Source organism: Cupriavidus sp. GW821-FHT02F09, assembly GCF_059421605.1.
Genome location: NZ_JBWKVH010000042.1, coordinates 1 through 57,225 on the forward strand (window position 1 = coordinate 1; position 57,225 = coordinate 57,225).

Annotated in this window: 52 protein-coding genes and 4 pseudogenes (1 of these 56 only partly in view); 25 read left to right on the plus strand and 31 right to left on the minus strand. The window is 64.2% G+C overall.

What is annotated here, in order from left to right:
* The 11 genes from AC07XB_RS31320 to hpsN form a co-directional block, all read right to left on the minus strand.
* A partial coding sequence (locus AC07XB_RS31320) for a proton-translocating transhydrogenase family protein (protein WP_493688136.1) occupies positions 1-167 on the minus strand: 167 nt, incomplete at its 3' end.
* A gap of 11 nt (positions 168-178) precedes the next feature.
* The gene (locus tag AC07XB_RS31325; RefSeq protein WP_492831359.1) at positions 179-1,297 is read right to left on the minus strand and encodes a Re/Si-specific NAD(P)(+) transhydrogenase subunit alpha; all 1,119 of its coding nucleotides are present in this window, start codon (positions 1,295-1,297) and stop codon (positions 179-181) included.
* A gap of 89 nt (positions 1,298-1,386) precedes the next feature.
* Complete coding sequence (locus AC07XB_RS31330) at positions 1,387-2,367, minus strand: Bug family tripartite tricarboxylate transporter substrate binding protein (RefSeq protein ID WP_492831307.1); 981 nt, start codon at positions 2,365-2,367, stop codon at positions 1,387-1,389.
* 64 nt (positions 2,368-2,431) lie between these two features.
* The gene (locus tag AC07XB_RS31335) at positions 2,432-3,445 is read right to left on the minus strand and encodes an Ldh family oxidoreductase (RefSeq protein WP_492831308.1); all 1,014 of its coding nucleotides are present in this window, start codon (positions 3,443-3,445) and stop codon (positions 2,432-2,434) included.
* Positions 3,442-4,377 carry a hydroxyacid dehydrogenase gene (locus AC07XB_RS31340; protein WP_492831360.1) on the minus strand — a complete coding sequence of 312 codons (936 nt, stop codon included), beginning with the start codon at positions 4,375-4,377 and terminating at the stop codon, positions 3,442-3,444. The genes AC07XB_RS31335 and AC07XB_RS31340 overlap by 4 nt, the downstream gene beginning before the upstream one ends.
* Positions 4,377-5,552, minus strand: coding sequence for a UxaA family hydrolase (locus AC07XB_RS31345; RefSeq protein ID WP_492831309.1), 1,176 nt, complete (start codon positions 5,550-5,552; stop codon positions 4,377-4,379). Before AC07XB_RS31345 ends, AC07XB_RS31340 begins: the two co-directional genes overlap by 1 nt.
* A gap of 54 nt (positions 5,553-5,606) precedes the next feature.
* Positions 5,607-5,888, minus strand: coding sequence for a UxaA family hydrolase (locus tag AC07XB_RS31350; RefSeq protein WP_017229430.1), 282 nt, complete (start codon positions 5,886-5,888; stop codon positions 5,607-5,609).
* Positions 5,889-6,164: 276 nt separating this feature from the next.
* Entirely contained in the window at positions 6,165-7,184 is a 1,020-nt protein-coding gene (locus AC07XB_RS31355; protein WP_492831310.1) for an alcohol dehydrogenase catalytic domain-containing protein, read from the minus strand.
* A gap of 40 nt (positions 7,185-7,224) precedes the next feature.
* Entirely contained in the window at positions 7,225-8,565 is a 1,341-nt protein-coding gene (locus AC07XB_RS31360) for an MFS transporter (protein WP_492831311.1), read from the minus strand.
* 92 nt (positions 8,566-8,657) lie between these two features.
* Entirely contained in the window at positions 8,658-9,464 is an 807-nt protein-coding gene (gene hpsO, locus AC07XB_RS31365) for a (S)-sulfopropanediol 2-dehydrogenase HpsO (protein WP_492831312.1), read from the minus strand.
* 2 nt (positions 9,465-9,466) lie between these two features.
* Positions 9,467-10,777, minus strand: a complete 1,311-nt coding sequence (gene hpsN, locus AC07XB_RS31370) for a sulfopropanediol 3-dehydrogenase (protein ID WP_492831361.1) — start codon at positions 10,775-10,777, stop codon at positions 9,467-9,469.
* A gap of 312 nt (positions 10,778-11,089) precedes the next feature.
* Between hpsN and AC07XB_RS31375 the strand changes: the two genes are divergently transcribed.
* Complete coding sequence (locus AC07XB_RS31375) at positions 11,090-12,073, plus strand: LacI family DNA-binding transcriptional regulator (protein WP_492831313.1); 984 nt, start codon at positions 11,090-11,092, stop codon at positions 12,071-12,073.
* Positions 12,074-12,515: 442 nt separating this feature from the next.
* On the opposite strand, the gene AC07XB_RS31380 is transcribed toward AC07XB_RS31375, so the two are convergent.
* The 3 genes and pseudogenes from AC07XB_RS31380 to AC07XB_RS31390 form a co-directional block, all read right to left on the minus strand.
* Positions 12,516-13,280, minus strand: coding sequence for an SDR family NAD(P)-dependent oxidoreductase (locus AC07XB_RS31380; protein WP_492831362.1), 765 nt, complete (start codon positions 13,278-13,280; stop codon positions 12,516-12,518).
* A gap of 120 nt (positions 13,281-13,400) precedes the next feature.
* Positions 13,401-13,670, minus strand: a pseudogene (locus AC07XB_RS31385) (DUF2255 family protein); the annotation flags it as partial.
* Positions 13,671-13,731: 61 nt separating this feature from the next.
* Positions 13,732-14,751 (minus strand): aldo/keto reductase, encoded by a 1,020-nt coding sequence (locus AC07XB_RS31390; RefSeq protein ID WP_492831314.1) that lies wholly within the window; start codon positions 14,749-14,751, stop codon positions 13,732-13,734.
* Between the two features lie 537 nt (positions 14,752-15,288).
* On the opposite strand from AC07XB_RS31390, the gene AC07XB_RS31395 reads away from it, so the two are divergent.
* The 7 genes and pseudogenes from AC07XB_RS31395 to AC07XB_RS31425 all read left to right on the plus strand — a co-directional run bounded on the left by AC07XB_RS31395 (position 15,289) and on the right by AC07XB_RS31425 (position 21,942).
* Positions 15,289-16,182, plus strand: coding sequence for a LysR family transcriptional regulator (locus AC07XB_RS31395; RefSeq protein WP_492831315.1), 894 nt, complete (start codon positions 15,289-15,291; stop codon positions 16,180-16,182).
* A gap of 16 nt (positions 16,183-16,198) precedes the next feature.
* Positions 16,199-17,092 carry a LysR family transcriptional regulator gene (locus AC07XB_RS31400; protein ID WP_492831316.1) on the plus strand — a complete coding sequence of 298 codons (894 nt, stop codon included), beginning with the start codon at positions 16,199-16,201 and terminating at the stop codon, positions 17,090-17,092.
* Positions 17,093-17,389: 297 nt separating this feature from the next.
* Positions 17,390-17,800 (plus strand): annotated as a pseudogene (locus AC07XB_RS31405) ((R)-mandelonitrile lyase).
* A gap of 27 nt (positions 17,801-17,827) precedes the next feature.
* Positions 17,828-18,322: a (R)-mandelonitrile lyase gene (locus AC07XB_RS31410; protein ID WP_492831317.1), complete on the plus strand. Its 495-nt coding sequence runs from the start codon at positions 17,828-17,830 to the stop codon at positions 18,320-18,322.
* A gap of 106 nt (positions 18,323-18,428) precedes the next feature.
* Positions 18,429-19,106 (plus strand): carboxymuconolactone decarboxylase family protein, encoded by a 678-nt coding sequence (locus AC07XB_RS31415; protein ID WP_492831318.1) that lies wholly within the window; start codon positions 18,429-18,431, stop codon positions 19,104-19,106.
* A gap of 2 nt (positions 19,107-19,108) precedes the next feature.
* Complete coding sequence (locus AC07XB_RS31420; RefSeq protein WP_492831319.1) at positions 19,109-20,125, plus strand: zinc-dependent alcohol dehydrogenase family protein; 1,017 nt, start codon at positions 19,109-19,111, stop codon at positions 20,123-20,125.
* A gap of 833 nt (positions 20,126-20,958) precedes the next feature.
* A complete protein-coding gene (locus AC07XB_RS31425) occupies positions 20,959-21,942 on the plus strand; it encodes a Bug family tripartite tricarboxylate transporter substrate binding protein (RefSeq protein WP_492831320.1) in 984 nt (327 codons plus the stop codon).
* 115 nt (positions 21,943-22,057) lie between these two features.
* Here AC07XB_RS31425 and AC07XB_RS31430 read toward each other — a convergent pair whose 3' ends face one another.
* The 12 genes from AC07XB_RS31430 to AC07XB_RS31485 all read right to left on the minus strand — a co-directional run bounded on the left by AC07XB_RS31430 (position 22,058) and on the right by AC07XB_RS31485 (position 35,313).
* On the minus strand, positions 22,058-22,525 hold the full coding sequence (locus tag AC07XB_RS31430) for a MaoC/PaaZ C-terminal domain-containing protein (RefSeq protein ID WP_492831321.1): 468 nt from the start codon (positions 22,523-22,525) through the stop codon (positions 22,058-22,060).
* 47 nt (positions 22,526-22,572) lie between these two features.
* Entirely contained in the window at positions 22,573-23,751 is a 1,179-nt protein-coding gene (locus tag AC07XB_RS31435) for a thiolase C-terminal domain-containing protein (RefSeq protein WP_492831322.1), read from the minus strand.
* Positions 23,748-24,176 (minus strand): Zn-ribbon domain-containing OB-fold protein, encoded by a 429-nt coding sequence (locus AC07XB_RS31440; RefSeq protein WP_492831323.1) that lies wholly within the window; start codon positions 24,174-24,176, stop codon positions 23,748-23,750. Before AC07XB_RS31440 ends, AC07XB_RS31435 begins: the two co-directional genes overlap by 4 nt.
* Complete coding sequence (locus tag AC07XB_RS31445; protein WP_492831324.1) at positions 24,173-24,991, minus strand: enoyl-CoA hydratase/isomerase family protein; 819 nt, start codon at positions 24,989-24,991, stop codon at positions 24,173-24,175. The genes AC07XB_RS31440 and AC07XB_RS31445 overlap by 4 nt, the downstream gene beginning before the upstream one ends.
* Before the next feature lie 106 nt (positions 24,992-25,097).
* Positions 25,098-25,877, minus strand: coding sequence for an SDR family oxidoreductase (locus tag AC07XB_RS31450; protein ID WP_492831325.1), 780 nt, complete (start codon positions 25,875-25,877; stop codon positions 25,098-25,100).
* Positions 25,878-26,178: 301 nt separating this feature from the next.
* The gene (locus tag AC07XB_RS31455; RefSeq protein ID WP_492831326.1) at positions 26,179-27,456 is read right to left on the minus strand and encodes a CaiB/BaiF CoA transferase family protein; all 1,278 of its coding nucleotides are present in this window, start codon (positions 27,454-27,456) and stop codon (positions 26,179-26,181) included.
* A gap of 71 nt (positions 27,457-27,527) precedes the next feature.
* On the minus strand, positions 27,528-29,162 hold the full coding sequence (locus tag AC07XB_RS31460) for a GMC family oxidoreductase (protein WP_493688134.1): 1,635 nt from the start codon (positions 29,160-29,162) through the stop codon (positions 27,528-27,530).
* A 506-nt stretch (positions 29,163-29,668) separates the two neighbouring features.
* Positions 29,669-30,223, minus strand: a complete 555-nt coding sequence (locus AC07XB_RS31465; RefSeq protein ID WP_492831328.1) for a carboxymuconolactone decarboxylase family protein — start codon at positions 30,221-30,223, stop codon at positions 29,669-29,671.
* A 54-nt stretch (positions 30,224-30,277) separates the two neighbouring features.
* On the minus strand, positions 30,278-30,904 hold the full coding sequence (gene leuD / locus AC07XB_RS31470; RefSeq protein ID WP_492831329.1) for a 3-isopropylmalate dehydratase small subunit: 627 nt from the start codon (positions 30,902-30,904) through the stop codon (positions 30,278-30,280).
* 1 nt (position 30,905) lies between these two features.
* Entirely contained in the window at positions 30,906-32,303 is a 1,398-nt protein-coding gene (gene leuC / locus AC07XB_RS31475) for a 3-isopropylmalate dehydratase large subunit (protein WP_492831330.1), read from the minus strand.
* Positions 32,304-32,327: 24 nt separating this feature from the next.
* Positions 32,328-33,284, minus strand: coding sequence for a Bug family tripartite tricarboxylate transporter substrate binding protein (locus AC07XB_RS31480; RefSeq protein WP_492831331.1), 957 nt, complete (start codon positions 33,282-33,284; stop codon positions 32,328-32,330).
* Positions 33,285-33,633: 349 nt separating this feature from the next.
* Positions 33,634-35,313: a sigma-54 interaction domain-containing protein gene (locus AC07XB_RS31485; RefSeq protein ID WP_492831332.1), complete on the minus strand. Its 1,680-nt coding sequence runs from the start codon at positions 35,311-35,313 to the stop codon at positions 33,634-33,636.
* A gap of 281 nt (positions 35,314-35,594) precedes the next feature.
* Between AC07XB_RS31485 and AC07XB_RS31490 the strand changes: the two genes are divergently transcribed.
* From AC07XB_RS31490 to AC07XB_RS31540, 11 genes and pseudogenes are all read left to right on the plus strand, one after another.
* Positions 35,595-36,824, plus strand: coding sequence for a CaiB/BaiF CoA transferase family protein (locus tag AC07XB_RS31490; protein ID WP_492831333.1), 1,230 nt, complete (start codon positions 35,595-35,597; stop codon positions 36,822-36,824).
* An 11-nt stretch (positions 36,825-36,835) separates the two neighbouring features.
* The gene (locus tag AC07XB_RS31495; protein WP_492831334.1) at positions 36,836-37,615 is read left to right on the plus strand and encodes an enoyl-CoA hydratase-related protein; all 780 of its coding nucleotides are present in this window, start codon (positions 36,836-36,838) and stop codon (positions 37,613-37,615) included.
* A gap of 17 nt (positions 37,616-37,632) precedes the next feature.
* The gene (locus AC07XB_RS31500; protein WP_492831335.1) at positions 37,633-39,312 is read left to right on the plus strand and encodes a class I adenylate-forming enzyme family protein; all 1,680 of its coding nucleotides are present in this window, start codon (positions 37,633-37,635) and stop codon (positions 39,310-39,312) included.
* A 1-nt stretch (position 39,313) separates the two neighbouring features.
* The gene (locus AC07XB_RS31505; RefSeq protein ID WP_492831336.1) at positions 39,314-40,084 is read left to right on the plus strand and encodes an enoyl-CoA hydratase/isomerase family protein; all 771 of its coding nucleotides are present in this window, start codon (positions 39,314-39,316) and stop codon (positions 40,082-40,084) included.
* Positions 40,077-40,832, plus strand: coding sequence for an SDR family NAD(P)-dependent oxidoreductase (locus AC07XB_RS31510; protein WP_492831337.1), 756 nt, complete (start codon positions 40,077-40,079; stop codon positions 40,830-40,832). Before AC07XB_RS31505 ends, AC07XB_RS31510 begins: the two co-directional genes overlap by 8 nt.
* A gap of 15 nt (positions 40,833-40,847) precedes the next feature.
* A complete protein-coding gene (locus AC07XB_RS31515) occupies positions 40,848-42,014 on the plus strand; it encodes an acyl-CoA dehydrogenase family protein (protein ID WP_492831338.1) in 1,167 nt (388 codons plus the stop codon).
* A 14-nt stretch (positions 42,015-42,028) separates the two neighbouring features.
* Positions 42,029-42,904: a 3-hydroxyacyl-CoA dehydrogenase family protein gene (locus tag AC07XB_RS31520; RefSeq protein ID WP_492831339.1), complete on the plus strand. Its 876-nt coding sequence runs from the start codon at positions 42,029-42,031 to the stop codon at positions 42,902-42,904.
* 2 nt (positions 42,905-42,906) lie between these two features.
* Positions 42,907-43,563, plus strand: coding sequence for a 3-hydroxyacyl-CoA dehydrogenase family protein (locus tag AC07XB_RS31525; RefSeq protein ID WP_492831340.1), 657 nt, complete (start codon positions 42,907-42,909; stop codon positions 43,561-43,563).
* On the plus strand, positions 43,560-44,681 hold the full coding sequence (locus AC07XB_RS31530) for a CaiB/BaiF CoA transferase family protein (RefSeq protein WP_492831341.1): 1,122 nt from the start codon (positions 43,560-43,562) through the stop codon (positions 44,679-44,681). Before AC07XB_RS31525 ends, AC07XB_RS31530 begins: the two co-directional genes overlap by 4 nt.
* 89 nt (positions 44,682-44,770) lie before the next feature.
* Positions 44,771-45,970 carry an ABC transporter substrate-binding protein gene (locus AC07XB_RS31535; protein WP_493688133.1) on the plus strand — a complete coding sequence of 400 codons (1,200 nt, stop codon included), beginning with the start codon at positions 44,771-44,773 and terminating at the stop codon, positions 45,968-45,970.
* An 88-nt stretch (positions 45,971-46,058) separates the two neighbouring features.
* A pseudogene (locus AC07XB_RS31540) lies at positions 46,059-46,830 on the plus strand (3-hydroxyacyl-CoA dehydrogenase NAD-binding domain-containing protein); the annotation flags it as partial.
* 300 nt (positions 46,831-47,130) lie between these two features.
* On the opposite strand, the gene AC07XB_RS31545 reads toward AC07XB_RS31540, so the two are convergent.
* Positions 47,131-47,976 carry an oxidoreductase gene (locus AC07XB_RS31545; RefSeq protein WP_492831343.1) on the minus strand — a complete coding sequence of 282 codons (846 nt, stop codon included), beginning with the start codon at positions 47,974-47,976 and terminating at the stop codon, positions 47,131-47,133.
* Between the two features lie 367 nt (positions 47,977-48,343).
* On the opposite strand from AC07XB_RS31545, the gene AC07XB_RS31550 reads away from it, so the two are divergent.
* From AC07XB_RS31550 to AC07XB_RS31565, 4 genes and pseudogenes are all read left to right on the plus strand, one after another.
* A complete protein-coding gene (locus AC07XB_RS31550) occupies positions 48,344-48,736 on the plus strand; it encodes a hypothetical protein (RefSeq protein WP_492831344.1) in 393 nt (130 codons plus the stop codon).
* A gap of 106 nt (positions 48,737-48,842) precedes the next feature.
* Positions 48,843-49,083: pseudogene (locus AC07XB_RS31555) on the plus strand (NAD(P)(+) transhydrogenase (Re/Si-specific) subunit alpha); the annotation flags it as partial.
* A 431-nt stretch (positions 49,084-49,514) separates the two neighbouring features.
* Positions 49,515-50,477 carry a Bug family tripartite tricarboxylate transporter substrate binding protein gene (locus AC07XB_RS31560; protein ID WP_492831345.1) on the plus strand — a complete coding sequence of 321 codons (963 nt, stop codon included), beginning with the start codon at positions 49,515-49,517 and terminating at the stop codon, positions 50,475-50,477.
* Positions 50,478-50,696: 219 nt separating this feature from the next.
* Positions 50,697-52,187: an aldehyde dehydrogenase family protein gene (locus AC07XB_RS31565; RefSeq protein ID WP_492831346.1), complete on the plus strand. Its 1,491-nt coding sequence runs from the start codon at positions 50,697-50,699 to the stop codon at positions 52,185-52,187.
* On the opposite strand, the gene AC07XB_RS31570 is transcribed toward AC07XB_RS31565, so the two are convergent.
* The 3 genes from AC07XB_RS31570 to AC07XB_RS31580 form a co-directional block, all read right to left on the minus strand.
* Complete coding sequence (locus AC07XB_RS31570) at positions 52,169-52,603, minus strand: SDR family NAD(P)-dependent oxidoreductase (RefSeq protein WP_492831347.1); 435 nt, start codon at positions 52,601-52,603, stop codon at positions 52,169-52,171. The two genes, AC07XB_RS31565 and AC07XB_RS31570, sit on opposite strands and share 19 nt — an antisense overlap.
* Before the next feature lie 44 nt (positions 52,604-52,647).
* The gene (locus AC07XB_RS31575) at positions 52,648-52,935 is read right to left on the minus strand and encodes a LysR family transcriptional regulator (protein ID WP_492831348.1); all 288 of its coding nucleotides are present in this window, start codon (positions 52,933-52,935) and stop codon (positions 52,648-52,650) included.
* A gap of 102 nt (positions 52,936-53,037) precedes the next feature.
* Positions 53,038-54,015, minus strand: coding sequence for a Bug family tripartite tricarboxylate transporter substrate binding protein (locus AC07XB_RS31580; RefSeq protein WP_492831349.1), 978 nt, complete (start codon positions 54,013-54,015; stop codon positions 53,038-53,040).
* 416 nt (positions 54,016-54,431) lie between these two features.
* Here AC07XB_RS31580 and AC07XB_RS31585 point away from each other — a divergent pair, with 416 nt between their 5' ends.
* Positions 54,432-55,619, plus strand: coding sequence for a CaiB/BaiF CoA transferase family protein (locus AC07XB_RS31585; RefSeq protein WP_492831350.1), 1,188 nt, complete (start codon positions 54,432-54,434; stop codon positions 55,617-55,619).
* Between the two features lie 388 nt (positions 55,620-56,007).
* Positions 56,008-56,985: a Bug family tripartite tricarboxylate transporter substrate binding protein gene (locus tag AC07XB_RS31590; protein WP_492831351.1), complete on the plus strand. Its 978-nt coding sequence runs from the start codon at positions 56,008-56,010 to the stop codon at positions 56,983-56,985.
* A 98-nt stretch (positions 56,986-57,083) separates the two neighbouring features.
* Here AC07XB_RS31590 and AC07XB_RS31595 read toward each other — a convergent pair whose 3' ends face one another.
* A protein-coding gene (locus AC07XB_RS31595; RefSeq protein WP_492831352.1) for a GMC family oxidoreductase crosses the window boundary here: on the minus strand, positions 57,084-57,225 show its end. Its footprint extends 1,484 nt past the window's final position; the window shows 142 of its 1,626 coding nt (coding positions 1,485-1,626); its start codon lies off the right edge, out of view; the stop codon is at positions 57,084-57,086.

Sequence of the window (57,225 nt, forward strand, 5' to 3'; positions counted from 1 at the left end):
CCGGCAGCCAGCATGGCGCCGACGATGATGATGGCCGAGATCGCATTGGTCACGGCCATCAGCGGGGTGTGCAGGGCCGGCGTCACCGTCCAGACCACGTGGTAGCCCACGTAGATCGCCAGCACGAAGATGATCAGGTTGATCACCGTGTGATTCACCAGTTCCATAGAGAGAATCCTCAGTTCTTGCAATTAATCTCGCCGTCCTTGCACATCAGGCAAGCGGCCACGATGTCGTCCTCCAGGTTCAAGGTGAACTGGCCGTCCTTGTCGATGACGAGCTTGAGGAAGTCGAGCACGTTGCGCGCATAGAGGGCGGATGCATCCGCCGCTACCATGCTGGCCAGGTTAGTGTGCCCGATCAGCGTGACGCCGTGGCGTTCCACCACTTCGTCAGCTACCGTCAGCGGGCAGTTGCCGCCCTGCGCGGCGGCCAGGTCGACCACCACCGAGCCGGGCTTCATGGCTTGCACGGTCTCTTCCTTGAGCAGCACCGGCGCCTGGCGGCCCGGGATCAGCGCGGTGGTGATGACGATGTCGGCGGCCTTGGCGCGCTCGTGCACGAGCTCGGCCTGGCGCCGCATCCAGTCGGGCGGCATGGGGCGGGCATAGCCGCCCACGCCTTGCGCGATCTCGCGCTCTTCGTCGGTGACGAACGGCACATCGAGGAACTTCGCGCCCAGCGATTCGATCTGCTCCTTGACGGCGGGACGCACATCGGAAGCCTCGATCACCGCGCCCAGCCGCTTGGCGGTGGCGATGGCCTGCAAGCCGGCCACGCCGGCGCCAAGGATCAGCACGCGGGCCGCCTTGACGGTGCCGGCGGCGGTCATCAGCATGGGCATGAAACGCTGGTAATGGTGGGCGGCGATCAGCACGGCCTTGTAGCCGGCGATATTGGCCTGGGAAGAGAGCACGTCCATGCTCTGCGCGCGCGTGGTGCGCGGCGCCGCCTCCAGCGCGAAGGCGACGATCCCGGCTTCGGCCATGCGCGTCTTGTTCCCCGCATCGAAAGGATTGAGCATGCCGACCAGCGCTGTGCCCCGCCTGATCAGCGCGAGCTCAGCACCATCCGGGGAGCGCACCTTGAGCACCAGCTCCCCGCTGAAGGCTTGTGCCGCGGTGCCGATGTGCGCCCCGGCGGCCTCGTAGGCAGCGTCCGGCAAGCTCGCCCGCACCCCGGCGCCAGACTCCACCACCACCTGGTGGCCCTGGGCGACGTATTTTTTTACGGTCTCCGGCGTGGCCGCGACGCGTGTTTCCCCTGCCCGCGTTTCCCGCGGGATCCCGATTTGCATCATGCGTATTCTGCCAATGTCTGCCGCTTAGGAATGAGATCACAGCCAGGACAGTCCACCTGCCCTGGCCTGCGGCCGGATCGGCCCGATCACTCGGCCCGGATCTGCTTGTCGGCGATCACGCGGGCCCAGCGCGAAACCTCGTCGTTGAAGTACTCGGCGAACGCGCCGTTAGCCTGCGGCGCCGGCGTAAAGCCGACCGCGGTGACGCGGTCCCGAAGCTCATTCGACTCCAGCATCTTCGCCACCGACGCACCCACCTTTTCCTGCACCAGCCGCGGCGTGCCGGCTGGCATCATCACGCCGGTCCAATTCTCCACGATCAGGTCGGGGAAGCCGCTTTCCACCACCGTGGGCACGCCCGGCAGCAGCGGATGGCGTTCGCGCGTGGTCACCGCCAGTGCACGCAGCTTGCCGCCCTTCACATACTGCAGTGACTCCGGGAGGTTGGAGAACACCACGTCGATCTGGCCACCTATCAGATCCGTCAAGGACGGTGTGCCGCCCTTATAGGGCACGTGCGTCAGGTCCACCTTGGCCAGGTCTTCGAACAGCGCCAAGCTCAGGTGCGGTGGCGTGCCGTTACCACTCGATCCGGCATTCAGCTTGCCGCGGCGCGCCGCTTCGGCCAAGTCTTTCATGGTCTTGATCGGCGAGTTCATCGGCACCACCACCAGCATCGGCGACGAAGCGATGCGCGCTACCGGCACCAGGTCTTTCTGCATGTTGAATGGTAGCTTGGGAAACAGCGTGACATTGGCCGCGTGGGTCAACGTCACAGCCAGCCAGGTATAGCCATCGGCCGGGGCCTTGGCCACCTGATCCGCGCCGATGTTGGCATTGCCGCCGGGCTTGTTGTCGACCACCACCGGCTTCTTCCAGTCCTCGGAGAGCTGGTGCCCAACAAGGCGCGCCATGATGTCTGTCAGTCCGCCGGCCGGGAACGGCACCACGTAGCGAATGGGCTTGCTTGGAAAATCGACGGGCGCTGCCGCACTCTGAGCGAGTACTGGCGTGGCGAGCAACGCGACGGACAGGCCGGCCAGAAGCTGGGCGAGGAATCGGTGCATATTGTGTCTCCTGTGTAGATGGATACGCCCGTACTTTGCGGGCGTTTTATCGGCGGGCTGGCAGTTACTTCATGTCCTCCCCGGCCAGGGCCTGCAATTCCGCCAGCAGCGCGTCCGGTACCTCGATGCCTTGGGACGCCGCCTCGGATTCCACCGCCTGCCGGCGTGCGCCAGGCAGGCGCGTGCCGGGATCGGCCAGCATCGCTGCCAACAATGCCTCCACCCTGCCGTAGTACACCTCGTCGCCGCCGAAAGCCGCTGGATCCAGCACCAGGAACAGCTGCCCGATACGCGGCCGGTTGCCCTCGTCCTCGAAGAAGGAGTCCGCCTCCGCACCAAACTGCGCGCCAGCCAGCGAGACAACCAGCAATTCCACCATCAGCGCCAGCATCGCACCCTTGACCCCACCCGCAGGCAACATCGAGCCGCGCAGCGCGGCCTGCGCGTCGGTGGTGGGCCGACCCTCTTCATCGAGCGCCCAGCCCAGCGGTATCGGTTTACCCTGCTTCGCGGCGACCATGATCTTGCCGCGTGCCACTTCCGACAACGACAGGTCGATCACCACCGGCGGCGCCCCGCGCCGCGGGAACGCGGCGGCGATCGGATTGGTGCCGAACAGCGGCTTGCGCCCGCCCCATGCAGGCATCGCCGCCGGCGAGTTGCCCAGCGCCAGGCCGACCATGCCCGCGGCCGCGACCGCATCGAGATGAATCGCCGCCGCGCCAAAGTGGTGGCTGTTGGTCACCGCGGCAACGCCCACGCCAGTGGCACGGGCGCGCTCCATGGCTTCAGCCACCGCCAGGGTGCAGGCGGGGAAAGCAAAGCCGCTCCCGGCATCCACCAGCACCGCGCTGGATCGCTGCCGGCGTACGGCGGGCACGGCGTGCCCGTCGACGCGGTCGCGCCGCAGGTGCGCCACGTACATCGGCACGCGCGAGACGCCGTGCGATGCCAGCCCGGCTGCATCGGCCCGCACCAGCGCCGCTGCCGTGGCGCTGGCCTGCAAAGGGCTAGCGCCGGCGCCGCGCAAGGCGCGCCCCGCGAGTTGCGTCAGCATGTCTACATCGAGCCGGCTCATCGTTCGCCCTCCAGCGCCTGGCGCACCTGCTGCGCGATCAACATGGAAACGCGGGCATTGGCCTCCCGCGTGACGCCGCCGATATGCGGCGTCACGATCAGGTTCGGTGCCTCGGCCAGGGCGGAGTTGGCCGGCAGCGGTTCGTGCTCGAACACATCCAGCGCGGCGCCCGCCAGGCGCCCGGACCGCAGCGCTTCGGCCAGCGCCGCTTCGTCAACCACGCCGCCGCGCGCGCTGTTGATCAGCACCGCGCCGGGCTTCATCGCTGCCAGGCGCGCGGCGTTGATCAGATGCTGGGTGGCCGGCACCAGCGGCACGTGCAGGCTGACCGCGTCCGCCTGTGCCAGCAGCGCATCGAGCGTCAGCGGCGTGACCCCGCAGTCCTGCCACGCAGGATCCTCTGGCGCCATCAACGGATCGAAGGCGACCACGCGCATGCCCATTGCCTTGGCGAGTGCCGCCGTCTGCCGGCCGATATCGCCAAAGCCGACCAGCCCCAGCACCTTGCCTAGCACCTCCCGGCCCTCCGACAAGGCCGCGCGCGGCCACTGCCCCGCCACCATCGCGGCGTGGCTGGTATAAGCGCCGCGCAGCAGCATCAGCGCCGAGGTAACCACATACTCAGCGACCGAACGCGCGTTGGCGCCGGTGGCCGGAATCACGCGGATCCCGCGCGCCTGGCAGGCCTTCACGTCGATATTGTCGAGGCCCACGCCCAGCCGCCCCACCACACGCAAGGCGGGCGCCGCCGCCAGCAGCGCGGCGTCCACCTGGGTGCGGTTGCGCACCACCAGCGCGCGGGCCTGGCCGACCGCGGCCAGCAGATCGGCGCGGCGGTCAACCCAGCCGGGCTCGTACTGCAGGTCAAACCCGGCGGCCAGCGCTGCCACGGCGTCTGGGGCCATGAACTCGCTAACGCAGATGCGCTCCATCATGCGGACTCGTGGATGCGGGTCAAGACGAACTCGCGGTGGCCCAGCGCCTCGGCGGCGGTCCAGCGGCCGTTGATGGTGGCCATCATGCATTCGAGCAGCTTGTCGCCGGTCTGGTCCAGCGTCTGCTCGCGCTGCAGCAGGCCTGAGCAATCCACATCCATATGCTCGCTCATCAGGCGCACGGTACGCGGGTTGGCACACAGCTTGATGACCGGCACGATCGGGTTGCCGATGACGTTGCCCTGGCCGGTAGGGAAGAAATGCACGACATAACCGGAAGCGGCGCACAGAGTAACCATCTCAGCCGCGGCGGAAGACGAGTCCATGAACCACAAACCCGGACCAGTCGGCTCTTCGGCCTTGTCCAGCACGCCGTCGACGGTGCACTTCTTGCCGATTTTCTGGATATTGCCGAGTGCCTTCTCCTCGATGGTGGTCAGGCCGCCGGCGATATTGCCCTTGGTCGGCTGCGACTCGGACAAGTCGGTGGTCTTCCAGCGGTCGATCATGCCCTGGTAGCGGTTGAACATCGCCATGAACTCGTCGCGCACCTTGTCGTTGGCGCAGCGCGCGGCCACGATGTGTTCGCCGCCGGTCAGCTCCGATGTCTCGCCGAATACCAGCGTGGTGCCGAGCGGATGCAACTTGTCGAACGCATTGCCCACGGTCGGGTTGGCGCCGCAGCCTGAGGTGGTATCGGACTCGCCGCACTTGGTCGAGACCCACAGGTCGCTGATCGGGCATTCCACGCGGTGCAGGGCGGTAGCGTACTGCACGAATTCCTTGGCGGCCTTGGAAGCCCGCATGATGGTGTCGTGATCGCCGTGGCCTTCGATGCCGAATCCGACCACCGGCTTGCCGGTCTTGGCGATGCCATCGACCACCTTCTTCGTCCAGCCATCCTCGATGCCGATCACCACCACCGCTGCCACGTTGGGGTTGCTGCCGGCGCCGATCAGGGTGCGGAAGTGCAGGTCCAGGTCCGGACCGAACTGGAGGCGGCCATAGGGATGGGGGATCGCCATGGTGCCCTTGATGGCGGCGGCAACTGCCTCGGCGGCAGCGTTGGAGAGGTCGTCCAACGGCAGGATGATGACGTGGTTGCGTACGCCCACACGGTTGTTGTCGCGGCGGTAGCCCCAGAAGGTGGTGTTGCGGTCGATTATCGTCATGGCTTTCTCTATGCAGTCTTTGGGATTTTCTAGCGGAATGAAAGGCTGGGCGGCTTACCAGCGCTTGGTCTTAATGTTGTGGACGTGCGCGTGCTCGCCCGCCTTGATCGGCGCCACCACCTTGCCGATGTCGATCCCGTACTTGTAGACCGTGTCGCTTACCGCCATGTCGCGCAGCGCGACCTTGTGGCCCATCGGGATAGCCTGCAGCGCCTTCACCGAAATTGTGCGGTCCTCGTCCATGATCCAGGCGTTCAGCTCAGTGCCGGCCTCGATTCCCTCCACCACGGCGACTGCCACCGTGTCCTTGGCGTCATGCAATACAACGTGAATCATCTTTGTCTCCTCGCGGTCTGGTTGGGGTGTGGAATGATCATAGAATCCAAATTCATTCATGTCAACTAGCTCATATATATGAGTTGCATGAGTGAGTATGCTGTGGCGCAAAAGGAATCTGAACGCTGGACCAATGCGGTCCCGCCTGTGCCGATCGGGCACGGGGCGACACGGGCGCGCTTGCAACAAGCGTGAACGTGCGATGCCGATACTGGTTTGGGGAAAGTGCCGCGGACGAAGCCGCGGCAGCGCCGCGTGAACAGGTTTGCTGGAAAATCAGACCATCGCGGCTTCGGGCAGCAGCACCACCTTGGCTCCCGCCACCTTACCGCCATCAAGATCGCGGAAGGCCTGCGCGCCGTCCTCCAATGCACGTGTCTCCACCCAGCCCAGGTCGCCGAAGGCGCCGCCGTCGAGCGCGGCCACCGTGGCGCGCAGGTCGGCCATGGTGTAGGTATAGGTACCCAGCAGCGTTAGTTCCGCTAGCGTCAGCTTGCGCATATCGATCTCGCTGGCCCAGTCCTGCAGGCCGATATGCATGATGACGCCGCCAGGACGTGCGGCCGCCAGCGCTGTGGTGCGCGTCGCCTTGGCACCAACGGCGTCGATCACTAGGTCCCACGCCGCTTCCGCTGGCGTTTGCGTGCGCGGGTCAAGCGTTGCGCAGCCCAAGTTGCCGGCAATCGAGGCACGCCGCAGCGGGTTGGTTTCGGCGACGGTGACCACGCGGCAGCCATAGGAACGCAGCAAGGCGGCAGCCAGCATCCCGATCGCCCCGCCGCCGAGAATCAGCGTGCGCGCCTCCGGCACCGGCCTGGCCATTGCGCGCATCGACAGGTTGACCGCGTGCAGCGCGGTGGCCGCAGGCTCGGTCAATGCAGCGTGGATGCTCGACAGGCTGTCCGGCAAGGGAATCGCACACGCCAGGGGGATCGACAGGTACTCGGAGAATGACCCGGGCCTGGTCATACCGACCATGGTGCGGTTGGAACACAGATTGTCCCGGCCCTGCAGGCAGTAGTCGCAATGGCCGCAGGTAATTAACGGATTCGCCGTGACACGCGTGCCGATCGGCAGCGCGCGTTCGTCAGCCGAAGCCACCACCGTGCCCGCAAACTCGTGCCCGAGCACCAGCCCCGGCTGGCGACGCGGATCGTGGCCATGGTAGGCGTGCATGTCGGAGCCGCAGATGCCGGTGGCGTCGATCCGCAGCACGGCCTCGGCGGCGGACAAGGCCGGCATCTCGCGTTCCTGCAACTCGACGCGGTTCGGTTCGGTGTAGACAAGCGCTTTCATCGGTTTCCTTGCTGAAGTAGTGATATGCGTGCGTTGTGCATCAGGCGTCCAGCTTGGCGGGAGTGAGCGCGCTCTCGCAAGCGCGGGCGCGGTGGGCGGCAATCCAGGCGGTGCAGGCCGCGCTCATGATGCCGATCGCCAGCACGTACATGCACAGGTACCAGGGCTGCCCGCCGGCCTTGGCGTTGAGCCAGGTGGCGATGATCGGGGTCAGGCCGCCGGCGAACACGCCGGCAAACTGATAGACGAAGGAAATCCCGGTGTAACGCACACTGGCATCGAACACCTCGGAGAACATCGAGGACATGGTGCCAAACACCGCGGCATGAAAGATGCCGAAGGGAACGATGATGGCGACCCAAACCAGCGCGATGTTCCCGTTGCTATGCTCCATCAGCCAGAACGCCGGAAAGGCCGACAATCCCGCCAGCAGCGCGCCTGTGCCATATACCAGGGGACGACCCACGCGATCCGAAACCGCACCCCACAGCGGGATGAAGAACGTCATCACGGCGGCACCGATCAGCACCCCCAGCAAGGCATGGTTGCGCGACAGGTGCAACGTCTGGGTCAGGTAGGAGAGGGAATAGACACCAAATACATTGAAGAACACGCCATCGATAAAGCGCGCACCCATGCAAGCCAGCACCACGCGGGGATAGCGGCGTAGCATGGCCATGAAGGGCAGCCCCTGCGGCTGCTTGCCGCGCGTCTTTGCCTGGGCAAACTCGGGCGACTCGTCCACATGCGAGCGCATATAAGAGCCGATGCCCACCATCACAGCGCTGAGCAGGAAGGCAACGCGCCAGCCCCAGGCCAGGAATTCCTTGTCCGACAGCAGCAGAGACAGGGTGGCGATCACCCCGCTGGCGAGCACCAGGCCGAGCGACATTCCGGTCTGCGGGAGGCTTGCGAAGAAGCCGCGTCGATGACTGGGCGCGCTCTCGAAGGTCATCAACACCGCCCCGCCCCACTCCCCACCCAGGCCGATCCCCTGCGCCAGCCGGCACACCAGCAGCAGAATGGGCGCCCAAACGCCGATCTGGTCGTAGGTCGGAATCAGGCCGATGGCGGTGGTGGCCACACCCATGATCATCAGCGTGAGGACCAGCATGCGCTTGCGGCCCAGCGTGTCGCCGAAGTGGCCGAAGATGACGCCGCCGAGCGGGCGTGCCACAAAGCCCGCCGCGAAAGTCGCGTAGGCCAGCAGCGTGCCCACGACAGGATCGTCCGACGGAAAATACAGCTTATTGAAGACCAGTCCGGCGACCACGCCGTACAGGAAAAAATCGTACCACTCCACCATCGCGCCGATCGTGCTCGAGGTGACTACCTTGCGCAGCTTGTGCGCTGGCGCGCCTCTGTTCGCTGTTGATTCCATGATCCTGTCTCCTGCCTGTATTTTTTATGTAGGGGGCATGGCGGCCGCCGCGCGCAAGCACGGCTGCGCTTCCGGCGCCATGGTCTGCGTATCTACCGTGCCGTGTAGCCTCCATCCACCATGAAGGTCTGGCCGGTGATGTAGGCCGCCATATCGCTGGCGAGGAAGGCCGCCAGCCCGTGCAGGTCCTTCAGTTCGCCATTGCGGCCCATGCAGGTCCGTGCGGCGTGGAAACCGGCCAGCTCGGTGTCGGCAAATACCGGGCCGGTCAGTGCCGTCGGGAAGAAACCCGGGCCGATCGCGTTACAGGTGATGCCGTGCGGCGACCACTGCTCGGCCATGGCGCGAGTCAACTGGACGATCGCACCCTTGGCAGCGCCGTACGGCGCGCTGTTGGCGAAGGCGCGATGCGATTGCAACGACGCGATATTCAGGATGCGGCCCCAGCCGCGCGCCTGCATGGCTGGCGCTAGCCCCTGCGCCAGGAAGAACGGTGCGCCGACGTGCGTATCCAACTGCAGGCGCCAACTGGCCGGCGTCACCGCCCCAAAAGGCTCGCGCAGGTTCATGCCCGCCGCGTTGACGAGGATATCGATGGCACCGAAGCGCTGCTGGATAGCCGCCGACAGCGCCGGCAGCGCGTCCAAGTCGGACATATCGCCGGCCACGGTCGCGGCCGTGATGCCCAGTACATCCAGCCGGGCTGCTGCGTCGTCAAGCTGGCTCTGCCGCCGGGCGGCCAGCACCACGCGCGCGCCGGCGAGCCCTAGCGCCGTGGCGATAGCCTCGCCAATGCCAGAACTGCCGCCAGTCACGAGAGCCTGCCGCCCTCGCAGATCCGGCACCAGCCCTGGCGGCAGGGCGGCGGAATCGGAGGTTGGGTAGGTTGGGGATGACATCGTCAAACCTCGACCGGAACGCCGGTTTCGAAGCGCTCGGCTGGAAAATACTTGGCCAGCCTGTCATCAGCGGTACGTGCATGCGCCTCCATGCCTTCAAGCCGGGAAATGCGCGCAGTCACCTGCCCGATCTGCTGCGCGGCTTCGCGCGTCATCTTCTGCCAGGTCAGCGTCTTCATGAACTTGTGCACCGACAGCCCGCCCGAGTAGCGCGCGGCGCCTTTGGTGGGCAGCACGTGGTTAGGCCCGCTGGTCTTGTCGCCAAAAGCTACCGTGGTTTCCTCGCCAAGGAAGAGCGAGCCGTAGCAGGTAAGCCGCGCGAGCCACCAATCCAGGTCGTCGGCATGTACCTCCAGATGCTCGGAAGCATAGCGGTCCGATACCCCCACCACCTCTTCGCGGCTATCGCACAGGATCACTTCGCCGTAGTCGCGCCAGGCCGCCGCTGCCGCGTCACGTGCCGTGGGCGGCAGGCTGGCGATCAGTTCGGGGACCAGCGCCATGACGCGCTCGGCCAACTGGCGGGAAGTCGTGAACAGCCAGGCAGGCGACTCGTGCCCGTGCTCGGCCTGGCCGACCAGGTCGCTGGCGACGATGCGAGGGTCGGCGCTGTCGTCGGCGATCACCGCCACCTCCGATGGGCCCGCGAACACATCGATACCAACCTGCCCGAACAGGGCACGCTTCGCCTCGGCCACGAACTTGTTGCCCGGCCCCACCACCACATCGGCCGGCTTGCCAGTGAACAGCCCATAAGCCATCGACGCAATGGCCTGCACGCCGCCAAGCGTCATGATCACGTCCGCACCGGCCGCCTGGAAAGCATAGAGCACGTGGGGATGCATGCCCTGGCCCCGGAACGGGCTGGAGCATGCCACCACCGTTTTCACGCCCGCGGCTTTGGCCGTGGCCACGCCCATATAGGCCGACGCGATATGGGCGTAGCGACCCGCCGGAGCGTAACAGCCAACCACGTTGACCGGAATCACCCGTTGCCCTGCCGTCACGCCGCGATGCAATTCCACTGAAAACTCGCGCAGCGACCCGCGCTGCGCCATGGCGAAGTCGTGCACCTGCTTGATGGCGAAGTCGATATCGGCACGCACCGCGGCCGGCACCTCGGCGGTTTGCCGCCGGATTTGCTCCGGCGTGAGGATGAAATCGCCGCTCCAGCCATCCAGGTCCCTGGCGTACTGGCGAACGGCTTCGTCGCCGCGCGTCCGGATCTGGGCCAACATCTCCGTCACGACTTCCTGGGCGGTTGCTGTTTCGGTCTCCGGCGTCTTGTTGGCTTTTTTCAGATAGATCATGATTTCCCTAGTGCTGGTTGGTGTCAAATATGCAAGCGCTATCAAAATTTGGTTTGTATGAATGAAACTGTTCATACGCGTTAAATAATCACATAAAATTTTCAGTTTTACCGTTACCACATACAAAATGTAAGCGCTTTCATATGCAAGAATAGTGCACCGAGCAGCCGATGCAAGCTAGGGTTTTCCTGTGGTTTGAACGGGAAAACCATGTCGCACCGCAGCATGCGCCCGACCCGCGCGCGGGAAGATCGGAGACAATGACGCCATTCGACAGACGGAGCAAAGGCTGTGCGGCGTACAAGGTTAGAAGATGTGGCGAAGCTCGCGGGCGTATCGATGGCGACCGCCTCGCGTGCCCTTTCCTCCCCCACGATGGTGCGCGAGAAGACCCTTGAGCGGGTCCAGTCGGCCATTGCGGCGCTGGGCTATGTACCCGACGCGTCCGCACGCACGCTCGCCTCCGGGCGCTCGCGCACGGTCGGGGCTGTGGTACCCACCCTGGACAACGCCATCTTCTCAAATGCGATCCAAGGCCTTCAGACGACCCTGGCCGAGCACGGGTACCAGTTGCTCTTGGCCACGCACAACTACAACCTGAAAAGCGAGATCGCCGTCGTTCGCGCCTTATCAGAGCGCGCGGTGGACGCCTTGGTGCTGGTTGGCAGCGAGCATGCGCATGAAACGTTCTCGATCCTGGAGAAGAGCGGGATCCATACGCTGCTGACGTGGTCGCTGTCCGACGACTACCCTTGCATTGGTTTCGACAACTTCGAGATTGGCGCGATGGCCGCGCTCCACCTTCTTGAGCTCGGCCATCGCCGCTTCGGCATGATCTCCGGCATCACACGGCACAATGACCGCGCACGCCAACGCGTGGAGGGCTTCGTCAACACGTTGAAGGCACACGGCTTGGCCCCTCAGCCGGGCGCGATCTGTGAGCAACCCTACGGCTTCGCGGGCGGACGAGCCGGGTTACAGCGTCTGATGAGCATCGGCGCCGAGCGCCCCACGGCCATTTTCTGCGGCAATGATGTACTCGCTCTCGGGTGCCTCTTCGAAGCCGCCTCACTCGGCATACGGATCCCCGACGATCTATCGGTCATCGGCTGCGACGACCTGCCGATCGCCGCCGAAATCGCGCCGGGGCTGACCACCATCTCCCTGCGTACCCGGCAGCTTGGCGAACTCGTCGCGCAGGCGCTGCTGGCCTGGTCGCAGGATGGCACCATTCCGGGCCGAACGGAGCTACCGGTGAGCCTCGCGTGCCGCGGCACCACCGGCCCCGCGCCACGGTAAGCCGAGCGGCGACCAAGACGCAGCGGCGTCCTACCTCGTCCCCCTATTCCGTAGCCGTCAGTCTTCGCGTTCCCCGGCCATGCTGGAAGCCTAGATTGAGCCATTCGGCGATGAATTTGCCGGCCTGCTTCGCGTCGATCCACTCCAGATCATGGACGCAGGAAAGCACCGGCTGCGCGGCCAGCGTGCGGGCCTTCCAGTCGGCCAGGCCTCGATGTCGGCGCCGTAGCCAGTGCGGCCTGCATCGATCAGTTGCCTCAGCATAGCTGGCAAGGTGATGCCGCTGGCGTCCGCCAGTGCTGGAAACGTGTCCATCCGCCTTCTCCCCGTGGGATGGTGCCGGTCGATGCCGGATATTTGGATGCGCCTGTCCGCTCACCGCCGACCTATCGCCTCGCTGCACGCCTTGAAACGCATGTGCGCCGATTGATCGACACCTTGTTCAGCGCATGACAAGTCCGCCATCCACGGAGATGGATTGCCCGGTCACATAGCTGGAAGCCGCGCTGCAAAGCCAAAGCACAACGTCAGCAATCTCGTCGGCGCGCCCGTGCCGCCGCATGGGAATGCCGGGGAGCATGGCGTCGAGTGCCTCCTTCTGGCCGGCGGCAACCATCTGATCTGCCATCGGGGTCCAGATCAGGCCAGGGCACACGGCATTGACGCGGATGTTGCGAGTGGCGTATTCCAGCGCCGCGCTCTTGGTCAGGCCCAGAACGCCATGCTTGGCAGCATGGTAGGTGCCACGCTCGGCACCGCCGACCAGCCCCCCAAGGGAGGAGCAGTTGACGATGGCGCCGCTTCCATGCTGCCGCATGTGCTGCAGCTCGAACTTCATGCACGCCCACACGCCACGCAGATTGACCGAGTTCACCCGGTCGAAGTCTTCGGGCGTGGCGTCGGCGGTTTCCGCGAGCGCGTTCTGAACACCTGCGTTGTTGAATGCGACGTCCAGGCGACCGAACCTGGAGACAGTCTGCTTGACCATCGCCTCGACTTCACCCAGATCAGCCACGTTGCAGCGAATGCCGACCGCCTTGAACCCTGCCGCCACCAGCTCATCGGCAGCAGCGCCTACGCCATCACCGTTGACGTCCGCCAGTGCAACGGACGCGCCAGCCTGCGCGAAGGCCTTGGCGGTTGCCAGACCGATGCCCGACGCCGCGCCTGTCACAAGTGCCACTTGGTTTTCGAAGGAGATTTTCATGATTTCAGTTCCTCTGTTGGATATGCGTTTTGGATGGCGATGGGGCGATAGGGGTCTTTTGCCAGAACTGCCGGGGCAGCGCACACCGTCGATAGCGCCTGGAGGTTGCAGATATGGGATGCCGCGGTACTTCGCCCGATAGGCATCGTCGATGCGGCCGTTGATCGGCCCTTCGACCCGCTCGAAGGAAACTTCCTTCGTCATGCCGGCAGCGACGATCCGTCCCGCCTTCTCGCGTACTGCAGCCTGATGCCAGCGGGAGTTGCGGCCGTGGTAGACGCGCACGTAGAGATCGTCATGGACGGCTACGCACCAGATCCATGTCGGCCTGCCGTAAGTCACGCCGTCACCGCGGAACGGCGCGACATGGAGATCGTCGGCTTCGACGGCCCTGTGGAGTTCATCACGCGATCATGTCATGAACGCTCCTTCCGGACCTGGTGTTCAGCCATCAGCTCTGGACCTGCTTTTGCTGCGAGGCCGGATACCGGTCGCCCACGATCCGAAATCCGGAGATGGCGGACTCCAGCTCATGCACTTCCGCCGGATTCAGCGTCAGGTTGGCCGCGCGCAGGTTTTCGTCCAGGTTGGCCAGCTTGGTGGTGCCTGGAATCGGAACGATCCAGGGTGCCTTCGCCATCATCCAGGCCAGCGCCACCTGTGCGGACGTCACGCCTCTGGTCCGACCGAACGCGTTGAGCACTTCCACCACTGCCAGATTCGCCCGAATGGCCTCCGGCGTGAAACGCGGAAGCGTGTTCCGGTTGTCATTGCCGGATTCAAAGCGCGTGTACTCGGTGATGCCGCCGCCAAGGAAACCGCGGTTGAGCGGGCTGTAGGGCACGAAGCCGATCCCCAACTCCTGGAGCACCGGGAACACTTCCCTCTCCTGCTCGCGCCACATCAGGTGGTACTCGCTCTGCACGGCGGTCACGGGCTGCACGGCGTGGGCGCGGCGGATGGTCTGCGGGTTGACCTCGCAAAGACCGAAGCGTTTGACCTTGCCTTCGCGGATCAGATCCTTGACGGTGCCCGCCACGTCTTCAATGGGCACGGCCGGATCGAGCCGGTGCTGGTAGAACAGCTCGATGGTCTCGATGCGCAGGCGCTTGAGCGATTCCTCGGCGACACGCCGGATGTTCTGGGGCGTACTGTCCAGTTCGCCCTCGAAGTACTTGCCATTGACGATGCGATGGCCGAACTTGGTCGTCACGCTCACCTTGTTCCGCAACGAGTGCAATGCCTCGCCAGCGAGTTCTTCATTGATCAACGGCCCATAGACTTGAGCGGTGTCAAACAAGGTGACGCCGCGGTCCACTGCTTGATGCAGCAGCGTGATCATCGCCTTGCGGTCTGGATGGAGGCCGCGGTTGTAGTTCATTCCCATCACGCCGAAGCCCAAGGCGGACACCTCCATGCGGAAGTCGCTCGATCCAAGGGTCCGGCGCTTGGTGATGTTGGGCAGATCCATTGCATTGCTCTCCGAAGAAGTTGCTGTCGCCCGCCGCGCGGTGGCTGCTCCCGTCATGAGTGGCGTAGCACACACGATCGCGCCGACCGTTGCGCTCGCCTTCAGCAAGTCGCGTCGACGAGAGGAAATTTGCTCGTTCATTGGGTCTACTCCTTCAATGCTCAGAGAACAAGAAGCGTCGTGCAGCGACGCGGCGATCCAGCCTGTAGCTGGCGGCTCCCAATTCGGCCGATTGTGACGTTCAGCGCCAGGCTGACTGCACACAATCGGGCGCCCATACGAGGGCGCACGATGGCCTCGTGGGGCAATTCTGCAGCGCCTCAATACTCGCTTGCAGAGCTCAGTCTTCCGGGTAGATGGCCAGCTTTTTTCTGATAGTGAACTTTAGATCGCGCGTCCAACATTGAATAGACGGCAGAATTTGCATAGTCCCATAAGCTCCACTCATGAATTTGGCAATTCAAGAATGCTTCTATCTCCAGCGCGGTTCAGACGAAGGCTGTAATATCGATGGAGTCCTATAAAGGGGATTTATCAATGTCGCGAGACAGCTTCAGCGACCTGCTTGCCTTCATCGCCGTTGCACGCGCACGCAGCTTCACGCGCGCGGCGGCCCGGCTTCGGGTCACACAGCCAGCCTTGAGCTACACCATCCGGGCGTTGGAGGAAAAGCTGGGCGTTCGTCTTCTCATGCGCAGCACGCGCGGCGTGTCGCCCACCGAGGCGGGCCAGCGGCTACTTGATCGTCTGGCTCCTGAGTTTGACGAGATCGAGGCCGAGATCCAGTCGCTCGGCGAACTTCGGGACGAGCCCCTGGGAACGATCCGGATCACCGCCATCGACTACGCCATCAGGAGCACCCTTTGGCCCAAGCTGGCGAAATTCCTCCCGAAATACCCCAAGATCAAGGTCGAGTTGATCAATGAGTATGAGAGCGTCGATATCGCCGCCCGCGGCTACGACGCTGGCGTGCGGTTCGGCCAAGAACTGGCGCAGGACATGATTTCAGTGCGGATCGGCCCTGACGTTCGCAACATGGTGGTGGGATCGAAATCCTACTTCGCAGGGCGACCGCCGCCAAGAACGCCGCGCGACCTCACCGAGCACGTTTGCATCAATCTGCGCACCTCCACCTATGGCGGCCTCTACGAATGGGAGTTCGTCAAGGGGAAACACTCAGTGAATGCCCGGGTGGATGGAACGGTCATCTTCAACAACGCCTACGACATTTTCGAGGCGGCCAAGGCTGGCTTCGGGTTGGCCTACCTGCCGGAGGACATGGTTCTCCCCTATGTTTCGAAGGGGCAACTCATCTCCGTGCTGGAGGACTGGTGCCCGGTGTGGCCCGGATTCCACCTCTACTATCCGAATCGACGCCAGCCTTTGCGCGCGATGACATTGCTGGTCGAGGCCTTGCGCTACAGGCCATAACAGCGGAGTACCTTGAATGTCTGGTGAAAACTTTCGCGAAATCCTGGCTTTTCTCGCTGTGGCGCGGGAGCGTAGCTTTACCCGCGCGGCGGCTCAATTGGGCGTTTCTCAGTCTGCGCTCAGCCACACAATTCGCGCGTTGGAGGCGCGACTGGGGCTGCGTTTGCTGACGCGCACGACCCGCAGCGTCTCAGCAACGGAGGCAGGAGAACGCCTGATCCAGAGAGTGGCCCCTCGATTCGAGGCGATCACCGAGGAACTGGCCGCATTCGAGGAGCTTCGCGGCAAGACCGCCGGGACAGTGCGAATCACCGCCTCTGATTTTGCGGCGAACACGATCCTCTGGCCCAAGCTCTCCAAGCTCCAGCCGAAGTACCCCGACGTCAAAATCGAGGTAGTGATTGAGCCGGGACTGACAGACATCGTGGCGGAGCGCTTTGATGCGGGTGTTCGTTTTGGCGACCAGATTGCCAAGGACATGACGGCGGTTCGGATTTCGCCGGACATCCGCATGGTGATCGTCGGTGCGCCTTCCTACCTGGAAGGGCATCCGCCGCCCAAGTCCCCGTCAGACCTGACCGAGCACGAGTGCATCAACATGCGCTTCTCCACGCGTGGCGGCGTGTGTGCCTGGGAACTCAAGAAGGGGAAACGAAACCTGCAGGTTCGGGTTGAAGGTTCGTGGACATTCAACTGCATCTACCCGGTTGTCGAGGCTGCACTGGCGGGATTTGGCCTGGCATACATGCCGGAGGAACTGGCGCGCCCCCATATCAAGAACGGCCGACTCCAAGCCGTGCTCAAGGACTGGTGCCCGACCATCCCTGGTCTCCACATCTTCTTCGCCAGTCGGCGCCAATCGTCGCCCGCACTGTCGCTGATCGTCGAGGAACTGCGTTACCGGCACTAGCCCGATCCAGGGCAGAGCGGCGCTCCGATTCATGAGCGCCATTTATAGCCGCATGTAGTTTCTGGCGTCTAGTCGCGCGAAGTCGCTCCAACTACATTTGGTAGGAACGCTCATGGGAGGGAGCGAGCGTTCTCGACGTCCTCTCGTCAATCCCGGCTGCCCCAAGCCCACCCTTTAGCGTCCCTGACGCGCGGCTCGCCCAAAGGTCTTAACGGCATCGCCGGTGAGGATTGATGCGCCTGCCTATGCGGCTGGTACTGCGAGAAGGGCCTGAACATTCATTGAAAGGAACCGCCCATGGAACTCAAACGCGCTGGAGCTCAGCCGTCCGTCAAGGCGCCTGCCGAATGGTTCACCGGCACGGTTCGCATCGACCCACGGAACAACCCGCCCGCACCGACCCGCGTGTCGTGCGCTGCCGTTACCTTCGAGCCGGGAGGGCGCACGGCCTGGCACACCCATCCCCTGGGGCAGACGCTGATCGTCACCGCAAGCAGCGGCTGGACGCAGTGCGAGGGCGAGCCCATTGTCGAAATCCGGGCGGGCGATGTCATCTGGTGCCCGCCCGGGTATCGGCACTAGCACGGCGCTTCGCCGACCACTGCAATGACCCACATCGCGATCCAGGAAGCGCTTGATGGCAAGAACGTCGAGTGGATGGAGCATGTCACCGACAAGCAATACCTCGCCGGCCCGCCGCGCGGCTGAGCCGCATTGCATCAGGAAAGGATATTTATGCACTTGTTCCTCAAACTCGGCCTGTGCGCGACCGCCCTGCAGGCCACTCCGGCCCTGGCCGCCGAGCCGCAGGCCAACACGTCCGCTGGCGCGCAGCAAATCGCACGCGCGGGCGACCAGCCCTCGGCCGCCGGCCCGGCCGAATTCTTCGCCGGCCGTGTGCGGGTCGATCCGGTCTGGCCCGCTGATAAGAACATCAATGCCTCCGGCGGCCTGGTCACCTTCGAGCCCGGCGCACGTTCCGCGTGGCACACGCATCCTGCGGGGCAGAAATTGGTGGTGACCTCCGGCGTGGGCCTGACGCAGGAATGGGGCAAACCCGTGCAAGTCATCCGGCCCGGCGACGTGGTCTGGTGCCCGCCTGGCGTCAAGCACTGGCATGGCGCCGCGCCCACCACGGCGATGACCCACCTGGCTGTCACCGGGACGGTGGACGGCAAGAACGTTACATGGATGGAGAAAGTCACCGATGAGCAATACAACGCCCGTTAAGCAACGCGCGACACGCCGTCGGGTTGGCGTGCTGACAGTTGCCCTGAGTCTGGCTTTGGCAACCACACTGAGCCAAAGGGCATCGAACGCGCAGGAGCATCAAGGAATGATCCGCCAAATCACCGCACCCAGCGCTTCCGAAACCCTTACCGCCCGCCAGCAGGCCATCGTACCCCTCGCGGCCTTCGCTGCAGCGGGCGACATCGCCAAGCTGAACACGGCCTTGAACCAAGGGCTGGATGCTGGCCTGACGGTGAGCGACGCCAAGGAAATCCTGGTGCAGCTTTACGCCTACGCGGGATTTCCACGCAGTCTCAATGCGCTGGGCGAACTGATGAAGGTACTGGAGGCGCGCAAGCAACGCGGTATCCAGGATGCGCCAGGTCACGTGCCCAGCCACGCCATCCCGAAGGGCGACGCGCTGCTGGCCGCGGGCACGGCAAACCAGACCAAGCTGGCGGGCGCGCCGGTCAAGGGGCCGCTGTTCGACTTCGCCCCCGCCATCGACGAATACCTCAAGGCCCATCTGTTCGGTGACATCTTCGAGCGCGACAACCTGGACTGGCAAAGCCGCGAGCTGGCCACGGTGGGCATGCTGTCGGCGCTGCCGGGCGCCGAGTCTCAGTTGCAATCGCATATGGGCATCAGTATGAACGTGGGTCTCACGGCCAGCCAGTTGGGCCAGCTCGCCCAAGTGCTGGGCGAGCGCGTGGATGCCGCGCACGCCCGTCGTGCGCGCGAAGCGCTGGACCGCCAACTGGCCGCTAAGTCGGGAGCAAAGTAACTATGCAAGCCACCATGCTCTACGGGCCACGAGACATACGCTTCGAGGAACGTGCTGACCCACAGATTCTCAAGCCCACGGATGCCATCGTTCGCATCGCCGCGACCTGCGTCTGCGGCTCCGATCTGTGGCCGTACCGCGGCATTCAGCCCACTACCGAGCCGATGCCGATGGGGCACGAGTACTGTGGCGTGGTCGAGGAAATCGGCAGCGAAGTGTGCAACGTCAAGCTCGGTCAGTTTGTGATCGGCTCGTTCTTTGCGTCGGACAACACCTGCGCCGTGTGCAATCACGGCTACCAATCCTCATGCCAACAGGTCGAGTTTGTCGGCGGCGCGCAGGCGCCGCTGCTGCGCGTGCCGCTGGCCGACGGCACACTGGTGGCCACGCCAATGCTGCCCCCGCAGGACATGCTTCCGGATCTACTGGCCCTGTCCGATGTGATGGGCACAGGGTGGTTCGGCGCCGCCGCCGCACAGGTACGACCTGGCACCACAGTGGCCGTGGTCGGCGATGGCGCGGTGGGCTTGCTGGCGATTCTCTCCGCCCAGCAGATGGGTGCCGAGCGCATTATCGCCATGAGTCGCCATCCGTCGCGCCAGCAATTGGCTCGCAGCCTTGGCGCTACCGACATCGTGGAACAACGCGGGGATGAGGGCGTAGCCCTCATCCAGGACATGACCAATGGTCTGGGTGTGGACTGCACCATCGAGTGTGTGGGCACGCATGAGTCGATGTGGCAGGCCATCCATGCCACTCGCGCTGGCGGGCATGTGGGCTACGTGGGCGTGCCGCATGGTGTGTTGCTCAAGGGCGAAGAACTGTTCTTTGAGCAGGTGCATTTGCATGGCGGCCCTGCTCCTGTGCGTCAATACCTGCCGCATCTGATCGGACTGACGCTGGATGGAACCATCCGCCCCGGACAAGTGTTCGACCTGACATTGCCCCTGGCGCGGGTGGCCGAAGCCTATCGGGCGATGGACGAGCGCCGCGCCATTAAGACACTGTTGCTGCCGTAGTGCTCACGCCTTTCAGCGCACGGAGGGCACCATGCTCTAGAAATGAGGCTGCTCAAACAACCGCATAGGCAGCCTTCTGGCGCTGACGTAGAACTCGGCGTTCGATGGTTGTGCGTTTGTTTGTCTCAGGAGGTTTGCATTTGATTGAGCAAGCCAGCACGTCGATGCGGCCGAAGCGGCGCATCGACGCCTCCACCACGGCGAGTGCCTGCTGCTCGTTGCGGCAAGTCCGGTCCTCCTAGCCTTACACCCTGCCAAAGCTGCAACATTGCAACTGAGCAGCAGTGTCCCCGGCGACTACACCATGTCCACTTCGAAGACAGAGAAGGCAGGCGACAGGAGCGCTATTAGGACTGTTCAATGGCGTGTGGGAAACTCGAAACGGCGAAACATCTAGTGCGCAAGATGCGGAGGGATTACTTGGACCGACAAACGAGATCCATGACCAGCGAGTACCGCCTCCGAGGAACTTTGATTGCCTAAGAGAGTGGCAATGCGCTCTCTTCTCGGGGGGGAAAGGCAAGCGCATCCGCACCATGCCGCCCCGGTACCACCGGACACGACCCTGATCCCTGCCGGCGCTCCCGTGTCCAACCTGCGGGCATCGCTCGACGGACGACGCATGTCGTTACTATCATCGATCCGGAAATCTCGACAGCGGACAGCTGGCCCAAGTATTGCCGTAACTCACAAGCCCAGACAACGTGCCGACGTCGAAATGCAGGCGAGGCGATGTGTGGTTCCTGCTCACGCCAATGCCCGGTAGCATTTAATCTTAAGCCAGACGCGGATGGCGGTGGGCCGTTGCCTCGACAATATAGGAGACAACCGATATGAAAAAAGCTGTCATCAAGACGGCGATTGCGCAGCTACTGAGCGGCGCGTCGCTCGCGTTCGCCGCCATCACGTCGACCCATGCAGCCGATTCCTTCCCGTCCAAGGCCATCCGCATCGTGGTGGCCTCGGCGCCTGGCGGCCTGCTCGACATGGTGACTCGGATGGTCGCCCAACGGATGGAAACGAAGCTGGGCCAGCCAATCGTGGTCGAGAACCGCGCCGGCGGCGGCACGCTGGTCGGCATTCGGTCGGTTCGCAGCGCCCCGGCGGACGGATATACCCTGCTAGCTGTAACCAATACCATCACCGGGTTACCCTCCGTCAAGCTCGATCCCGGCTACGATTTGATGAAGGACTTTGTCGGAATCGGGCCGATCGCCCGATCGCCCTGGGTAATGGTGGTCGGCGCAAGCCAACCGGACAGAAATGCTGTCGATTTCGTCGCGCGTGCGAAGGCCAAGCCCAACGCGTTGTCGTTTGGCTCCAACGGCCTCGGGACGACGCCCTTCTTCGCGGCCCAATCCTTCCTCCAGCGCGCAGGAGTTAAGACGTTGCATGTCCCATACAAGGGCACAAGCGCTGTCTATCCTGACCTGATCAGCGGACGCGTGACCATGATGTTCGATGGCGTAGGCAACACCACCTCAATGGTCAAGGGCGGGCAGCTTCGCGCGCTGGGAGTCAGCTCCACCAACCGTCTGCCGGCATACCCCGACCTCCCCACCCTCGCCGAGCAGGGCTTTCCCAACTTTAGTTCGTATTTTTACGTCGATCTGTTCGCGCCCGCGGGCACGCCGAAGGACGTGATTCAGAAGCTATCGGCGACGATGCAGGCTTCCAGCAAAGAACTGCACGATCGGTTGGAGAAGGACGGTATCGAGCCGATGGCGGTCTCGCCGGAAGAATTCAATCAATCGTTGAAGCGTGAGCTGGCCGAGATGGCCAAGCTCGCAGCAGAGCTCGGCATCCAGAAAGAGTAACTGGTTTCTACCTGTCCAGCGATCAGGGCGGGTGCGCTGAGCACACCCGCCCTTTTCTCTTGCGCCGTGGGAAGACGACCCAAGAAAAAGGATGGCGGACCGGCTGATGACGGCTTCAGTCGCCGCGCCGCCGGTACAGCAATGTGGCTGTCATCTCCTGCGCGACCGAGCCGTCCTGTTTGACGCACTGACGCAGGAACGTTACGACTCCCCGGTCAGGCTTGCTTGACGCCTTCTTGGCGAGGACGCGCGAATGCAGACGAATCGTATCGCCATGTTTCACTGGACCGAGCATCTTCCAGCCGTCGATCTGCAGCAGGGCGAGAAGGGTACCGTCATTGACACCGCTCGCATACTGCAGCCCGCCCATCACGGCGTACACGAGGGGGCCGTGGGCGATGGGTTCGCCGAATGAGGTCGTTTTGCAGTACTCGAAGTTGGTGTGAACCTCATTGAAGTCGCCTGATAGGCATGCGAAGTTCACGATGTCGGTCAGCGTGATCGTTCGAGCGGGACTTACGAACTCCTGGCCGACCTCGAAATCGTCGAAGTAGTGACCGCGTGGGGCTGGGGTGGTGGTCATTTCGGTCTCCTTTCTGTTGTGTGTTTTGTCGCTACCCTGCGTACTCGTCATCCCTTCCCGTTTGCGAGAATCACCGTGCAATGCGAGGAAAGGATCCCGCCCTCGTTGTGCACGAGCGCGACCTCCGCGCCGTCGACCTGGCGTTCGCCGAGGCCGCCGCGCAATTGGCGCACGGCCTCGACGATGCCGAACAAGCCGCCAGCGGCACCGGCGTGCGCATGCGACAGCATTCCGCCGTGGGTGTTCACCGGGAGCTTGCCGCCGATGCGCGCATGTCCGCCGGCGAAGAACACCCCGCCCTCGCCCGGCTCGCAAAAGCCCAGTTCTTCCAGTTCGATGATCGGCACGATGGTGAAGCAGTCGTACAACTCCGCAACATCAATGTCCTGTGGTCTCAAGCCGGCCATCTCATAGGCGATGCGTCCGGACTCCTTCGCGCCGAATTCAGTCAGGCTGGGCGCGCACATCAGGTGCTCGTGCGTGTGGTACTCCCCAATACCTTGCAGGAACGCAGGCTGGCTGCGGAGATCGCGCGCGCGTTCGGCGGACGTTACGATGAACGCCCCGCCTGCATCGGAGATCAGGCAGCAGTCGAGCATGCCCAGCGGATCGGCGATAGGCTTGGCCGTCAGCACGTCGTCGAGTGTCAATGGTTTCTTCATATGGGCATTCGGGTGCAGCAGCGCATGCTCGCGGGTCATCACCGCCACGTGCGCGAGCTGCTCGCGGGTAGTGCCATGCACATGCATATGGCGCTGCGCGATCATGGCGTAGAAACCCGGAATCGAGGCGCCATAGGGCTGCTCGAAGTACGGATGGCCCACCGCCATCAACGCCGCCACGGTGGCATCGCGCGACTGTCCGGTGGCGCGGTTCTCACCGGCACAGACGAGGATGGTCTCTGCCTGGCCGCTGACGATCGCTTCCGCTGCGTGCTTCAGCATCACGGCTGGGCTGGCGCCCCCAACGACCATTGACGCATTGAAGCGTGGCTTGATGCCCAGGTATTCGCAGAGCACCGAGCCCAGCATGAAGTAGGGCTCGGTGAACGAGTACGCGGTCAGCACGCCATCGATGTCCGAGACCTTCAGGCCGGCGTCGTCGAGTGCGCGCTTGGCGGCCTGCGCATTGAGGCCCAGCCCTGACATATTCGGCACGCGACCGATATCGGACTCGCCGACGCCGACGATGGCCACCTTGTTCTTCAACGATGCAGGTATCTTCATCGGTCGGCCTCTGCTGTAGCTGCCACTGGCTGGAACTGGGGCACCATGGCGCCGTCGCCGCGCTCCTCGAATGTCACCTCGACCCGGTCCCCTATCGATACCGACAGGGCATTGTCGCCGACGATGTTGGTCACCATGCGCGGGCCTTCATCGAGTTCGATCAAGGCCACCACATAGGGGACCTTGTCGTTGAATGCGGGCATGGAAGCGCGACGGATGATGGTGAAGCTGTAGACGCTGCCCGTGCCCGCGCTCTGCACCCATTCGAGCTCGTCGGACCAGCACTCCGGACAAAGATGGCGGGGCATGAAATGCAGGGCCTCGCACGCCATGCAGCGACGGATCAGCAACTTGCGTTCGCGCACGGCATTCCAATAAGGTAGCGAGTCGGCGTTGGCGATCGGCTGGGGAAGCTGCGCGCTCATGGCTGACCTCCACCGAGTGAGAGATCACGGTCCGACGCGGCGGCAAAATAGGCGCTGCGACGCTCGAGCGCTGCGGCCAGCCCTTCGCGGAACTCGGGATTGGACATCGCCATCGCCTGCCCGAACCCCTCGAATGCGAACATGTCGTTCAGCGTAGTCTCGAAACTGCGCGCCATCAAGATCTTTGCCAGGCCCATGACTTCGGCGGGACCGTCTGCCAGCCGCTTTGCCTCGCGCAGGCCGGCCTCGCGCAGTTCGGCATCGGGTACCACCCGGGAGACCAAGCCGAGCTCCGCCGCCTGCTGCGCGGTCATGGTCGCACCGCTAAACAGGAAGTCCTTGGCGCGCGCCATGCCAATCAGTCGCGGGAGGTGGTACATCATGCCGATGTCGGGGATGGCGCCGAGCCGGAAGAATCCCGACACGAACTTCGCGCTTTCCCCCGCGATCAAGACGTCGCCGGTCAGTGCCAGCCCCATCCCCCCGCCTACTGCGTGCCCGTTCACACCGACCACGACCGGCTTGTCCAGTGTAATCAGCGGCGTTAGCCAACGCCCCAGGCCGCGAAAGCGGCGGTGGACCGGCCACGGATCGCATGCGGTCTTCAACATGTTGAGATCGCCACCCGAGCAGAACGTCGGGCCGTCGCCGGTCAGGAACACGGAACGGACGGTCCGGTCCCGCTCGGCGACGGCGACCGCGTCGCCGATCTGCTCTCGCAGTGCAGACGTCAGCGAGTTGCGGTTCTCCGGATTCGAAAGCCGCACGATGAGCACAGGACCGTCACGCTCCGTGATCACGATCTTTTCCGTCATGGTTTTTTCTCCAATGCCTGCCATCCGCCGAACGGATGGCGAAGTCTCGATGGGTACTCGGTCCACTTCTGGCATTTCCTCATCGCCAGGCGGACCTGCGTGTATGTCATTCAGCGACGTACTTCAACCAACGTCCGCCGTCGACGATCAGATTCTCCCCAGTGACATAGCAAGCGAGGTCCGACGCGAGATACGCCGCGGCATTCGCGATATCCTGCTTGCGGCCAAAGCGACCCAGCGCGGTCTTCTTCGCTTCGAGCTCACCGCGTCCCGTCTCGATGTACATCCGGCGTACGCCTTCGGTGTCGCCGATCGGCCCCGGAGAAATCGTGTTCACGCGGATGCCGTCGCCACCCCACTCGACCGCCAGCGTCCGCGACAGAGAAAGAATGCCTCCCTTGGCCGCGGAGGCGTGCGCCGCGCCCGGCCAGCCAGTCACGCCCAGCATGGTGATGATGCTGATGATCGAGCCGCCGTGCGAGGAAGCCTTCAGATAGGGATATGCCGCATGGCAGCCGTGGAAGGTGCCGTTGAGATCAATGTCAATAACTGTCCGCCAACCGTTCGGCGAAAGCTCGGCGGTCGGGCAGACGAAGTTCCCGGCGGCGTTGTTCACCAGGATGTCGAGACCGCCGAACTGCTGCACGGTCGCTTCCACTGCTTGCTTGACCTCTTCGTAGTTGCGCACATCGGTCCGGCATGCCGCTGCCGCCCCGCCTTCGCGGTTGATTGCCTCCGCTGCGGCCTGCACGCTCTCCTCGGTGCGCCCCACCAGCATGACTTTTGCGCCCAGCCTCGCGTAAAGGTTGGCGATATCGAGTCCAAGGCCGCTGCCACCGCCGGTGATCAGCGCAACGCGGTCCTTCAATGTGTCGTCCTTATACATCAATCCCTCTCCATGGGTTCGTTGTGTCGTATAACGCCTTAACGCAAGCCGCATGCCAATACTCGCGCAGGTCCCTACGATGCCCCTCGGCTGGCGGGAAGTCGGCCATTCCGCGCGCCCCGCGCGGATTTCCGGCAGACACCTCGCGATGGAGTGTCCTTGCCGAACACCAACATGTGCGCGGCGACGACAACTCGAATGCACAGCGTGAGCGGTCATACCCCGCTCGATGAGCCGACGCCCAAAGTGGAAACGGCCTGGTGTCAACCAGGCCGTACGAAACTCCGAAGCCACACTGTCGCTAAGCTGGGGCGCTCGTTGCGAGGGCACCGAAGGCGCCGGCCTGCACGAGCTGCGCGATCCGTTCACGGTCGTAGCCGAGCCAGTCAGCCAGTACCTCGGTAGTGTGCTCGCCGACCTGTGGCGCCAATACCGGATCGGCCAGCGGCGTGCCGGAATAGCGGATCGGCAACGACACGTTGGGGACCCAGCCCAGTTCTGGATGCGGAATGCGCGTCACCATCCCGCGTTCGCGCGCCTCTGGTGAGCGCAACGCCTCGCCGACTGTGCGGACTTCCCCGCATGGCACGCCGGCCTCGCGCATGCGCGCCTTCCAGTGCTCCCACGGCTGCTGGGCAAATGCCTCGTCCAGCAGCGCGAATAATTCTCCGCGTCGAGCGATGCGTTCGCGCCCGGTGGCGTAAGCGGGATTGGCTGCGACTTCCGGAAGGTTCAGCACCTGCCTCATCAAGCGCTGAAAGATCTTGTCGTTGCCCGAGTTGATGAAGAAGGAACGGTCGCTCGACTTGAACACCCCTGACGGGCAGGTGTCTGGGCTCGTATTGCCGTGGCGGGATGGATCGACTCCGGTGAAGAGCTGCTGCATCGCCGCATAGCCCGTCATCAGGATCGCGCTATCCAGCAGGGCCACTTCTATCGCTTGGCCCTCACCGGTCCGCCCTCGCGCCACCAACGCGCCGAGGATGGCATTGCAGGCCAGCATCGCGGTGCTGATATCCATCACCGACGACATGGCGCGCACGCCCTCGCGGTCGGTGTAGCCATTCATCGACACGAAGCCGCTCTCGGCCTGTACGATGGGATCGAAGCCCAGCCGGTCGGAAAACGCACCGGTGCGACCATACGCCGACACCGAGCAGAAGATCAATGCGGGATTTCTTGCACGGCAGGCGTCGTAGTGCAGGCCCAGACGTTCCATCACGCCGGTCGAGAAGTTCTCGACCACCACGTCGGCCTTGGCGATCAACTCGCGCGCCACCGAGATGCCTTCCGCCGACTTCAGGTCGAGTGTGATGCTGCGCTTGTTGCGGTTGGTCCACACAAACGGAGCGCCGCCGCCCAGCGCAGGCTCGTACGGGGGGTACTGGCGGAAATCGTCACCTTTGCCAGGCGCCTCGATCTTGATCACCTCCGCGCCCATATCCGCCAGGATCATGGTGGCGAAGGGTCCGGCGATAAAATGCGTGAAATCCACGACCTTCAGGCCCTTCAGGGCGAGATCGGCGCCCGCGGGACGGGACTGGTGCTCGGGAAAGTCGGCTTCGAGTTTGCTGAACATGGGATGTCGATAGGAGTGTGTCATGCTGTGATGAGAAAATGCGCGGGGCAGGAGAGCCGCCGACGCGGTGATCATGCGGCGTGGCGCATCGCGATGGCATCGGCGCGGATCATGTCCGCACCCTTTTCGCCGATCATGATGGCGGCGGCATTGGTATTGCCGGAAGTAACGGTCGGCATCACCGAGGCATCGACCACCCGGAGCCGCGCCACGCCGTGCACGCGGAGGCGCGCGTCCACCACCGCCATCCGGTCATGGCCCATTTTGCAGGTTCCTGCGGGATGGAACGCACAATGCCCCTCGCGTCGCATGAAGTCGATCAGTTGGTCGTCGGTGATCAGGTCAGCTCCCGGTAGACGCTCCTTCACAACGCGCGAGGCCATTGGCTCGGTCGCAAGGATCGCGCGCAACCTGCGCAGGCCGGCCAGAGTCGCCTGCACATCCTCCTCTTCGCCAAGGTAGTTCGGCGCAAAGGCCGGTGCCTCCATTGGGTCTGCGGAGCGCAGCAGCACCTCGCCGCGCGAGGCCGGGCGCACTCGGTACACCGAGGCGCCGATTGCGTGATAGCTGTCGACCTGTACCTCGCCGGCATCGCGGTAGGTGAACGTCATCGGCCGAAAGCTGATCTCGACATCGGCGTAGTCCAGATCCGGCCGGCTCTTGACGAATGCCGCCGCCGCCGATGATGGCAGTGCGAGATAGCCGCCCCGGGTCATCAGGTAGCGAAAGCCCTGCCAGTACTTGCGCCAGCCGTTGAGCGCGTGGTTGTAGGAACTCTGCGGCGTGCACAGCGCCTGCATGCGCACCGTGAAATGGTCCTGGAGGTTGCGACCCACGCCCGGCGCGTGCACGACGGTGTCGATACCGTAGCGTTGCAATGCGTCGCCATTGCCAACGCCGGATAGCATCAGCAGGTGCGGCGAGGCTAGTGCGCCGCCGCATAGGATCACTTCCCGATCTGCGTGGTAACGGCGGATAGCGCCATCCTGCTGCACTTCGACCCCGGTGGCTTCGCGGTCGTCCCCGAAGAGCACCCGGCGCACATGAACGCCAGTCCGGACAGACAGATTCGCGCGCCCACGTACTGGCGCGATGAAGGCGTCGTAGGCGGATTGCCGAATGCCGGCGCGGATGGTAGCCTGCAGGATCCCGGCGCCTTGACGCTCGATGCCGGTGAAATCGTCGATGCGGGGGAGGCCCGTACGGCGTGCCGCCTCGACGAAATCGCGCGCCGACGGATGCGTGACCGCTAGGTCGCTGACCGCGAGGGGACCATCACCGCCGTGATACGGGCCGGCACCGCGCGCGTTGTTCTCCGACCGCTTGAAGTACGGCAGCACATCATCCCAGGTCCAGCCTGGATTGCCAAGGCTGGACCAGTGATCGTAGTCGCCTCTGTTACCTCGGTGGTACACCATGCCGTTGATCGCGCTGCTGCCGCCTAGCGTCTTGCCGCGCGGCCAGTAGAGTCGCCGATTGCACAGTGTCGGGACCGGGTTGGTGTGGAAGCACCAGTTGTATCGGTCGGACTTGAACAGCTTGGCCATCCCGGCCGGCGTACGGATCCAGAAGTCGTTGGCAGGTGGACCGGCCTCCAGCAGCAGTACGCGGCAACCGGCCTGTTCGGACAGCCGGCTGGCGACGACGCAGCCGGCCGAACCCGCACCAACCACGATGTAGTCGAAACGTTCCCTTGATGGACTCACGACGGGCTTTTCCACGCAAACATGCCTCCTTATCGGCCGCGAGGGCGCGGCCAGTTAATTGTTCTTGGTGTGATAGGTATATGCATGCTTTAAAGCAATGCGCATGCCTGGCTACCTGGAGGTCGTTCAGTGGGCCGCGTTGGCTGGTGCGCCGGGGGGCCGCCGTTCGACGCGATGCCGACACAATGGCGGGTGTTCCCGAGATGTGTTCGTGAAGTGTGTTCCGCAAAGACAATTGTGTGCGCCGGTGACAGTCCGGAGATTGCTGTAGCAACGGGCTGGCACCACTCGGGAAAAGTATGGATGCGGACGCAGAGGCGGCGAGGCCAGGACCAGAGACCGGATCGGGATCAGGATCAGGATCAGGATCAGGATCGGGATCGGGATCGGGATCGGGATCGGGATCGGGATCGGGATCGGGAGGCAATCATCCATGGATGGACGCCGTGCCGTGGAATTGCCGTACCGCCTGACAGGCGGTACGTTGGCGCACAGAAGTGGCGCCGTTACTTGCCTTCGCGGAAAGCCGGATAGAGATTCACATAGCCCTGCTCCATCCGCTGCTTGGCGCGCTTGGCGGCATGTTCGCGGGACATCGGCTTGAAGCCGTACCCCGAAACGAGCCGCGACATAAAGGCCGCGCGGGCGGTCACGGCGATGGCATCGTGCAGGGCCTGCTCGTCCCAGCCAGCCTCGAATACCGCATCGGCATCGGCCTGGTACATCTCGTTGGGCGTCAGCGACAGCTTGCGCGCGTAGGCAAGCAGCGGCTTCAGGCGGGCTTCGACGGGCGCGGTATCCGGATTCTCGAGCAGGCGATCGACCAGACCCTGATCAATGCCCCAGGCGTAGGCCACTTCGGAGTGCGCGACGTACACCATTTTGCAGCCAACGACACCGGCCGCATAGGCGAAGATCAGCTCGCGCTCGCCCTGGCTCAGCGGCGAGGGACCGTTCATCAACGCTTGGCTCATGACCGACCATGGACCGTAGATCTCCGGATACTTGTTGTAGACGATGGGAGGACCGGCATCGGCCGGAAGGGACTTGAAGAAAGACATAGGAATCAATCCTTTTTCTCTAAAAATGGAATCTGGACCCGATACAAAGCACAATCAATGCCCGACGTCCGCGCGCTCAAACAGCCAGTCGAATTTCCGGCGGTAAGCCTGCTCGAACGCGGTGATCGCAGCATCGTGCTGCATCGTGAAGCCGATGTCGTCGAGCCCTTCGAGCAGGCAGTGCTTGCGAAAGGCATCGATCTGGAAGGAATAGAGGGCGCCATCCGGGCCGGTGACGGTCTGTCGGGGCAGATCCACGCGAAGGGATGCGCCGGGCCGGGCATGCAGTTGCTGTCGCAGCTTCGCGCAGACATCGGCTTCGAGTCGCACCGGCAAGAGCCCTCTCTTGAGCGAGTTGAGATAGAAGATGTCACCGAAGTCAGCGGCAATCACGCAGCGGATGCCGTAGTCGATCAGGCCCCACGGCGCCTGCTCGCGGCTTGATCCGCTGCCGAAATTGCGATCGCCCACCAGGATGCGCGCGCGGCGGTACGGCGTCTGATTTAGCACGAACTCCGGAACTTCGCTGCCATCCTCGCGAAATCGCATATCGCGAAACAGGAAGTCCTGATAGCCCTGCTGCCAGGGTCGGCGCAGGAAGCGCGCGGGCAAAATCTGATCCGTATCGGCGGGCAGGTCCAGCGGAGCAGCAACGCCTTCAAGTATCTCGAATCGTTCCATCTCAAGCTCCAAGCGTGCGTACGTCGGTGATGCGCCCTGTGAGTGCGGCGGCCGCGGCCATTGCGGGGCTAAGCAGATGCGTCCTGCTGCCCTTGCCCTGCCGCCCGACGAAATTGCGGTTGGACGTCGACGCGCACCGCTTGCCGGGTCCGACCACATCGCCGTTCATGCCCACGCACATTGAGCATCCCGATGCGCCCCAGGTACAGCCCGCGTCACGGAAGATGCGATCAAGACCTTCGGCTTCCGCGGCCAGCTTCACTTGCGTCGAGCCGGGCACGACCAGCGTCGGGACCGCCGCGCGCCGCCCTCGCAGAACCTTGGACGCTGCCCGCAGGTCCTCCAGGCGCGCGTTGGTGCAGGATCCAATAAAGACCTGGTCGATCTCGATATCGGTTAGCGCCGTACCAGGTGCCAGACCCATGTAATCGAGCGCCCGTTGCATGTCGGCACGGCGCTGCGAATCAGGCTGCAACGCCGGATCGGGCACACGTCCGTCGACCGGCAGCGCGTCGGCGGGACTGTTGCCCCATGTCACCATCGGCGCCAGCGTGCTGGCATCGAGCGAGACTTCTCTATCGAACGCCGCGTCGACATCCGACGGCAGCGAGCGCCAGTATTGAAGCGCGTTGTCCCACTGCGCACCCCGGGGCGCGAAGGGGCGGCCCTGCAGATAGGCGTAGGTGGTGTCGTCCGGGGCTACCATGCCAGCCCGCGCGCCGGCGTCGATCGACATATTGCAGACAGTCAGGCGCTCCTCGATCGACATCGCCCGCACCGTCGAGCCCGCGTATTCAATCACGTGTCCGGTGGCGCCGTTGATGCCGATCTTCGCGATGATTGCCAGGATCACGTCCTTGGCGGTCACGCCGGCGGGCAAAGCGCCGCCGACCGAGATGCGCATGGTCCTCGCGCGACGCTGCCAGGTGGTCTGCGTTGCGAGCACGTGCATGATGTCGCTGGTGCCGAGCCCAAACGCAAGCGCCCCAAGCGCACCGTGGGTCGATGTGTGGGAGTCTCCGCAGACCAGCAGCATGCCGGGCTGCGTCAGGCCCTGCTCCGGCCCGACCACATGCACGATGCCCTGGCGCGGGTCGCCAAGCGGAAAATGGACAATGCCGAATCTCTCGGTATTCCGCGACAGCAGGTCCACGGCGCGCCGCTGCTCAGGATCGGCAATGGCAGCGAGATCGGCGCGCTGCGTCGACACGCCGTGATCGGGCATGCCGAACACTTGGTCGGGCCTACGCACGCCCAGCCCCCGTCCCTCCAGGAAGTCGAAGGCGTGCAGTGAACCGTCCTGCACAAAGTGGCGCGCCACGTGCAGCAGCGTCTGGCCATCCTCGCGCTGCAGGATGGCGTGTGCGTCCCAGATCTTCTCGTATAGCGTCTTGCTCATCTCGGCTCTTCAGTTCGCGTCGGTTCAATCGGCAATGATGTTGGCATCCTTGATCAGCTTGCGGAATTTGTCCTCGTCGGCGCGCAGCACTGCAGCGAACTGCTCGGGCGTGCGCACCGGCGAGATTTCCTGGCCCGCGGCGTCCAGACGCCGGATGATGTCGTGGTCCGCGCGGGCGAAGGCCATCGCTGCCGCCAGCCGGGATTTCGCCGCAGCCGGGATCCCGGCCGGCCCGACCAGGCCAACCCAGATCTCAAACGTCGCATCCGGATAGCCCAGCTCGCGGAATGTCGGGACGTCGGGAAACTTCGGCGAGCGCTGGTTCGAACTGATCGCCAACGGACGCAAGGTACCGCTCTTAAGCAATTCCGCCGTCGAGGTCGCGCCACCCATCACGAAGCTCACCCGGCCGCCGACGGCGTCCGGAAGCGCGGCGCCGATGCCCTTGTACGGCACGTGCGTGAACGAGACTCCTGCCTGCCGCGCGAGCAGCTCCACCGGAAGGTGATTAGTGGTGCCAATGCCCGCCGAGCCGTAGCTGACTTGCCCTGGGCTCTTGCGCGCAGCGGCGATCAGTTCCGCGAGTGTCTTGTACGGCCCCATGCCGCGCGTCACCAGCAGGGACGGTGAGCGAACCATTTCGCCGATCGCGGTGAAGTCGTTGACCGCATAGCCGGCGCGAGGATTGACATGCGGCACCGTCACTAGCGTGTTAGCGGCGGCCAGCAGCGTATAGCCGTCGGCCGGCGCCTTCATCACTTGCCGGATCGCCAGCAGCGAGCTGGCACCGGAAACGTTCTCGACCACGACCGGTTGCTTGAGGAACACCGACATCTTCTCGGCGTAATATCGGGTGCTCTGGTCGACCAATGTACCCGCGACGGTACCGACGACGATGCGGATCTGACGGGTTGGAAATGCGGTGTCCTGCGCCAACGCGGGTACGTGCAACAGTACCGACGCCGGCGCGATGCCGGCCACGCAAAGAAGAATTCTGCGGCGCTTCATGGGGATGGTATCTCCTGTCATGCATTGGCGATCGCTGCGCGTCTGCGGCGAAACGTGGCCCGTCGCTCGTGCATGCATCTGGATCGGGGCTCCCTTCGCGGGCCCACCTTTCATCACGCTCGAGTCTACACAACGGCACAGTAGCGATCGGTCGGAATTTCTAACCATTGCGACCATGCGGCGCATCGACCCATCCGCCGCGCGAGGATGCCGGACGCCCGCCGCGTAAACCCCCAATGGCGCGGCAAGGCGATGCAGAAACGCGAGACCGACACGCTGAAGGGACCAGGCGGCGCAGGTGCCGCCGCTTCCGATACCGCGCTTACAGTTCGCTGATCACGTCGCCGCGCTTGGCGGAGATTTCCTTGAGGCGCTTGTACAGATAGGACCGCGAAATGCCGAGCTCCTCGGCCACCCGCTTCTTGTTCCCGCGTGTGCGCTCCATCGCTTCCATGATCAAGTCGGACTCGACGCGATCTTTGGCGTCGCGGACATCCGAGGAATTGTAAGGGTCGCGCCGCATGGTCCCCGCCGCATTGCCACGCTCGAGCAAACTATCCGCGCTCTCGAGATTGCCGAAGCTCTCGATGCTGAGCGCGGGTCCGTCGCAGAAGATCGCGGCGCGCTCGATCGCATGCTGCAACTGGCGGATATTGCCCGGCCACGCGCGCGACTGCAGGAAACGGATCGCCGCGTCGGAGATGCCCTTTTTCTGTAGTCCTTGTCGATGCGCGAAAGCCTCGAGGAAGGTGCCCGCCAGCTCCGGAATATCCTCGAGCCGGTCGCGCAGCGGCGGCAGGCGCAGGGTCACCGCGCTGATGCGGTAGAACAGGTCGAGGCGGAAGGTGCTCTCGGCGATCATCTCTCCGAAATCGCGGTTACTTGCCGAGATCAGGCGGAAATCCGACTGCCGGGCCTTATCGCCACCCACTCGTTCGAATAGGCCGTCCTGCAGCACACGTAACAGCTTGACCTGGATATCGAGCGGCATGTCGCCAATCTCATCCAGGAACAGGCTACCGGTGTCGGCCGCCTCGAACTTTCCCTTCCGGCCCTTCTTGTCGGCGCCGGTGAAGGCGCCAGCCTCGTAGCCGAACAGCTCGCTCTCCACCAGGTTGGCCGGCATGGCTGCGGAGTTCACTACCACCAGCGGCTTGTCGTTACGCGGACTCAGCATGTGGATCGCGTGCGCGACCAGCTCCTTGCCGGTACCGCTTTCTCCCACCAACAGCACGGGAACATCGAGCGGGGCGACCCGGATGATGTCTTCCTTCAGTCGCCTGACCGCCTCGCTGTTGCCGACGATCTGATCCAATCCGTACTTACGGTTGCGAATGCCAGACAGCTCTCGTCGGTAGAAATCGAGCTCCTTTTTTACGCGGGTCAGTTCGTCGGTCATCTGGCGGATGACCTCCGGGCCCTTGAACATCACCTGGCCAATCGCCGCAACGACCCGCTGGTTCCGATCGAAAATAGGGATGCGCGACACGATGCGCGTCACTCCTTTCATCTCCAGCAGCTGAGCGACCTGCGCCTTCCCTGACGCCACGCATTCATGCAACCGAGTGTTTTCAATAACCTCGGTGACGTGGCGTCCAATCGCCTCGCCATGCTTCAGCCCGAAGAAACGCTCATGGACCGGGCTCATATACGCGATCTTGCCGGCCGGGTCGACGACCACCATGGCGCGGTAGGGATCCGTGATGAAGTGCCGGAGGATGTCCTCGGCCGAGTCCACGCTAGCGAGGAACTCGTTGAGGTCATCCGATTCGCCCGCCTCGAAAATCAGGAAACACACACCGTCCGTATTGTGCACCGCAGCAATGGTCAAGGGCTGCTCGAGATCCGCTATTGCCCAGAGGCGCCGAAGCGGCACCCGACCGCGATTGCGCCACGCCGCAGAAAGCGAACGGACCACGAACACGTCCTTCCCAAGCCCGCTTGCGAACCGAGTCTGGCCTTCCTCGTCAAGCACGAGGATTCCTTTTGTCTCTCTCTTCATCACCGTCTCTACTATGCCCCCTATCTGACTTCTAGTGTATTCGATGCGGACACTGCGCTGTATTCGAAAAACGCAATTCACCTCCCGAGAACAGAGCGAGCCGTGTCCCTCGCACGCCTGCCACGCCGCCCGGAAAGCCCTCCAAATCGCCGTGGAAGCCAGCCTGGAGGCCAAGCCCGCGCGGGCTTTGTGATTCCGTGACGCACATCCTGTGCCAGCGGCACGAGGTAGTGGCATGACGCTTGCAGTAATGGAGCACCTACCCACCCAGGCAGCAATGCATGACCATACTGAGCAAATTGCCCAAGCAGCCCCTGTCCGCCGGCCTTGAACTTCTGAAGGGCGTCAGCGTTCTGGATCTGACAACATCCGTTGCCGGGCCCTACGGCACGCTGCTGCTCGCCGACCTCGGCGCAGAAATTGTCAAGGTCGAACGGCCCTCGACTGGTGACGACACCCGCGCATGGGGCCCGCCGTTCCTCGACGGCGAATCGCTGTGGTTTCTCGCCGTCAACCGAAACAAGTCCAGCATTACCATCGACCTGACCCGACCGGAGGGCCGGCGCGTTCTCGACGAACTGGTCAAGGTCTCCGACGTGGTCGTGGTGAACACCAGTGCCGCGGTGCAGGTCAAGCTCGGCGTCGACTACGCCAGGCTGAGCGCGATCCATCCTGGGCTAATCCATGTCTCCATCACCGGCTTTGGCTTGCAGGGCCCGCGTGCGGAACTGCCCTGCTACGACCTAATCGCCGAGGGCTACGCCGGCATTATGGATCTGACCGGAGAGGCATCCAACGGTCCACAGAAGATCGGCACCCCGGCCTCTGACCTGTTGGCCGGCCAGGACGCGGCGATGGCCACCCTCGCTGCGCTCTACGACCGGCAACGGACCGGAAAGGGCTGCCAGATCGATATCTCGATGGTCGCCAGTTCGGTCCGCTTCATGGCGCCGCGGATCGTGCCCTACCTCGGATCCGGCGAGATGCCGCGCCGCTCGGGCGGACGCGACTCGGTGATCGCCATCTATCAGGTTTTCGATACCGCGGACCACCCGCTGACGCTGGGCCTTGGCAATGATGCCATTTGGAAGCGTTTCTGGAACGCGGTCGGCAACCCGGAGTTGGGCGCGCAGGCCGAACTCGACACCAACGCGAAGCGGCGTAACGCACGCGAACGGATCGTCGCGGCCATCGCCGACATCCTGCTTGGCCGCACGCGGGCGGAATGGCTCGCGCTGTTCGCCGCGCACCGGATCCCGGCCGGGCCGATCAACACGATCGAGCAACTCGTCGCCGATCCCGTGCTGCGCGCGGACGGTCTGATCTTCTCCATCGACGGGCCGCACGGCCCCGTCCCGCAGGTCGGCCTCGGGATCCGCTTCGACGGGCGGACCGACACTGCACGCATGCCACCTCCCACGCTCGGTCAGCACTCCGAGCGAATACTCAGCCAACGTCTGTCGATGTCACCCACCTGCATCGCTGGACTGACGGATTCGGAAATCGTTTGAAAGGAAAAGACATGACATACGAAGAGATTCTCTACGAAGAAGACGGCCCCATCGGCACCATCACGCTGAACCGGCCCGACGACGGCAACATGTTCACCGAGCGCATGTGCCACGAGATCCGCGACTGCATCAACGCCATCCGCCGTGAAACCCGCACGCGCGTGATCGTCATTACCGGCGCCGGCGACAAGTTCTTCTGCACAGGTGGCCGCAAGGACGGCATGCAGGACACCACCCTCTACGCCGGCGTGCTGCCGACGCTCGAGATGTACGAGAGTATCGATCGCCTCCAGAAGCCGGTGATCGCGTCGGTCAATGGCTTCGCCGTCGGCGGCGGCAACGTGCTGCAGGTGGTGTGCGACCTGACCATTGCCAAGGAGTCGGCCATCTTCCGCCAAGTGGGCCCGATGGTCGGCAGCTTCGATGCAGGGTACGGCACCTGGTACCTGGAGGACTTGGTCGGCAAGAAGCGTGCGAAGGACATCTGGTACCGCAACCCGAAGATCAGCGCGCAGGAGGCTTTGGAAATGGGGCTGATCAACAAGGTGGTGCCGGACGACGAGCTGAAGTCCGCCACCCGCGCCTACGCGCTGGAGGTCGCCGAGCGTGGCGCCTTCGCCCTAGCTTCGCTGAAGAGCGCATTCAATGCGCGCCATGGCGGCGTCTCCGGACTGTCGCGGATGGCGCACGACCTGCTGCTGCGCGGCTACCTCGACAGCCAGGAACACGACGAACTCGCTGCTGCGTTCGCTGAGCGCCGCAAGCCCGACGCCGGGAAGTTCGGGCACTGAACCGGTGAGCCACTGCCATGCAAAACATACTGACGCTTCACAATCCACAGAATGCCAGGGACTACTACCTCTCCGGCATCTGGCAACAGGACACCCTGTACACCCTGGCCCGGCGGCACGCGCGCGAGCGACCGAGCGCTTGTGCCCTGCGCGACGCCGATGTCCGCCTGAGCTGGCGCGAGGTCGTTGACTGGGTCGACAGCGTGGCCGAGGACCTGCACCGCAAGGGCCTGAAGCCGGGTGACCGGGTCGGCGTCTGGCTGCCGAACATCGTGCACACGGTGATCGTGTTCCTGGCGTGCTCACGCAACGGCTATGTCTGCTGCCCTTCCCTGCACCAGAACTACACAGTCGACGAGATCTGCACGCTGCTGAACCGGATCCAGTGCCGCGCCCTGTTTGCGATGCCGGGGTACGGCGCCGACGCAGACCAGCACTCCATCTTCGAGCGGGTGCGCGATATGCCCACGCTATGCGCAGTCTACGCGCTAGGCAATGCGGACAAGGCCCAGGCAACCGCAGCAGGCGCCGGGGTCTTTCCCGGCCGGCAGCCCCCGGCGGCGCTCGCCGTGCCCGACCTGAACCCCGACAAGATCGTCTACCTGGCGTTTACGTCGGGCACCACGGGCCAGCCGAAGGGCGTCATGCACAGCGACAATACGCTGCTGGCGAACGGACGGGCCATGGTAGCCGACTGGGGGCACACGGCAGACACCATCGTGCTGACGCTCAGCCCGATGAGCCACCACATTGCCACCGTGGCGATCGAGCAGATGCTGGTCGTCGGGATGGAGTTGGTGATGACGAACCTGCGTCGCGGCGCGCACGCAATCGACTGGATCGTCGACACCGGAGCCACCTATGTGATGGGTGTCCCGACCCATGCCATGGATATCCTGCAGGCCATCCGCGAGCGCGGCACGACCTCGCTGGGGGAGGTGCGGACCTTCTACATGGCCGGCGCTGCGATCCCGCGTGACGTGGCGGAGAAGTTCGTCAGCCTCGGCGTGACCCCGCAGAACGTCTACGGCATGACCGAGAACGGCTCGCACAACTACACCGTTCCCGCCGATACGCCGGACGCCATCGTCGCGACATGCGGCCACGCCTGCCGCGGCTACGAAGTGCGCATCTGGAAGCAGGGCAATCCCGACGAGGAGGCCGAGATCGGCGAGGTTGGCGAGATTGGAGGCCGCGGCGGCACCTTGATGCTCGGCTACTTTAGCAACCAGGTTGCCACCGAGAGCTCGTTCAACGTGCACGGCTGGTTCATGAGCGGCGACCTCGGGATCATGGACCAGAACGGCTGCCTGATCATCGTCGGCCGCAAGAAGGACCTGATCATCCGCGGCGGCCACAACATCCACCCCGCGCACATCGAGGAACTGGCGATGCGACACCGGGCGGTGGAGCGCGCGGCGGCCTTCGCTGTGCCCGACGACAGGCTCGGCGAGAAGGTGTGCCTGTCGGTGATTCCGCGCGCCGGTCAGCACGTCGATCCGCAGGACATGTTGTCCCATCTCGCCACCTGCGGCCTCTCCAAGTACGACATGCCCGAGTACTTCATCGGCATGGAAGCCTTCCCGCTCACCGCCAGCGGAAAGATCCTCAAGCGCGAACTCGTCGAGATGGCGCGACTGGGCAAGATTTCGCCGGTCGCGGTCCGTTACAAGGCGGGCGCACAGTCGGGAGCCTGACATGTCAGTCGAATTGACCTTCTCCGAACAGTACGCGATCCTGACGCTGAACCGCCAGGATGCGCTGAACGCGCTGCAGTTCCGCATGCTCCGGCAGATTTCGCAGGCAATCGACGAGGTCGCGCAGTCGCCGGCCCGCGGCCTAATCGTGGCGGGCGCGGGGCCTAAAGCATTCTGCGCTGGCGCCGACATCAAGGAACTGATGGACCGCGACCTGACCGCGCAGCGGAACGGCGCCTTGCTTGGCCAGCAGGCCTTCAACCAGTTCGCGCGGCTCGCCATCCCGTCGGTGGCGGTGCTGCACGGCTATGCCTTCGGCGGCGGGTTGGAACTGGCGATGGCCTGCACGTTCCGGATTGCGACCCGCAAAGCCAAGATGGGACTGCCCGAGATCAAGCTGGGGCTGATCCCCGGCTATGGTGGCACGCAGCGCCTGCCGCGCTTGGTCGGCGAGGGACGCGCGCTGGAACTGATCATGTCGGGCCGTACGATTGACGGCACAGAGGCCGAGCGTATCGGCCTCGTCAACCAACTGGTAGAGGGAGACGACCCGGTCGAACTGGGCCGGCAGTACCTGGCGCCTTTCCTGGCGTTTGGCGGCTGCGCCTCCCAATTTGCGCGCGAGGCGGTGCAGCGGGCGCTGACGACCACCCTGGACGAAGGCCTGCGGATCGAGGCCGACCTGTCGACGCTCGCATACCAGACCCGCGACGCCACCGAAGGCATGAAGGCGTTCATCGAGAAGCGCGAACCGGAGTTCAAGGATGCCTGAGATCACCAACGGCTGCATTGTGGTCACCGGCGCGAGCCGCGGCATCGGCGCGGCGATCGCGCAGGAATTGGCAGGCGGCAATTTCCAGGTCGCCTGCCTATCCCGCTCCGGCGATCTCCCTGCCGGCATCGACCTCGAACTGGTGGCGCGGACCGGGATGTTCGCTCTCGCCTGCGACATCACCGACGCCGCCTCGCTGACGGAGGCATTCGCGCAAATTGCCTCGACCACCGACCGGCCAATCGTCGGGCTCGTCAACAACGCCGGCATGCACCTGCAGGGGAAATCGGCGACGTTTCCAGTCGCCGACTACGAGTTGGTGATGGCGGCTAACGCTACCTCGGTGTTCGCGGTCAGCCAGACCGCCTATCCGTATCTCGCCCGCGGCGGTGGGGCATTGATCGTCAACATGGGGTCGTTCTTCGAGAAGCTCGGTGTCAAGGGCAACCTCGCCTACTGCGCATCGAAGGCGGCGGTGGGCGCCATCACGCGATGCCTGGCGGTGGAATGGGCCCGCGACCACATCCGCGTCATCAATATCGCCCCCGGCTATATCGAAACAGACCTGAACCGCGCCGAACTCAACGAGGGGCCATTGCAAGCTTTCCTACAGAAGCGGATCCCGACCGGCGGCCCCGGCACGGTCGCCGACGTATCCGGGCTGGTGTCCATGCTGTATCGCCTGCCCGGCCAATTCCTCACCGGAGAGACCCTGTACGTCGATGGCGGCCAGGGCATGGCTCTCTGAGCAATGGAGCGAGACATGAATATTCTGGAACGCCTCGATCGCAGCCTCAGCCTGTCGAATGAGGAACAGATGCTGCTCGACAGCGTCAAAGACCTGTGCCGGGAGCGAATCGCCCCGGATGCAGCCGGCTACGACCGCACCGGGGAGTTTCCCTGGCGGAACATCGAGGCGATCAACGCGCTCGGACTGAACGCCATGTTCGTGCCGGAAGCCTACGGCGGCGCCCAGACCTCCTATGTGAGCTACCTGGCCTGCGTGCGCGAGATCTCGAAGGCATGCGCGTCGACTGGCATCATCTGGGCCACCAACTTCCATGCGATGAAGCCGCTGATCGAGTACGGCAGCGAAGCGCAGAAAGAGCGCTGGCTGCCGCGCGTGGCCGAGGGTGCGATCGCCTCGCTGGCGATCACCGAACCGTCGGCGGGGTCGGATGCCACCGGCATGCGCACCACCTTCACGCCGGATGGCGACGACATCGTGATCCAAGGCGGCAAGGTGTTCATCACCAACGGCGATGTGGCCGACCTTTACCTGTTGTTCGGCAAGTGGTCGGAGATCGCCGACAGCAAGCAGTCGATCTCCGTTCTGGTGCTGGAGAAGGGCACGCCCGGCCTGACGGTTCTCAGCACCGAGCACAAGATGGGCACGCGCGCCTCCAGCACCGCGTCGCTGTCTTTCGAGAACTGCCGCGTGCCGCGTGCCAACCTGATCGGCGCGCCAGGCGACGGCCTGCCCATCCTGTTCGGCTCGCTGAACCGCTCCCGGCCGAGCGTGGCGGCGCACGCGCTGGGCATCGCCCGCGCCGCGTTCGAGGACGCAACCGCATACATCAACGAGCGGAGGCAGTCGGGCCGCCGGATCCTGGAGTTCCAGGGCATCCAGTTCATGCTGGCCGACATGGCGTCTGAGCTCGCTTTGTGCGAGTCGTGGTTGTGGCGGATCGGCGAGATGGTCGACCGGGGCGAGAAGGACTTTGGTATCGAGGCCTCGATACTCAAGCTCCGCGCTACCGACGCCGCCATGCGCATCACTACCGATGCCGTGCAGTTGCTGGGCGGCTACGGATATTGCAACGACTACCGCGTCGAGCGGCTGATGCGGGACGCCAAGATCACCCAGATCTGGGAAGGCACCAATCAGGTCCACCGTCAGCTCATTGGTAGAAGTTTCCTCACGAAATAGCAAGGAGTCATGCAGTGACAACAATCAAGACCGTCGGCGTGGCCGGCAGCGGGACGATGGGCGCCGGCATCGCCATCGTGGCAGCTCGGGCCGGCTTCAAGACCATCGTGTACGACACCCGCCAGGAGGCGCTGGACCGGGCCCGCGGCCAGACCGAGGGCTTCCTGAAGAAGTCCGCCGAGCGAGGCAAAATACAACCGAATGAAGTCGGAGAGATCCTAGGTCGCTGGCAAGGCACGACCAGCGTCGCCGCCATGGCCGAATGCGACATCGTGATCGAGGCGATTTTCGAGGACCTCGCAGTCAAGCATCAGCTGTTCTCTGCGCTCGACAAGGCATGCCCGCCACATACCCTGTTCGCTTCCAACACGTCGACTATCTCGATCACCGAGATCGCTGGAGGATCGGGGCGCCCCGACCGCTTCGTCGGCATGCATTTCTGCTTGCCTGCCCAACTGATGAAGCTCATCGAGATGTCGCCGGGGCTGACGACCTCCGAGGAGACCTTCGCGGCCGCCTGGGAATTCGCGCTTCAAATGGGCCAGAAGCCTGTCAGGACGCAAGACACCCCCGGATTCATCCTCAACTACTTCCTGATCCCCTTCAACAACGACGCCATCCGGCTGGTGGAACAGGGGGTTGCCGAGCCGGCCGATATCGATACCGCCATCAAAAACGCGCTCGGTTACCCGATGGGTCCACTCGAGTTGCTGGACCTGGTCGGCCTGGACACCCAGAAGCTGCTCTGCGAGGCGATGTATGGCCTGACCAATGAGCCTCGCGCCGCCTGCCCTCCTCTGGTCCGCCGCATGATCGCCGCGAAGCGGCTCGGCAAGAAGACCGGGCAGGGCTTCCACAACTATAGCGACTCGAAAATGTTCGGAGCCTGACCATGACCTACCAGATCGTCGAAGCAGGATATAGCCGCTCCTTCCCTGACGCCCACCCTTTCCTTGACGCCGCCAGCCCTTCAAGCGACGGCATCGTCTATCTTGGGCAAGGCGCCGGCCAGGCGTTCGCCGGAGCGCCCGAGAACCCGTCGGCTCCCTTCATCGCCATTGAACTTGGCACCGAATGCCTTGGCGCTCATACCGGCGAGCATGCCGGCAAGGAAGGCTCCAACGTGGTCGGATTCGCGCGCTTCCGCCTGGGCGACGCCGCGCCGAGCAATCTCGTCGAACTCGTCAGGCAGCCCAGCACCGCGCGCAAGGCGATCGAGGCTGCGCGCGAAGCGTTCCAGGCCGTCGGCCTCGTGGTGGCTGTCTGCAATGACTTCCCTGGCCGCATCGTTGACCGGCTGGTCCGTCCTTACTACAATGCCGCCCTGCGCCGGCTGGACGAACGGCTGGCTACCGCAGAGGACATGGACCAGACGCTGCGGCTGGGCCTCGGCTATCCTGAGGGCCCCATCTCCCTACTGGAGCGCACCGGCCTGTCCCACCACTACGCCGTGACCGCAGCGCTCTACGAGGCGCTGGGGCAGGAAGCCTACGCACCGGCCCGTCGCGCGCGTGTCGCCGCGCAACGTAAAGGGCAGGCGCCATCATGATGCAGCCACTGCACGGCGTGAAGATCCTCGACTTCAGCACGCTGCTGCCCGGCCCGCTCTGCACCCTGCTGATGGCCGAGGCCGGCGCCGACGTCATCAAGATCGAGCGGCCCGTGGACGGCGACGAGATGCGCTCCTATGAACCGAAGCTGGGTTCGGACAGCGTCAATTTCGTGCTGCTGAACCGCGGCAAGCGGTCGGTCGCGCTCGATCTGAAGTCGGCGGCCGCTATCGAGGCGCTGATGCCACTGGTCTGCGACGCGGACGTGCTGGTCGAACAGTTCCGTCCCGGCGTGATGGAACGGCTCGGACTGGGCTATGCGGCGCTGTCGGCGCGGAATCCGCGGCTGATCTACTGCGCCATCACGGGCTACGGACAGCATGGCCCGCGCGCCCGGGAAGCCGCGCACGACCTGAACTACGTCGCTTCGACGGGCATGCTGTCGCTGAGTTGCGGTAGCGATGGCGCGCCATCGCTGCCGCCCGCGCTGATCGCCGACATCGCCGGCGGCGCCTACCCGGCCATGATCAACATCCTGCTCGCGCTGAGGCAGCGCGAGCAGACCGGGCGCGGCAGCTTCCTCGACATCGCGATGGCCGATAACCTGTTCACCTTCCAGTACTGGGGGCTCGGCGATGGATGGCGAGGCTCCTGGCCCACCCCCGGCTCGGGACTGGTGACAGGCGGCTCGCCGCGCTACCAGATCTACCGGACCTCCGACGGTCAGTACCTGGCTGCTGCCCCAATCGAGGACAAGTTCTGGTCCAACTTCACCCGTCTGATCGGGCTGAAACAAGAGGCGCTGGCAAGCTTGAGTGTGCACGACGCCAGCGAGCGCGTGGCGGAGGCCATCTCCCGCCAGCCTGCCAGCGTCTGGGAGCAGCGCTTTCGCGGCCAGGATGTCTGCACGGCCAGGGTTGTCAGTCTCGACGAGGCCTGCCGCGACCCACATTTCGCCGCGCGCGGCCTGTTCAGTCGGAAAGTGACCTCAGGTACGGGCGAGCAGGTGCCCGCGCTGCCCGTGCCGGTGGCAAACGCCTTCCGGGGGGAGGGCCTGACCGCACCGGCGCCTGCGCGCGACACCTGCAGTGACAGCCTCCCCGCATGGAAGAACTGAGGCAGCGCGAGACCGGCACCGCAGCGGTTAGTCGCCGGCCCCCCCGGCGACAACGACTACCACCACGATAACGACCAGGAGACTGCACAATGAATCGGCGATCTATCTACTACGGCTGTGTGTTGATGGCACTGGCCAGCGGCTCGACCTTTCCTGCGGACGAACCGTTCCGCATCGGGGTACTGGTCGACATGACCGGCGTCTACTCCGGCATCGGCGGCCCGGGCGGCATCGCGGCCGTCAAGATGGCGGTGCAGGACTTTGGCGGCAAGGTGCTGGGACGTCCCATCGAGGTACTGACTGCCGACTACCAGAACAAGGTCGACGTCACTGCTACCCGGGCGCGCGAGTGGTACGACCGCAGCAATGTGCAGATGATTGTCGAATCAACCGACTCCGCTTCCGCGCTGGCCTTGCAACAGATCGGCCTGGACAGGAAGAAGATCACCTTCTTCGCCGGCTCGGCGACGACCGAGCTCACCGGCAAGCAGTGCTCGCCGTATGGCATCCACTATGTGTACAACACGTACGCGCTGGCCCATGGCACGGCCCAAGCCATCCTCGCGGACGGCAAGAAGGACTGGTTCTTCATCACCGCGGACTACGCCTTCGGCCATTCGCTCGAGGATAACGCTTCGGCGGTCGTCCAGGAGGCGGGCGGCAAGGTGTTCGGCAAGGTCAGACATCCTCTGTCCGCCCCCGACTTCGCTTCTTTCCTCCTGCAGGCGCAGGCGTCGAAAGCCCAGGTGATCGCGCTGGCGAACGCGGGCCGCGATACGCAGAACGCCGTGCGCCAAGCCGCTGAGTTCGGCCTTGGCCAGGGCAAGCAGATTGTCGCCCCGCTGCTGATCTTCGACAACGACCTGAAGGGGATGGGCCTGAAGGCAGCGCAGGGCCTGCAGTTCACCACGGCCTTCTACTGGGACTACAACGACGAATCTCGGGCGTTCGGCCGGAAGTTCCAGTCCCAGACCCGGTCGATGCCGACGATGGTGCAGGCCGGCATGTATTCGGCCGTCACACAGTATCTGAAGGCGGTCCAGTCGGTCGGTAGCGCGGACTCCGACAAGGTCATGACGAAGCTGCGGCAAACCCCGATCAATGACTTCTTCGTCAAGAATGGACACATCGAACGCAACGGCCAGATGTTCCACGACATGTACCTGGCCGAAGCGAAGAGCCCGGCCGAGTCCAAGGGTGAGTTCGACTTGATGAAGATCCGCAAGATCATCCCTGCGGACAAGGCCTTCCAGCCCTTGTCCCAGAGCGCCTGTCCACTCAAAGGCTGAACGCCCGGCCGCTCCGTCACTCCGCTGCGGCCGGCGCCGGTGCATAACCACATCGTGCGCCGGTCCTGGCTAACCGACCCACAGACCAATGCGGATATCAGACATCGGCATCTGCGGCCCCGGCGCCACAGGTCGAGGCATTGCGCAGATCGCCGCCGACAGCGAGGGCGCGCTGGCCCGACGTGCAATGGGCTCGAAGACTTGGCCGCTTGCGACATGGTGGTGGTCGGGGGCAATCGTGGAGAAGCTCGACGTCAAGCGCGACCTCGTGGCCAGGCTCGAAGCGAGCCTGCGCGACGACGCGGTGATTGCGTCGAACACCTCTTCGCTGTAGATCACCGCTATTGCAGCCAGCGCGAAGCACCGTGGCCGCATCGCTGGCTACCACTTCTTCAACCCCGTGCCGCCGATGAAGGTGGTCGACGTGATCAACGGCATGTCCGGCGATCACCCGTTGGCGATGCGCCGATGATGTTATCGCGCCGCCTGGGCCATACGCCGGTGCGCTGCAAGGATATGCTCGGTTTCATCGTCAACCATGCCGGCCGCGGCATGAATATCGATGGCCTGAAGGCCGCTCAGGAAGGCGTGACGGATTTCGTCGATATCAATAACTCATGCGCGAACAGGCTGGCTTCCGCATGGGGCCGCTCGAACTGATGGACCTGACCCGGTTGGACGTGTCGCACCCAGTGATGGAGTCGATCTACAACCAGTTCTACCAGGAAGCACGCTACCGCCTGTCGTCGATCACGGCAACCCGATACGTGGGCGGCCTGTTCAGCCGCAAGACCAGCGCCGGCTTCTACGCCTACCAGGAAGGCCGGAGACATGTGTCCGCCACCGCGCCCGCCCGGCCAAAGTGTGGGTCAGCCACGCCACTGCTGCCGTCTCTAGAACGCGGTCTATGACCGCTTCGGGGTTCCGGTGGGCAATTTGGCGTAGCTTGCGTTGCCACGTCAGGACTCGGGGGAAGCGCTGCCCGCTTTGAGAACCGCACCACATGATGGCTCCGTGGCGCACACGAGGGTGCGCCACAGGTCGGCGCAATCGCGCGGCGGTTTTCGCATTGCCTTCAGCGGTGGGTCGGAAGGTCAATCTGTGTGCGCGGAGAACACGACCGCATCGCCAGACTCGGGAATAAAAAACGTCAACTGAGGCTAGGCATCCACGCTCGTCGACAGCGACAGCGGCTCCCAGCGTTCGAGTTCCTGTGCAATCGACGCCAGGTCCTCGCGCATGCTTTGCACGCTGTCCGGACCTAACGGCAGCCGCAGCGGCGGCTGCCGTTCATCGACCAACTGGCACATCGCCAATCCGAACTTCACCGGATCGCTCGGCTGCTTGCCATGACGTTGCGCGGCGTATTGCTCGATCATCTGGTTGATGCTGGCATAGTCATCGCTGCCATTGCCGGAGGTGACCAGCGACGGTCCGGCGAAATCGCTGCGAAAGCCACCGGGCTCGATGATGGTCACATGGATTCCGAGTGGCTCCACCTCCTTCGCTAGGGCCTCCGAGTAGCCTTCGACCGCGAACTTGGTGGCGCTATAGAAGGCGAAACCCGGGGAAGCGGAGAACCCCGCCTTGGATGACAGGTTGATGATGTGCCCCGCGCGCTGGCGCCGCATGATCGGTAGCACGGCGCGGGTCATCTCCACCAGGCCGAAGAAGTTCACTTCGAACATCGGGCGATACTTGTCCGCCATCGTCATTTCGGCAACCGCAAGCAGGCCGTAGCCCGCGTTGTTGACCAGGACGTCGATGCGGCCGAACGCGGCGGCGGCCTGAGCGACCACTGCGTCAAAGCGGGCATGGTCGCGTGCATCGAGGTGGAAGGAGCGCAGGCGCTCGGGGTACTGCTCGTTCAGTTCGTGGCGGCCGTCCGCGGCCAGTACGGTCACGACGACCTGATCGCCGTATTCGAGCGCGGTTTTCGCAGTCTGGTAGCCCAGCCCTTTGTCGGCGCCCGTGATGAGCCAGGTACGGGGGAATTGCTTCGGCATGTCATCTCCTTTGTGTTAGCGGCAAGCTGGAGTAGCAAGTGTGATGCCATGCTCGGCGCGGTCGTTTCATCGGGCGTTCAGGGTCCCGCAAAGTGGCGATGAGCCCCTAGCGCAGTACGGGCGACAGCCATGTCCCGCTCGCGGTCAGCGCGACGCTGTGTCGTCATGTGTTCGTTCCGACGACACTATGGCTGTATTCGCGGCAAACAGAACGGCACCATACCGTCTCGGGCAGCGCAGGTGAATCCCCGTACACCGTAGCCGCACCCCGCGTCACGCTTGCCCCGCCGGGTGCTATAGGCCAATCTTCCGACAGACTCGGTCAGACTGGCACGTGGGTTGCAGTAGCGCAGTATTACGAGCTGGCATGGCGGCAGCTGACGCACACGATGATGCGATCAGCACGGCCGTTGCCGGGCAAGCGGAAGCCATCATGGAAGCACCATTGCAATTGCCATCCCCAACGCCACACGTCGTCGCGCTGCCCCACCGGAATGCCGCCCGCGCGGCATGCATGCAGGTCGGACACTGCAGCGAATCGGCAGGCGGCATATCGCTGCGCGGATTGATTGAGAAGTGGGTCGACGCCAACTCCGCCGCCCCCATGCGGATCACGCGCGTACGCACCCCAGGTACGCCGGGTCGCGGCTGCGTGCGTGTCGAGATGGAACGGCCATCTGGCAGTCTTTCTTTGTACTTCTTCCGGCATGCCGACGGCTGCTGGCGCGTGTTCCCGCCCGCTCGCCACGGCGCGCGCTAAACCTGACTACGCAAAGCCGCCCGCCTCCATAAGGTCCAACGAGTCGGTAGTCCCGCACAACTACGGCCGCGACGTAGTTGTGCGAAAGCAGTGAAGGAACAGATGCATATTGATCCCGGGTGAATCGCGGGCCGGCGAGGCTCGCGTCGCCGCCCCCCTCCCCCGAAGCCATCATAAAGTGCGTCGGGCAGGGCCACAAGGTCATCGTGCAGGCCGGCGCGGGGGTGCGGGCAAGCCATACCGACGAGGCTTACGAGGTCGTCGGCGTCACCATTGTTACCGCGGCCCGAGCCCTGAGCGCGCAGCTGGTGCTCAAGGTCCGCGCCCCTGGCGATGCAGAGCTCGCGCTGATCGGGAGCCAGCGACAGCGACGTCGGCGAGCCACCGCAAGGCAGCCTCGGGACGCGCGCGGCAACCAAGTCGGGAGCCAGCTATGCGGCGGTGCTCCGCGGCGCAAGTGTCCTGAGCCGCGACACATGTACGCTCGGACAACAGCCCGCGACAACCTGCATGCAAGGCAATACATGACAATCACTGGCACCCCGCGCGGCGGCCGAGGCAGGGGCCCTATCGATAACCCGGGGGTGGCATGGCAATTGCAGGTTGAGAACACCCAGCAACGGAACCTGGACCCGCAGTTTGCCGAAGCGGATACCGAAGCGCCGATGCCTGGGAACCCGGAAGCGCGCTGCAGCGGCTTTCGAGAACGCCGGTCCCTGGATCGGGATCGTGGGAACTTAGAAAAAATCAGGAGACACCCAGAATGAAACCCGCAGTAATGAGGCTCGCGCTCGCACCCATGCTTGCCGCTTCTGTCGTCTTCACACCGGCCAGTGCCGCCGACGCCTTTCCGAACAGGCCCATAAGGGTGGTGGTGCCGTCCGCCCCGGGCGGCCTGCTGGATGTCGTGACGCGGCTCGCGGCTCAGAAGATGAGCGAGAAACTCGGCCAGCCGGTGGTGGTCGAGAACCGCGCGGGCGGCGGAACTCTGGTGGGCACGCGCTTCGTGCGCAGCGCGCCGGCAGATGGCTACACGCTGCTGGCCGCCACAAACACCATCACAGCCCTGCCCGCGGTCAGGCTGGATCCCGGCTATGACCTGCTGAAGGACTTCACCGGCATCGGCCAGATGGGTCGATCGCCATGGTTCGTGCTGGTAGGCGCGAATCAGCCCGACAAATCGATCGCTGATTTCATCGCGCACGGCAAGAGCAATCCCGCCACGATGACGTTCGCCTCGGCAGGCTTTGGTACCACGCCTTACCTGGCGGCGCAATCCTTCCTGCACCGGGCGGGGGTGAAAATGCTTCACATTCCTTACAAGGGCAATTCGGCGGTGTATCCGGACCTGATAAGCGGTCGCGTCACCATGATGTTCGATGGCGTGGGGAACACCGGCGCCATGGTCAAGGGCGGGCAACTCCGGGCGCTTGGCGTCACCTCGCACAAGCGGCTGCCAGCTTATCCGGACATCCCGACCGTCGCCGAGCAGGGCCTGCCGGACTTCACCTCGTACTTTTACATCGCGCTGCTGGCACCCGCCGGCACGCCGAAGGCCGTCGTGCAGCGGCTGGCCGACGCACTGCACAGCGCCACCTCCAGCAACGAGATGCGCCAGCGCTTTGAAGCAGACGGCATCGAGCCGATGGCGACCTCTCCGGAGGAGTTCAACCAGGCGCTCAAGCGAGATTTGGACGACATGGCCCGCCTCGCGACCAATCTCGGCGTCAAGAAGGAATAGCGCGTCAGCGTTATGGTTCGGATGTTTGGGTCGGCCCCCGCCGCACTACCTCGCATCCCGGTCTAGCCAAAGGGCCCTGCCACCGGTCTGCCGGGTTGGCGGCGACTGGACGCCTGCGCGCCTGCTCGGGCCGGGAAGGTCGGATCGCTCGACAGCACCTGGCGCCGGTCATTGCTTACCCCACGTGATGTCTCACTCTGAAGATTGGAAGATACGCCTATGAATCTGCATGCTGAACCGGATGCCACAGCGCATTCTTTCCTGAAAGCGAAGCTTGGCCACACCATCGATGGCTGTGTGGTCCCATCTGCCTCTGGCAAGGTGTTCGAGACCCTGAACCCGGCCACCGGGCAGATACTGGCCCACCTAGCCGAAGGCGACGCGACCGACGTCGACAAGGCCGTGCAGGCTGCGCGCGCCGCGTTCGAGGGGCCGTGGTCGACATGGACGCCTTACCAGCGCCAGGCCCTGCTCATGCGCGTGCACGACTTGGTGGAGGCGCGCTTCGAGGAGATGGCGCGGCTGGAAACGCTCGACATGGGATCGCCGATCACTCGGGCACGCAATCTGAAGAGCCTCGTCCTGCAGACCATCGCGCACTTCGCGGCGCAGACTGTCAACGTGACAGGAGAGACGCTGCCCAACAACCTGCCCGGCTCGGTGATGGCCATGACCGTCAAGGCCCCGATCGGCGTGGTCGGGGGCATCCTGGCCTGGAACAACCCGCTGGTCGGCCAGTGGTACGTGGTCGGGGGGGCCCTGGCGACCGGCTGTACGGTGGTGCTGAAGCCGGGCGAGTACGCCTCCCTGTCGGTGCTCTACATGGCCAACCTGCTGATTGAAGCCGGCGTTCCCGACGGCGTGGTCAATGTGGTGACGGGCCACGGACCGGTCGCCGGCGCGGCACTGGCAGCGCATCCGGATGTCGACCGCATTGTGTTTACCGGCTCGGTCGGCACTGGTCACCGCATCATCGAAGCGTCGGCCAGCAATATGAAGCGCGTGCAAGTCGAACTGGGCGGCAAGTCTCCCGATATCGTCTTCGCCGACGCGGATCTCGATGCGGCCGTGCCGGGCACGGCGATGGCGGTATTCAACAGCAGTGGCCAGATCTACACGGCTGGCGCCAGGCTGTTCGTCCAGCGCAGTATCCACGACGAGTTTGTCGAGCGACTGACCGCATTCTCGAAAGCCGTACGCGTCGGCAATGGCCTGGATCCCGAGGTCCAGATGGGACCAGTGATCTCACGACAACAGCTCGACCGCGTGATGGGATACGTGCAAGGCGCCGTGGCGGAGGGCGCGACGCTTTCTGCCGGCGGCGAGCGGCTGGGCGGCGAGCTCGCCAACGGGTACTTCATGCAGCCGACCGTGTTTTCCAATGTGACCCCCGCCATGACCTTCGCGCGCCAGGAAATCTTCGGCCCGGTCATCTCGGTGCTGCCGTTCGATGACGCCGACGATGCGCTGCGCATGGCGAACGCCACCGGGTACGGACTAAGCGGCACGGTCTGGACGCGCAACGTGACTACCGCCATGAAGATGGTCCACGGCATCCAGGCGAGCAGCGTGTGGGTCAACTGCTATGGGCTGCTCGATACCGCCGTGGGCATGAACGGCGACAAGCGAAGCGGCTATGGCGCCAAGGGCGGACCCAGCCATGTCGATGCGTTCCTCTATCAGAAGAACGTCTACATCGACCTCGGCTGACCGGTGCCAGCGCGTTGGCGCGGATGCCGCACGGCCCGGGTTCGAGCGCCATGATCTGCGTGATCCCCCACCACCCCATACTTCGACGCGGCATAGCCGAGGCGGTTGGGCACGCCGTGGATTCCGGCCGCCGATTCCAGGTTGACGATCGAGGCGCCGGGCCTGCCCTCTTCCTTCGCTGTACCGGCAAAAGCCGGGCACATGTTGAACGTATCGTCAAGCTTGACTGCCTGCACCTTGCGCCAAGCCTCCCGGTCGAAGGCCAGCGCGCTGCCGACGCCGCGGATGCAGGCGCAGTTAGATGACGGCGCCTGCCTCGTCGAACGCGCCTCGGACTGTGGCCGCCCCGATCCCGCTATGGCCTGTGACCATAATAGCTGAGAGTCCGGTTTCTGGTCCTGCGGACGCCGTCGCACGTGGACGGGCTGGGCTGAGCGCGGATGCCGCGATCCGGTCCGCCTCAATAGCGGGAATCGGCGCCCTGCCCTTCACCGACGCGTCGGGCGGTAGCGATGGCCTCGTTGAGATCGCTCATGACTTCCTGCACACGTGGTAGCAGGGCGCTGCCGGCCGCCGTCAGGCGGACGCGGCGCGCGAGCCGTTCGAAGAGCGGCGTGCCAAGTTCATTTTCCAGGTCGGCGATGATCTGCGAGACGGCCGGCCTTGTGACGTTCAGTCGATCGGAGGCGCGGCCGAAATGCTCTTCCTCGGCGGCTGCCATGAAGTAGCGGAGATGTCGAAGTTCCATATTCGGTATGCCTATGATCTTGCAACTGACGTGTCCGGCGCAATGCGGCGGTTCGCGCCGCGAGGTTGGGCCCGTTCTCGATGGCACCGACACCGGCCCTGGTCACTGCCTCGGTAGCTTCAGGTCCACCACCAGTTTCATCATCTGCGGCACCTCGTTCGCCAGATATTTGTTGAACGCCTCCGGCGTGACGAACGATGGGTCGGCGCCTTCGCTGACCAGCCGGTCGATCAGGTCCTTACTGCTGGTCGCGTACCGCAAGGCTTCAGACAGGCGTCCCACAATCTCCTTTGGCGTGCCCGCGCGCGCGAGCAGCCCCATCCACAGTGTGTACTCGTAGTCGATGCCCTGTTCCTTGAAGGTCGGGATATCAGGCATCGGACCGTTGCGGGTGGCGGAGGTAACTGCTAGCGGCCGCAGTTTCCCCGACTTGAGGTACGCGACACAACTAGTGTAGCCGTCGAAGATGGTCGTTACACGCCCCGCCACGACATCCGGCAGCGCCAGGCTGTTGCCCTTGTACGGCACGTTCGTCAGTTCCAGCCCCTGCATTCGCAGGAACATGGCGGCGGCCATATGCGGAGGGCCGCCGACGCCGCCGGACGCGAACGACAGCTTGTCCGATTTGGCGCGCGCGATAAACTCCTTGACGTTGCGGCTCGGGTCGCTGGCGCTCACCAGCATGATCATCGGGGAGCGGGCCATCAGGCCAATCGCCGTGAAGTCCTTGAGCGGATCGTAGCCCGCATCCTGCTTCAGCGACGGCAGGATAGTGAACCCGTTCGCCTGCGCTAACAGCGTGTAGCCGTCCGCGGGGGTGTCCTTGACGTAGCGAGTCGCGACGAGAGTATCGCCGCCGGCACGGTTTTCTACGATGACCGTCTGGCCAAGCTGCTCGCCCATCTTCTGCGCGACCAGCCGCGCGATGATATCTAGAGATCCGCCGGCAGCCGCCGGCACGATGATGCGGACTGGCTTGCCGGGAAATGGTTCGGCCGCCTGCGTCGCCGTTGCGGCAATGCCCTGCGCGAGCACGGCCAGCATGGATGCACGGAAGAGGTTCTGTACTCGCGTTCTCATCGGATTGTCTCCTTCAATGGATGGTGGATCGGCATTCGCAACGCCCTGCCAGCGACACGATCACCGGATCCTTTTTTTGGTGTGTGAGTCGAGATGCAAAGCCCGTGCCACGCTCCACCATCACCTGCCGAGGAAGAGTCCTCGTTCCGGCGAAGCGGCAGCAGGAATAACGCCTCCTTGCCTGGGAAACCGGGTAGCACCAGGGAGGAAGATCGGAATGGCGCGAAACGCGGCAAGGCCGCAACCATGTGCGGCACGAAGTCACAGTGTCCGTTCGGCACACACTCGCGGCCACGAAGAGCCGGCATTCGCTGCCACGATGCCGCGCATCGTAAGCCTCGTCGACTGGCACGCGAATTGCGTTGTTCAATTCCAATCATAGCTGCGCGATATGCCAACAATTAAGGAGACACAACATGCCCGGCCCCCTGACTGGCTTCACCGTGCTGGACCTGACCTCGGTCGTGATGGGTCCGTTCGCCACGCAGATCTTTGGCGACCTAGGCGCTGACGTGATTAAGGTCGAGAGCCCAGACGGCGACATCATGCGGCATATGGGCTCTGCAGAGCGGCCCGCGATGGGACCGATCCACGTTGCCGTGAACCGCAACAAGCGCAGCCTGGTGCTGGACCTGCGGCAACCGGTGGCACGCGACGCACTGCTGCGTCTGGCCGCGGGCGCCGACGTGTTCGTGCATTCGATGCGGCCGGATGCAATCGCGCGGTTGGGCCTGACGTATGACGATGTCAGGGCGGCGCGTGAAGATATCGTCTACTGCGGTGCCTACGGCTACGGCAAGGCGGGCCCTTATGCGCTCGACCCCGCGTATGACGACATGATCCAGGGCGTCTGCGGGCTCGCGGCGTTGAATGGCCACCTGGCGGGCGAGCCGCGCTTCACGCCGACCATCGTCGGCGACAAGGTATGCGGGCTGACGATCGCCTACAGCGTGTTGGCCGCGCTACTACACCGCGCTCGAACCGGCGAGGGCCAATGCCTAGAGGTCCCAATGTTCGAGTCGATGGTGTCGTTCATGATGGTCGAACATCTGTGGGAACGGGCCTTTGACCGGGACCATGGGCAGGCGGGCTACCCGAGGGTGATGAGCCAGCTGCGCAAGCCGCACCGGACGCTCGATGGCTACATCTGCATGCTGCCCTATACCGATCGCAACTGGCGGGACTTCTTCCGGCTCGCGGCGCGCCCCGACCTTGCCGATGATCCGCGCTATACGACGCCTACACGCCGCAGCGAGAACTACGAAACACTGTATGCCGTGCTGGCCGAGCTCATCGCCGGGCAGACCAGCGCGTTCTGGCTGGAGCAGTGCCGGGAACTGAGCATTCCGGCGGCTCCCGTCAATCGGCTCGAGGACCTGTTCAGCGATCCGCACCTGCGTGCCGCCGGCACTTTCTTCGAGGCGGAGCACCCGAGCCTGGGTCGCATCACGCAGGTCAAGCCACCGGTTACGTTCAGCCGTAGTCCGGCCCAGGTGAGGCGCCTCGCGCCGGGGCTCGGCGAGCACAGCGGTGAGATCCTGCAGCAGGCGGGCCTGACCGACCACGACATCGCAGCACTGGTCGCCAGCGGCGCGACCACCTGAAAACGGAAGTCCCGGATCCGCAGACCGGCTGGCCTGTGTCGGGCCGGCCGCCGCCGATCCGATCGCCGCATCCAATACAAAACGGAAGCTACCGACTGCGCGGCAATGGCGCGCGCTGTGCCACCGGGGCCAAATTGACACGCGCGAGTAGCAGGGGGAGCGAAATGATGTGTTGACTTCTGTCGTGGCAGCGACGATCGCTGCGCGACCGCTGGCCGCCCCGGCTGTCGAGCGACCCGCGCCGGGATTGGCAACTACTCCTTTCACGCAAACGACCTGCATGCGCCTGACGCCATGAACCTGGCAGACGCGATGGCAGGCAGACACTTATTAGCGCCGGTCGCCCCAGGTTGCGGCGCACCGGTCGCGTTCATGACGGAATCGGAAAATGAAAGCAAAGACCATCGGAACCCTGCATGCCGCCATCGCGTTACTCGGTCTTGGCGCTGGCAGCGCATCGGCGGACAACTATCCCTCTAGACCCATCCGGCTGGTGGTCCCGTTCGCAGCAGGCGGGCCGACCGACTACCTCTCGCGTCTCTACGCGAAAGCGCTGTCCGCGCAGTTGAAGCAGACGGTCGTGGTCGACAACAAGCCCGGCGCGGGCGGAAACCTCGGCGTCGACCTCGTTACCAAAGCACCTCCCGACGGCTATACGCTAGGCTTCGCGACTAATGGACCGCTGGCGGTCAATGTATCGCTGTTCGGCAAGCTCCCCTACGACCCGCGCAAGGACCTGACGCCCATCACCCGTTTCGCTTTCGTGCCAAACGTACTAGTGGTGAACCCCGCCCTCGGGATCAGGGACCTTGACGCCCTGATCCGGCTGTTCAAGGCCAACCCGGACAAATACAGCATCTCGTCCGGCGGCAACGGGACCACCCAGCACCTGAGCGTCGAGATGCTCAGGACCGTCGCGCACGTCAAGATCAGCCACGTGCCGTACAAGGGCGAAGGCCCCGCAATGGTCGATGTGCTGGGCAATCAGGTCCCGATCACCTTCGCCAGCCTCGCCGCCGGCCTGCAGCAGATCCGTGCCGGCAAGGTCGTGCCGCTCGCCGTGACCTCGGCCCAGCGGAGTCCCGCGCTGCCGAATGTGCCGACGATCGCCGAGAAGGGTTACCCCGGCTTCGAAGCGACCGCCTGGTATGGCGTGATCGCGCCGCCGGGCATGGCACCGGAACTGGTGCAGAAGCTTAACAAGGCTAGTGTTGCAGCGACCAACTCGCCGGAGGTCGTGCAGAAGGTCAGAGAGAATGGCGGTACGCCGTCCACTACCTCGTCCGAGGAATTCGGCGCCTTCATCCGGTCGGAGGTCACGCGATGGGCCCCCATCATCAAGGCTTCCGGCGCGAAGGTCGACTGAAGACGCCAGCCGTCACGGGCCGTTTCCGCCTGGCGCGGACACGGCCCGTGAATCAAAGCTGTCGGGGAAGGCGGAGGCAGCCGCCCGCCTGGATACGTTTAGGCGGACACCTCGCGGGCCGGCGCTGCGTCGGAGGCGATCATGTCGGCACCCTTCTCGCCGATCATGATAGTGGGGGCGTTGGTATTGCCGGACGTAACGGTCGGCATGATCGACGCATCAACCACGCGCAGTCGCTCG

Bases quoted from the DNA above. Each gene is read 5' to 3' on its own strand.
- AC07XB_RS31325 (WP_492831359.1), bottom strand. From the start codon at position 1,297: ATGCAAATCGGGATCCCGCGGGAAACGCGGGCAGGGGAAACACGCGTC.
- AC07XB_RS31330 (WP_492831307.1), bottom strand. From the start codon at position 2,367: ATGCACCGATTCCTCGCCCAGCTTCTGGCCGGCCTGTCCGTCGCGTTG.
- AC07XB_RS31335 (WP_492831308.1), bottom strand. From the start codon at position 3,445: ATGAGCCGGCTCGATGTAGACATGCTGACGCAACTCGCGGGGCGCGCC.
- AC07XB_RS31340 (WP_492831360.1), bottom strand. From the start codon at position 4,377: ATGGAGCGCATCTGCGTTAGCGAGTTCATGGCCCCAGACGCCGTGGCA.
- AC07XB_RS31345 (WP_492831309.1), bottom strand. From the start codon at position 5,552: ATGACGATAATCGACCGCAACACCACCTTCTGGGGCTACCGCCGCGAC.
- AC07XB_RS31350 (WP_017229430.1), bottom strand. From the start codon at position 5,888: ATGATTCACGTTGTATTGCATGACGCCAAGGACACGGTGGCAGTCGCC.
- AC07XB_RS31355 (WP_492831310.1), bottom strand. From the start codon at position 7,184: ATGAAAGCGCTTGTCTACACCGAACCGAACCGCGTCGAGTTGCAGGAA.
- AC07XB_RS31360 (WP_492831311.1), bottom strand. From the start codon at position 8,565: ATGGAATCAACAGCGAACAGAGGCGCGCCAGCGCACAAGCTGCGCAAG.
- hpsO (WP_492831312.1), bottom strand. From the start codon at position 9,464: ATGTCATCCCCAACCTACCCAACCTCCGATTCCGCCGCCCTGCCGCCA.
- AC07XB_RS31380 (WP_492831362.1), bottom strand. From the start codon at position 13,280: ATGAAAATCTCCTTCGAAAACCAAGTGGCACTTGTGACAGGCGCGGCG.
- AC07XB_RS31390 (WP_492831314.1), bottom strand. From the start codon at position 14,751: ATGGATCTGCCCAACATCACCAAGCGCCGGACCCTTGGATCGAGCGAC.
- AC07XB_RS31395 (WP_492831315.1), top strand. From the start codon at position 15,289: ATGTCGCGAGACAGCTTCAGCGACCTGCTTGCCTTCATCGCCGTTGCA.
- AC07XB_RS31400 (WP_492831316.1), top strand. From the start codon at position 16,199: ATGTCTGGTGAAAACTTTCGCGAAATCCTGGCTTTTCTCGCTGTGGCG.
- AC07XB_RS31410 (WP_492831317.1), top strand. From the start codon at position 17,828: ATGCACTTGTTCCTCAAACTCGGCCTGTGCGCGACCGCCCTGCAGGCC.
- AC07XB_RS31415 (WP_492831318.1), top strand. From the start codon at position 18,429: ATGATCCGCCAAATCACCGCACCCAGCGCTTCCGAAACCCTTACCGCC.
- AC07XB_RS31420 (WP_492831319.1), top strand. From the start codon at position 19,109: ATGCAAGCCACCATGCTCTACGGGCCACGAGACATACGCTTCGAGGAA.
- AC07XB_RS31425 (WP_492831320.1), top strand. From the start codon at position 20,959: ATGAAAAAAGCTGTCATCAAGACGGCGATTGCGCAGCTACTGAGCGGC.
- AC07XB_RS31430 (WP_492831321.1), bottom strand. From the start codon at position 22,525: ATGACCACCACCCCAGCCCCACGCGGTCACTACTTCGACGATTTCGAG.
- AC07XB_RS31435 (WP_492831322.1), bottom strand. From the start codon at position 23,751: ATGAAGATACCTGCATCGTTGAAGAACAAGGTGGCCATCGTCGGCGTC.
- AC07XB_RS31440 (WP_492831323.1), bottom strand. From the start codon at position 24,176: ATGAGCGCGCAGCTTCCCCAGCCGATCGCCAACGCCGACTCGCTACCT.
- AC07XB_RS31445 (WP_492831324.1), bottom strand. From the start codon at position 24,991: ATGACGGAAAAGATCGTGATCACGGAGCGTGACGGTCCTGTGCTCATC.
- AC07XB_RS31450 (WP_492831325.1), bottom strand. From the start codon at position 25,877: ATGTATAAGGACGACACATTGAAGGACCGCGTTGCGCTGATCACCGGC.
- AC07XB_RS31455 (WP_492831326.1), bottom strand. From the start codon at position 27,456: ATGTTCAGCAAACTCGAAGCCGACTTTCCCGAGCACCAGTCCCGTCCC.
- AC07XB_RS31465 (WP_492831328.1), bottom strand. From the start codon at position 30,223: ATGTCTTTCTTCAAGTCCCTTCCGGCCGATGCCGGTCCTCCCATCGTC.
- leuD (WP_492831329.1), bottom strand. From the start codon at position 30,904: ATGGAACGATTCGAGATACTTGAAGGCGTTGCTGCTCCGCTGGACCTG.
- leuC (WP_492831330.1), bottom strand. From the start codon at position 32,303: ATGAGCAAGACGCTATACGAGAAGATCTGGGACGCACACGCCATCCTG.
- AC07XB_RS31485 (WP_492831332.1), bottom strand. From the start codon at position 35,313: ATGAAGAGAGAGACAAAAGGAATCCTCGTGCTTGACGAGGAAGGCCAG.
- AC07XB_RS31490 (WP_492831333.1), top strand. From the start codon at position 35,595: ATGACCATACTGAGCAAATTGCCCAAGCAGCCCCTGTCCGCCGGCCTT.
- AC07XB_RS31495 (WP_492831334.1), top strand. From the start codon at position 36,836: ATGACATACGAAGAGATTCTCTACGAAGAAGACGGCCCCATCGGCACC.
- AC07XB_RS31500 (WP_492831335.1), top strand. From the start codon at position 37,633: ATGCAAAACATACTGACGCTTCACAATCCACAGAATGCCAGGGACTAC.
- AC07XB_RS31505 (WP_492831336.1), top strand. From the start codon at position 39,314: ATGTCAGTCGAATTGACCTTCTCCGAACAGTACGCGATCCTGACGCTG.
- AC07XB_RS31510 (WP_492831337.1), top strand. From the start codon at position 40,077: ATGCCTGAGATCACCAACGGCTGCATTGTGGTCACCGGCGCGAGCCGC.
- AC07XB_RS31515 (WP_492831338.1), top strand. From the start codon at position 40,848: ATGAATATTCTGGAACGCCTCGATCGCAGCCTCAGCCTGTCGAATGAG.
- AC07XB_RS31525 (WP_492831340.1), top strand. From the start codon at position 42,907: ATGACCTACCAGATCGTCGAAGCAGGATATAGCCGCTCCTTCCCTGAC.
- AC07XB_RS31530 (WP_492831341.1), top strand. From the start codon at position 43,560: ATGATGCAGCCACTGCACGGCGTGAAGATCCTCGACTTCAGCACGCTG.
- AC07XB_RS31535 (WP_493688133.1), top strand. From the start codon at position 44,771: ATGAATCGGCGATCTATCTACTACGGCTGTGTGTTGATGGCACTGGCC.
- AC07XB_RS31545 (WP_492831343.1), bottom strand. From the start codon at position 47,976: ATGCCGAAGCAATTCCCCCGTACCTGGCTCATCACGGGCGCCGACAAA.
- AC07XB_RS31550 (WP_492831344.1), top strand. From the start codon at position 48,344: ATGGCGGCAGCTGACGCACACGATGATGCGATCAGCACGGCCGTTGCC.
- AC07XB_RS31560 (WP_492831345.1), top strand. From the start codon at position 49,515: ATGAGGCTCGCGCTCGCACCCATGCTTGCCGCTTCTGTCGTCTTCACA.
- AC07XB_RS31565 (WP_492831346.1), top strand. From the start codon at position 50,697: ATGAATCTGCATGCTGAACCGGATGCCACAGCGCATTCTTTCCTGAAA.
- AC07XB_RS31575 (WP_492831348.1), bottom strand. From the start codon at position 52,935: ATGGAACTTCGACATCTCCGCTACTTCATGGCAGCCGCCGAGGAAGAG.
- AC07XB_RS31580 (WP_492831349.1), bottom strand. From the start codon at position 54,015: ATGAGAACGCGAGTACAGAACCTCTTCCGTGCATCCATGCTGGCCGTG.
- AC07XB_RS31585 (WP_492831350.1), top strand. From the start codon at position 54,432: ATGCCCGGCCCCCTGACTGGCTTCACCGTGCTGGACCTGACCTCGGTC.
- AC07XB_RS31590 (WP_492831351.1), top strand. From the start codon at position 56,008: ATGAAAGCAAAGACCATCGGAACCCTGCATGCCGCCATCGCGTTACTC.